Raw genomic sequence first — 57,671 nt, 5'->3', positions numbered from 1 at the left:
GGACGCCCTCGGTCGCACTTGGCAGATGTCGACGATCCAGCTCGACTTCAACATGCCCGAGCGCTTCAGCCTGGAGTACACCGGCCCCGATGGGAGCCGCCAGCGCCCAGTGATGATTCACCGCGCTCTGTTCGGTTCGATTGAGCGGTTTTTCGGCGTCCTGACGGAGCACTACGCGGGCATGTTCCCCGCATGGCTTGCGCCAGTGCAAGTAGTGGGCATCCCCGTTGCGGAGAAGCATGAAGAGCACCTATTTTCGGTGATCTCGCAGCTCAAGTCGGCCGGGATCCGTGCCGAAGTAGACGTCAGCGATGAGCGGATGCAGAAAAAGATCCGCAACCACACGACCGGCAAGGTTCCATTCATGCTTCTCGCGGGCGACCGTGACGTAGAAGCTGGAGCAGTGAGCTTCCGGTTCCATGACGGCTCGCAGCTGAATGGGGTGCCCGCAGACCAGGCGATAGAGACCATTACGGGCTGGGTGTCGGGCCGGATTAACGCAGCCCCCGCCGCGGAGACACTGCGCGTAAACGGGGCCCCTTGATCGTGGACCACGACCAGCTCGTCGACTCTGGGGTAGGTGTGCCCGACCGGCTGCAGCGTATCTGGACACCGCACCGCATGTCCTACATCGCAGACTCATCTGTCCCGGAAAAAGACGAGGGATGCCCGCTGTGCCGGATCCCGCAGATGAGCGACGAGGAAGGGCTGGTTATTGCGCGGGGCAGCACGGTTTACGCAGTACTGAACCTCTACCCGTACAACCCGGGGCACCTGATGATCGTGCCTTACCGTCATGTTGCCGACCTCACCGAACTCAATGAAGCGGAAAGCAGTGAACTCACCGCGTTCACGCAGGTGGCGCTGCGAGTAATCCGTGGCGTGTCGCAGCCCCACGGATTCAACGTCGGCCTGAACCTCGGTGGCGCCGCAGGGGGCTCATTGTCTGCGCACCTCCATCAGCATTTGGTCCCGCGCTGGGTAGGAGACGCGAACTTCATCACCGTGACCGGTGAAACGAAAGTTCTGCCACAGCTTTTGCGGGAAACGCGATCGCTTCTCTCCCTGGCTTGGGAGACGCCGCAAACTGAGACGTAACTCGCGTGCGAGGCGAACGTCGGCGGGCCCGGCGCGCTTTCGCGCCTGTCCGGTTATAGGCTCTCGGTAACGTTCATCCATTCATCACGGAAAAGGGCTGTCATGCTTAGCGTTTTCGGGCGACCGTCGGTGTCGAAAGTCACCGCGCCACTCGGAAGGGCGCTGGTTCGTGCGGGTATTAGCCCGGATGCCGTGACTATCGCCGGCACAACCGCTACGGTTGCGGCTGCTCTCACGCTGTTCCCGACCGGCCACCTCTTCTGGGGTGCCGTAGTCATCGCCTTATTCGTTCTGTTCGATCTCGTTGATGGAGCAATGGCCCGGGCCCGGGGCGGTGGCACGCCGTATGGGGCTGTGCTTGATGCGACGTGCGACCGTATCGCGGATGGTGCGATCTTTGCGGCACTAGCGTGGTGGGCGGTCTACCACGAAGAGTCCAGGCCCCTCGTAGCTGCAACACTGATCTGTCTGGTGACCTCCCAGGTGGTCTCCTACGCGAAGGCGCGTGCGGAGGCGAGTGGCCTCACGGCTGACGGCGGACTGATTGAGCGGTCAGATCGTTTGGTCATCGTGCTTCTCGGTGCGGGCTTCACCGGGATCGGCGTGTTCTGGGCGATCCACGTCGCAATGTGGCTGCTCGCCGTCGGCAGTGTCCTCACTGTCATCCAGCGCGTGGCGGCCGTTCGGCGTGCACCCGGCGCGCTCACCGTGATGGCCGAAACTCAGCCTGAAACCCCTCAGGAGCCTCAATGAACGACTCACCTGCGATGGTGGACAGTTTGTCGGACTACGCATTTGCGACGGGGTGGCGGCTCGTTCGTTCGCTGCCGGAGCCAGTTGCCGCCGGAGTGTTCAATTTTGGCGCCGACTATGCGGCGCGCGGGGGCGGCCCAAACCAGTTGCGGCAAAACCTCGCCCGGGTACTCGGTACCCACCCAGTCGCGGTCCCAGATGTGTTGATGCGTGCTGCGATGCGCTCGTATGCGCGTTACTGGCGCGAAGCCTTCAGACTGCCCTCCATGGACCTCGTTGAGGTAGCCCGGTCAATCGACGAGAGTGTGCACGGCCGCGAGAATTTACTTGACCCCCACGCGAGCGGACGGGGTGTCGTGCTCGCGCTGCCTCATAGCGGCAACTGGGATCTCGCCGGGGTGTGGCTTGTTCACACCCTTGGCAGGTTCTCGACTGTGGCGGAGCGGCTCAAGCCGGAGTCGCTGTATCAGCGCTTCGTGGACTACCGCGAGTCGTTGGGGTTTGAGATCTTCCCCACGAGCGGTGGCGAGCGACCACCTTCGCTGGTGCTCAAGGAACGGTTGAGCGAAGGTAAGGTCGTGTGCCTCCTAGCGGATCGCGACTTGACTGCGGCGGGAATCCCGGTGGACTTTTTCGGTCAGCGGACCAGTTTTCCCGCTGGCCCAGCCAAGCTCGCGCAGGAAACGGGCGCAGCATTGGTACCGGTGCACTGCTGGTTCACACACAACGGCTGGGGCTTCAAAGTGGAGCCAGAGATCGACTTGGCTCAGGGAGTTGCCTCGGCAACGCAGGAACTGGCAGATGTCTTTTCCCTGAACATTGTGCGGTATCCGGCAGACTGGCACATGCTGCAGCCGCTCTGGTGGGAAGACCTGTCGCCGGAACGACTCGTCCGGATGGGAGTGCCGACCGGAGCGACTTAGTGCACGGCGCACAAGAGTGGAGAGACAATCGAGTAGGGGAGCCCGGGCAGCTGGGGATCCGGGATCCGTAGCGGATGGGGAGATATGCCGGCGAAAGAGCATGCGTTGTGAAGATCGGGATGGTCTGTCCTTACTCGTTTGATGTGCACGGCGGTGTTCAGGCGCACGTGGCTGAACTCGCTGGAGTCCTCATCGAGATGGGACACACCGTGAGCGTGCTGGCGCCCGCTTCCGATGATGTTGAACTTCCGTCGTATGTCGTCTCAGCTGGACGGGCACTGCCGATCCCATACAACGGTTCGGTGGCACGGCTGAGTTTTGGTCCCGTCGCCTACGCTCGAGTGCGCCGCTGGCTCACTGAGAATCAGTTTGACGTGGTGCACCTGCACGAGCCGAACGCGCCAAGCCTGTCGATGCTCGCATTGAGCCTCGCCGATATCCCTGTTGTGGCGACCTTCCACACGTCGACAACCAAATCGCTCGTGCTCAGCACTTTTCAGCCCGTCCTACAGCCTTTGCTCGAGAAGATCAACGGCAAAATCGCGGTCTCTGAGTTGGCCCGGCGCTGGCAGATCGAGTCTCTGGGATCAGACGCTGTCGAGATCCCCAACGGGGTCCATGTCGGGTTTTTCGCCACCGCACGGCCGCTTCCGGGATATCCCCGGCCTGGGAAGACCATTCTTTTCCTCGGTCGCTACGACGAGCCCCGTAAGGGCATGGCGGTGTTGGTGAAGGCATTGCCTGAGTTGGTGGAGCGGCACCCTGATCTCGAGGTCCTCGTCGTGGGCCGCGGCGACGAAGCGGAGCTGCGCGAGGAGCTCGGTCCGCTTGAGCGTCATTTTCGCTTTCTTGGGCAAGTTACAGACGCGGAAAAGGCAGCGGCATTGCGCAGCGCCGACGTCTATTGCGCACCCAATCTCGGCGGTGAGAGTTTCGGCATCGTTCTCGTCGAAGCCATGGCCGCGGGCACACCGGTGGTGGCGAGTGAACTCGATGCGTTCCGCAGGGTTCTCCGTGATGGGCGGGCGGGGTGTCTGACACGAACCGGCAGCGCCAGCGATCTTGCCCGCGGAATCGACCGCGTCCTCGCCGACGACGAATATCGTGAGGAGATCATTTCAGGCGCTAGCGTTGCTGTCCTCCATTACGACTGGAGCGTAGTTTCACGGCAGGTCCTGCGCGTCTACGAAACGGTTGTCATGACAGCGCCGGCGCCACCGAAGCCGCTGCGTCGGGCATGAGAAGGGGGGATGGTCGATGACCTCGTGGTGGTTTCTCCTCCTCACTGCGGCCGTTGTCGCGATTGTCGTCATCACGGTTGCCTGGATCATGACGACGGCGAGTCGGCTGGACCGGCTCCATATCCGGTACGACAAGGCATGGCAGGCGCTCGATGCCGCACTGGGCCGCCGCGCTGTCGTTGCACGCTCGATCGCCGACGCGCTTACCCGCGCTCCCACGGATACTGACACCTCAGTCCGGCATGCCGACAAATTGAAGCGTCTGTCCCTGCGCGCGGAGCGCGCTGACCGCGATGACCGGGAGGACGCCGAGAACGCGCTCTCCGCCGCGCTCGCGCAGATTCGGCCTGCATCGCTAAGTCCGCAACTCGCTGCGGAACTCGCTGATGCCGAGGCGCGAGTCCTCATAGCACGGCGCTTCCACAATGATGCTGTTCGAGACATCGCGACGCTGCGCCGACGCCGTCCGGTGCGCTGGCTTCGTCTCGCTGGTACCGCGTCTGAACCACTGCATTTCGAGATCGCCGAGCGGGAACTTTCCCCGCAGTTCGAGGCTGCAGCGCCGCGCAGCTCCGCTCGAATCGTGGTGCTTGACCAGCACGATCGAGTTTTGCTGTTACGCGGACGGGATCCCGAGGGGTCTGGGGAGTTCTTCTGGTTCACTGTTGGCGGAGGAGTGGAGCCAGGGGAGTCGCTCCGCGAAACCGCCGTACGTGAGTTACGTGAGGAAACCGGGTATGAAGTCCCGGCGAGCGCCCTCCGAGGCCCGGTGTGGAAGCGCTCAGACGTATTTTCGTTTAATGGAACAGTGATGCGAAGCGAGGAAGAGTTCTTCGTCGCGCGGACTGGGGAGTTCGTCCCGTCGATGACTGGTTTGACGGACTTGGAGAATCGTGTGGTCAGCGACTACAAATGGTGCACGCCTTCCGAAATGGAAACGCTCGCTTTGGCTGGTGAGAAGGTATACCCCGAGGAACTCCCCAATCTCGTCAGCGAAGCGGTAGCTGTTCTCGACGGTGAGCGGCAAGACCTGGCACCCCGCCGAATCCACTAACTTGGGGTGTGGAATGGGCCGGGCTTCGCACTTGCGGAGTCGACCTCATAGGATGAAACCCCGAGTACTTTAGACCCCCAACAGACCCCCAACCTTGACGCCATATGCAGGAGAGACTTTCGTGAGCGCAACCCCGACCAATTCAATTGACGCCGGTCTGCCTGTCACCGGCACGGCCAGCGTAAAGCGCGGTATGGCTGAAATGCTCAAGGGGGGCGTGATCATGGACGTCGTCACGCCCGAGCAGGCCAAGATCGCGGAGGATGCCGGCGCGGTTGCCGTAATGGCGCTTGAACGGGTGCCTGCTGACATCCGGGCCCAGGGTGGCGTCGTCCGGATGAGCGACCCCGACATGATCCAGGGGATCATTGATGCGGTATCCATCCCAGTGATGGCGAAAGCTCGCATTGGGCATTTCGTTGAGGCGCAGATCCTGCAGAGTCTGGGCGTTGATTACATTGACGAGTCGGAGGTGCTGACGCCCGCCGATTACGCCAACCACATCGACAAGTGGCAGTTCACGGTGCCGTTCGTTTGCGGTGCGACCAATCTTGGCGAGGCGCTGCGCCGGATCACCGAGGGCGCGGCGATGATCCGGTCGAAGGGCGAGGCTGGTACCGGTGATGTGTCGAACGCGACCACTCATATGCGTGAGATCGGCGGAGCCATCCGTCGGCTGACGTCGTTGAGCAAGGATGAGCTTTTCGTTGCGGCGAAGGAGTTGCAGGCACCTTACGAACTCGTCGCCGAGGTTGCTGCGGCGGGCAAACTTCCCGTAGTGATGTTCACCGCGGGCGGTATTGCTACGCCCGCTGACGCGGCGATGATGATGCAGCTAGGCGCGGAGGGCGTCTTTGTCGGCTCCGGAATCTTCAAGTCCGGCGATCCCGTCAAACGTGCCGCCGCGATCGTCAAAGCAACCACATACTTTGACGATCCAGATGCGCTGGCGAGTGTTTCACGAGGGCTCGGCGAAGCGATGGTGGGTATCAACGTCGACGACCTCCCACAGTCGCACCGGCTCGCGGAGCGTGGCTGGTAGCGCACTCAGGGAGATCTCTGAGAAGTGCCCAGGAAAACTTCACTGACGGGAGCGCGAGTACATGGCGAGGATTGAAGAAGTCCTAGAGCTCGAGCAGATCGACCGCGACATCTACCGTGGCGCGCCGATCGAAACGATACTCCAGCGGACGTTCGGTGGGCAGGTGGCTGGGCAGTCGCTGATCTCAGCTGTGCGCACTGTCGATCCTGAGTACACCGTGCATTCACTTCACGCATACTTTTTGCGGCCGGGAAAGCCGAAGATCCCGACCGTGTACCGGGTGGAGCGAATCAGGGAAGGTCGCTCGTTCTGCACTCGCAGAGTTAATGCGCTTCAGGACGGCGAGATCATCTTCGTGATGTCAGCCTCGTTTCATCGCGGTGACAAGGGCCCCGAGCATATGGATGAGATGCCTCCGGTGCCCAAAGCGGATGATCTGCCCGACTCAGCTGACGCGGCAGAGTTCCGTGATCGCTGGGAGCTGAAGGAGTGGTCGAATTGGGACTTGCGCATTATCCCGGTTGACCAGACCGAAATGCATCCGCGCCTGGCTGCTCAACAGCGAGTGTGGATGCGGTATCGGGCACCGTTGCCCGACGACCAAACCACCCACGTCTGCACGCTCGCCTACATGAGCGACATGATGCTTCTTGGTTCAGCGCTGGTTCCTCACCGTGGTGTAAAGGTCCAGATGGCGTCCCTCGACCACGCGATGTGGTTCTTCCAGCCATTCCGGGCGGACGAGTGGCTTCTCTATGACCAGACGTCGCCGTTTTCGGGGTCTGGCCGGTCGCTGACGCAAGGCCGGATATTCGACGCGCGGGGCAATATGGTCGCCGCGGTGGTCCAGGAGGGCCTCACGCGCTGGCTCCAAGAGCAGGGATGACCGTCGGCAGATTCCAGCGCTTATAACCGTTTGCCCACCTTCGAGCGACAATTTCGACCGCCTGAGGCGATGTCGCTCGGAGGTGGGCAAACGGTTTCGCGGTAGGCATTGGTTCTGGCCGTCACATGTGAGGCAGGCCACTCTCTATGGACGACTATCCTGGCTCGGTGATGTCCACACCGTTGATAGGCGTACTTGCGCTGCAAGGCGATTTCCGCGAGCACATAGCCGCCGTTGAGGCGTGCGGTGCCCGTGCGATTGGTCTGCGCCGCCGAGAAGAAATCGATGCCATCGACGGCCTGGTGATTCCGGGTGGTGAATCCACCACGATGAGTCGGCTGCTCACTGCTTTCGAACTCCTCGACCCGCTGCGCTCACGGCTGAAGGAAGGGCTCCCCGCTTTCGGCTCGTGCGCCGGAATGATCATGCTGGCGAGTGAAATCCTCGACACGCGACCGGATGCGCAGCACCTGGATGCCCTTGATATCACGGTGCGGCGCAATGCCTTCGGCCGTCAGGTCGATTCATTCGAAGAGGACCTGCACATCGACGGAATCGAGGGCGGACCTGTTCGGGCTGTGTTCATTCGCGCGCCGTGGGTTGAGCGTGTCGGCCCCGATGTCGAGGTGCTTGCCAGAGTTGAGGCGGGCCCCGCGCAAGGGCGCATCGTGGCGGTGCGCGAAAACGCGGTAATCGCTACGTCATTCCATCCGGAGGTGACCGGGGATCTGCGAATACATGACTTGTTCGTACAGACGGTCCGTGGCTCTACCCTTAACAGCGGGTAACATCGGCTGACTGAAGAACTCCGCTTACTCTCTGGTGCCACAGGAACTCGGGGAGAAGCACGAACGCCGGAAGGGATGCGCCAGGATGAGCGGCCACTCCAAATGGGCCACCACGAAGCACAAAAAGGCCGCGATCGACGCGAAGCGTGGCAAGCTGTTTGCCAAGCTGGTCAAGAACGTCGAGGTAGCCGCACGTACGGGCGGCGGTGATCCAGCTGGCAACCCTACGCTCTTCGACGCGATACAGAAGGCGAAGAAGGCGTCAGTGCCCAATGACAACATTGAGCGGGCGCGTAAACGCGGTTCCGGCGAGGAAGCCGGCGGTGCAGACTGGCAAACCATCATGTACGAAGGCTATGGTCCGAACGGCGTAGCAGTGCTGATCGAATGTCTCACAGACAACCGCAATCGCGCTGCCGGTGAAGTGCGTACCGCCATGAGCCGCAACGGTGGCAACATGGCTGACCCTGGATCTGTGGCCTACCTTTTCTCACGCAAAGGTGTTGTCGTCCTCGAGAAAGGGGACCGCACCGAAGACGATGTTCTCATGGCGGTGCTCGAGGCGGGTGCAGAGGAAGTCAACGACCTCGGTGACAGCTTCGAGGTCGTTTCAGAACCAGGGGATCTGGTTGCGGTGCGCTCCGCGCTTCAGCAAGACGCAATTGAATACGATTCGGCAGAGCTCAGTTTCCAGCCCTCCGTGAGCGTGGCCGTCGACGTCGACGGCGCCAGGAAGGTCTTCAAGCTGATCGACGCTCTTGAAGACTGCGACGACGTGCAGAACGTGTACTCGAACGTGGATGTATCAGACGAGGTGCTTGAGCAACTCGAAGAGTAACGACCCGATGTCACCCTAGGCGTTGCGTCGCGTTTTCAAGGCTGGTCTCCGATACGCTATCGAACGAATGTTCGCTAGTGGCTGGGGAAGTCGTGGAGGTGGGATGCGCGTCATGGGGGTTGACCCGGGCCTGACCCGGTGCGGCCTAGGCATCGTTGACTCCGGCAGTGGCCGGCAGGTTACGCCGATCGCAGTTGATGTCGTGCGAACCCCGCCTGACCTTGAACTGTCCGCGCGCCTGTTGCGGATTGCCACCGCGGCAGAGGAATGGATGGATCTGTACCGGCCCGCTGTTGTGGCGATCGAGCGTGTCTTTTCCCAGCACAACGTCAGTTCTGTCATGGGGACAGCGCAGGCCGGGGGAGTTGTCGCCCTGGCGGCAGCGCGACGCGGCATCCCGGTTGCGTTTCACACACCGAGTCAGGTGAAGTCGGCAGTAACCGGAAACGGGTCCGCCGGGAAGGAACAGGTCATCGCGATGGTGACCAGGATCCTCGAATTGCCCACACCGCCACGGCCCGCCGATGCGGCTGATGCACTTGCGCTGGCAATCTGTCACTGCTGGCGCGCGCCTATGCTCGACCGAATGGCACAAGCTGAGGCACTGGCGGCTGCCGCACGCAAGAAATACCAGGCCCGCCTGGCTGCAGAGCGGCGCGCCCAGAAGAAAGTCAGCCAGAAGAAAGTCAGCCATAGCAAAGCCAGGGGAACGAAATGATTGCCTCGATCCGGGGACCGGTGCTTTCTATCGGTCTCGATCACGCTGTCCTCGAAGCTGCTGGCGTGGGGTACCGCATCAACGCGACTCCGGGGACGCTGTCAACGCTGTCAAGAGGTTCGGAAGCCCGCCTGCTAACCACGATGGTGGTTCGCGAAGACTCGATGACGCTTTACGGGTTTCCTGACGAAGAATCCCGTGAGTTGTTCACTTTGCTGCAGACAGTAACCGGGGTGGGACCGCGGCTGGCCATGGCTGTGCTTGCGGTGCTCGAACCACAGTCACTGCGCGCAGCTCTGGCGGAGGGCGATGTCCGGGCACTGACCCGGGTCCCTGGGGTTGGCAAGCGGGTGGCTGAGCGGCTAGTCGTCGATCTCCGCGATAAAGTTGGGCCCATGCACACGGGTGCTTCGGATACGCCGGTCGTGGGCCCGCGAGACAGTAGCGTTGTGCGAGACCAGGTGGCTGAAGCGCTTGTCGGGCTGGGATTCAGCGCAGCGCAGGCCGAAGAGGCGACGGCAGAGGCGGCGCAGTTGCAGCCCGATGCGTCTAACTCAGCCCTGCTGCGGACCGCTCTCGCTTCCCTGGGGAAGAAGAAATGACCGCGGCAGCAGATGACCCAGATATCCCGATGTCGTCGAGTCTCGTCGAGGGCGACAATGATGTTGAAGGCAGTCTGCGCCCTAAGAGTCTCCGCGACTTTACCGGCCAGCCAAAGGTTCGGGAACAGCTAGATCTTGTCCTGTCGGGCGCGAAGCAGCGCGGGTCCGCCCCCGACCATATCTTGCTGTCTGGCCCGCCGGGCTTGGGAAAAACCAGCCTCGCGATGATCATCGCCGCTGAACTCGGGACCTCGCTGCGGCTGACCTCAGGACCGGCGCTCGAGCGCCCCGGCGATCTCGCTGCGATGCTCAGCAACCTCGTCGAAGGCGATGTTCTGTTCATTGACGAAATTCACCGAATCTCCAGGCCGGCCGAAGAAATGCTCTACCTGGCGATGGAAGACTTCAGAGTCGATGTTGTTGTCGGGAAGGGGCCAGGCGCTACGTCGATCCCGCTGGAAATCGCACCGTTCACGCTTGTCGGCGCGACAACGAGGTCCGGCGCACTGACGGGGCCGCTGCGCGATCGCTTCGGATTCACCGGGCACATGGATTTCTACGAACCGTGGGAGTTGCAGAGCATCCTCATGCGCTCGGCACGAATTCTGGGCGTCAGCCTCCAAGACGATGCGGGCGCAGAGATCGCCCGCAGGTCACGTGGCACACCACGAATCGCTAACCGGCTCCTGCGGCGGGTCCGCGATTATGCAGAGGTGCGCGCTGACGGCATTGTTTCGCTTGATGTAGCGCGTGCCGCGCTCGCGGTGTACGACGTCGATGACCTTGGCCTTGACCGACTCGACAGAGCGGTACTGCAGGCGCTGGTGCGAAGCTTCAACGGCGGACCGGTTGGTGCAGCCACCCTTGCCGTAGCGGTTGGTGAAGAGCCAGCGACGGTCGAAGAGGTGTGTGAACCATACCTAGTGCGAGCGGGTATGCTCGCGCGCACACCCCGTGGCCGTGTCGCGACGGTGACGGCGTGGGAGCATCTGGGACTTGTGCCTCCTGCCGACACCGCGATCGCGGGGATCGCGGTGCGTCAGAAGGAAGAGACAATTTCGCTTTTCGACTCTGATGACCTGTGAGCCGTGATAACTCGGCATCGGCCACTGTTGATGGCACACTGGTGTACTGGTCGGGCGAGCAGCGCCTGATCACGCATACCTCGACTCAAGGATTGACACACTGATGGAACTGCTCCTGCCGCTTCTCGTGCTCCTGCTACTCGTTCCACTGTTTCTCTCGGTGCGGCGGCAGAAGAAGGAAGTCGACCGCCAGAGGTCCCTGCAGGACGCGCTCACGATCGGTGACCGTGTCATGACCACGTCCGGCATGTACGGCGATGTCGTGGCAATAGCGGACACCACAGTCGACCTAGAAATCGCTCCAGGCGTAGTGACGACTTGGCTGCGGGTGGTGGTACGCGACATCGTGTCGGAGGACACGGACGAACTGGGTGACACCTCCGAGCAGACCGGAACTGATGATTCCTCCGCCGGCCCTGACACGGGTCTGGGTTCACCCGAGGGTAATGCGCCCGAGGGTTTCAATCAGCGAGGACCCGAACCCGGCAGGCAGTAACCCGGCACCCGTGACCGGCATGAGCCGGTCACTTTCAAGGAGAATCGTTCGTGGCATCGTCGAGTAGACGGAAATACCCTCTCCGGGTGCTGAGCGCCTTCGGAGTTCTTTTTGTACTGTGTTACACCCTGATCCTCTTCACCGGTGACCGTGGAGCGACCCCGCGCCTAGGCGTTGATCTCCAGGGCGGTACGCGTGTCGTGCTCACTGCGATCACCCCGGACGGGTCGAGGCCAAGCGAGGACGCGCTCCGACAGGCCCAGCAGATCATTTCGACCCGAATCGATGGGCTCGGTGTCGCGGGCTCCGAGGTAATTGTCGATGGCGACAACCTCGTTATCACCGTTCCCGGGCAGGACGGCGCTCAGGCGCGAACTCTCGGTGAGACCGCGCGAATGTTCGTGCGCCCGGTCATTGGATCGCAGCCTGCCCCAGATGCGCCAGGTGAAGGCGACGAGGAAGAAGGCGCTGCGGACGACGATAGTGAGCCTGTTTCGGAGGTTCTCGATCCGGACGAACTCGCCGCGCAGATAAGCGAAGCTCGTGATCTGAGGCAGAGCGACGATCCCGAGGTGCAGCAGGAGGCTCTCACCACGCACGAGTGCGCCCCGACGGACATTCTGGCCGGCAACGATCTTCCGGACCGTCCGCTCGTGACGTGCAGCAACGACGGGACGATGGTTTACCTGCTCGGTCCGGTCCTCATCGAGGGTGAAGACATCGACAGCGGCAGCGTGACTGATGGTTACAACCAGCAGCAGGCGCGCTGGGAGGTCTCGTTCCGGTTCGGCGGCGATGCTGGCCGCGACTGGGCGACATTCACGCGAGAAAACGTTGGGCAGCAGGCTGCATTTGTGCTTGACACTGCGGTGGTGAGCGCGCCCGTCATTCGGGAACCAACCCCCGCAGGCAGTGCAACCTCGATTTCCGGGAACTTCACGCAGCAGGAAGTTCGCGACCTCGCGAACCAGCTTCGCTACGGTGCGCTCCCGCTGTCGTTCGACTCATCACAGGCGGTGACGGTCTCGGCAACTCTCGGCCTTGCCTCCCTGGAGGCAGGGCTTATCGCGGGGGCAATCGCGATGGTCGCTGTGCTGCTGTACTCGCTCCTCTACTATCGCCTGCTCGGCGTCGTCGCAGCGCTTTCACTGGCGCTTGCCGGCATGATTGTCTACGGCGTTCTGGTGCTGCTAGGCAGATACGTGAACTTCACGCTGGATCTCGCTGCGATCGCTGGCTTCATCATCGGTATCGGTATGACGGCCGACTCGTTCATCGTCTTTTTCGAACGGATAAAGGACGAGATGCGGGAGGGCCGAAGTTTCCGTTCCGCGGTGGAGCGGGGCTGGCAGCGGGCCCGCCGCACAATTCTGACCGGTAATGCTGTGTCTTTCATCGCTGCGGCGATTCTGTACGCCCTCGCTGTGGGACAGGTGAAGGGTTTCGCGTTCGCGCTAGGCCTTGTCACCATTCTTGACCTGGTAGTGGTGTTCATGGTCACGTATCCGATTCTGGCCCTGGCGACCAAGTCGAAGCTCCTTTCCAACCCCCGTTTCAATGGGCTTGGTGCAATCACTCAAGTCGCACGTGAGCGTGCGGCGCTTGCGGAGGCACCGAGTGCGTCGAAGGAGGCGCAGCAATGACCAGTCCCGATGCGGCCACGTCATCGGCCCCGGTACCGCCCGGGGCGCCCCGGCCCGATGAGCTTCCACGCCACGGCTTCTTCTACGGCCTCTACACCGGTACAGGTGCGTTCAACATTGTCGGGCGCAAGAACCTTTTTTTCCTGATTGCTGGCGCAATCGTGGCCATATCGATCGCGGGGATCCTCATCCGTGGCTTCACCTTCGGCATTGATTTCGCCGGTGGAACGCGGGTTGACTTCCCTGCTGGTCAGGTAAGTGTGCAAGAAGCGGAAGAGGTCTTCACTGACACGCTGGGAATTTCTCCTACGACCTCTCAGGTCGTAGGAACAGGTGCCACCGCGTCGATCCAGATCCGGTCCGAAGCTCTTGAGGAGCCGCAGATCCAGGCCGTACAGCGGGCGTTGTTTGAGGCGTTCCAGCCGTTAGACGAAACTGGAACACCGAACATCAACGCGATCAGCGTCGCGGGAGTCAGCGAAACATGGGGCGACCAGGTCACTGAGCAGGCGATCATTGCGCTAATCGTCTTCTTCGTGATCGTATGTGGGTATATCGCGCTGCGATTCGAGTGGTACATGTCGCTTGCGGCGATGGCCGCCGTGACCTTTGACCTGACTGTAACGGCCGGGGTTTACGCGATTGTCGGTTTCGAGGTCAGCCCGGCAACCATCATCGGTTTGCTGACAATCTTGGGTTATTCGCTGTACGACACGGTCGTTGTGTTCGACAAGGTTCAGGAAAACACGCGCGGCGTTACCCAGACAACGCGGCGAACCTACGCTGAGCAGGCCAATCTCGGCGTGAACCAGACCCTGATGCGTTCCTTCAACACATCTCTTGTCAGCGTCTTGCCCATCGCATCGTTGATGATCGTGGCGGTCTGGATGCTCGGTGTGGGCACACTGAAGGATCTGGCGCTCGTGCAGCTCGTCGGTGTCCTCGTCGGAACCTACTCCTCGATCTTCTTCGCAACTCCGCTACTGGTTTGGATGAAACAGCGAACGGAAGAAATCAAAGAGCACACCAGCCGGGTGATGGAGAAGCGTGCTGAACGTACTGGTGCTCTCGCTGCAGCGACTGTGGGCACTGGCCCTGCGGTCACCGGAAATCCGGTTCCGTCCGGGGCTTCGGAAAGCGCGAGCGGAACTGTCAGTGGTGAAGAAGCGTCACCACCGGCAGAGGGCATCACTCCAGGTGGGCGCCGCGGCCGTGCCCCCAGCCCAGGAGCCCGGCCCACAGGCAAGCGGAAGCGGTGACAGATCTGTCCTGGAAGGATGGCCGGGAATGAGCGGACGGTCCAGAATGCGGTGGACGAAAGTGGGGATCGCTAGCCTTGCTGTGGCGGCGACCACGGGCAGCCTGGCGAGTTGTGCAACCTCGGATCCGCTGCGTGAAGTCACGCTCGGCTACGCCGTTGACGCGCCCATCACGACATACAACGCGAATACGGTCACTGGCGCTCTGTCTGCGGGCCCAGCCATATTTGGTCGTGTTCTCACTGGATTGAGTTATCCCGGTCCGGACGGTGCGCCGCTCGAAGACCGCGACTTCGGGACTATCGAGCAGATACCGGGCGAAGCATTCACATTCCAGGTGACGATTCGCGACGAAGCGGTCTTCTCTGACGGCGAGCCCATCACGTGTGACGACCTCGTGCTGGCATGGGCTGCGGGAAGTGGCCGTTTCACCGTGGACGATCCTGAATCAGAAGAGACGCGTCCCCTTTTTGACGCAGCCAGCGACTGGGGCTTCGCCGACATCGAGAACGTCGGGTGCGAGCCGGGGACGAAACAGGCACGCGTGGAACTGCGTGAGGGGCGCCCCTTCACAGATTGGCGGGAGCTGTTTTCCGCGACCACCGTGATGCCTGCCCATGTGGCAGGCCGTGCGGCCGACGTACCGGACATTGTTGGGGCAGTGGCCTCTGAAGATCTTGACGCACTCGGGCGGCTCGCGGAGTTCTGGAACAACGGGTGGACACTCGAGCCCGGGGAGCTGGATCTCTCCCTGTATCCCTCGTCAGGGCCGTACATGATCGAGTCGTTCTCCGAAGAGAATGGTCTGATTCTGGAGCGCAATCCGCAGTGGTGGGGCGACCCGCCAAGGACACCGAGAATTGCGGTGTGGACCGGCAGGGAGATTCGTGACGCGGTCGCTCGGGATGATGCTCATGTGGTTGATGTCGGAGCGGGATCCGTCGCGGGGCTAGACCTCGGCGGTTTCACCGAACAATTGGTGCCATCGCTGAATAACGAGCAGTTGATCTTCAACACCAGGGGCATCTTCGGCAATGTCGATGCGCGACGCGCGTTCACGGCGTGTATCCCGCGTCAGCGCATCGCTGACGACATCGTGGCGCCGCTGTATGAGGATCACGCTGATCTCAGCGAGCGGTACGGACCAGTCGCGAGTTCGCGTGTAGTTCCGGTTGGCGCGGCAGGGTACGACTTCATCGCGGGCCCCGCCCAGCAGGCCTATCTGCAGCCCGATATCGAGGCGGCGCGCGCGTTCCCGGAACTTGACGGGGCGCGTATCCGGGTCGGGTATACGGGGCCTGACCGGCGCCGCGAGGAGATCGTTTCGTTTCTCGCACGCACGTGCAGCGAAGCGGGCATCATCGTGCAAAACGTGAGTTCTCCTGCGTTCAATCCCAGCGAGGCAATACGGGCAGGCGAGGTCGACATTGTGGTTGGCGGCAGCGGTGGAATTCAGGGTCCCGGTGGACTGCGGTCTGCAGGCGCCCAGCTGGTTACCCTGCATTCGCGAAGCCCGCTCAATATCGGTGCGTTCAGCTTCGAGGCGCTGGACGGGGTTATCGCCGAACTCGCAGTTACAGGGCAGCAGGATGCCCGCTACGAGAGGCTTGCAGAGGCCGAACGAATCATGTGGGGCGAACTTCCCTCCGTACCGCTGGCCGTGCAGCCGCGCGTGACCGCCCACGACGATGCAGTTGTCGGTGTTGTTCCGAACGGGTCCAAGGCAGGTGCGGGATGGAACATGGACAAGTGGGTGCGGGAGTGAACCCATGAAGCCACGGTGCGACCGATGATTGCTGATGAGTCGGCGGCGGACTACGTCGCCCATCTCACACGCACAGTGCCGGACTTTCCTCAGCCGGGCGTGACATTCGCCGACCTCACCCCGGTTTTTGCGGATCCAGCGGGTTTGCGTGCCATCGTGAAGGGACTGGCGGAGGCGGTGGGCGCTCCAGCGACCGGCGAGGTCGATCTCGTCGCCGGTATCGACTCCCGCGGCTTCCTGCTCGGCTCCGGTGTTGCCCTGATGCTCGGCACTGGTGTGCTGGCGGTCCGCAAGGCAGGGAAGTTACCGCCTCCCGTGCACAGTCGTGAGTACACCCTCGAATACGGCAACGCTGCTCTCGAGATCCCCGCCACCGGCATAGCGTTCGAGGGGCGCCGCGTGCTCGTGATCGACGACGTTCTCGCGACGGGTGGGACGCTGTGCGCTGCCGTGGATCTACTGAGAAGCGCCGGTGCCGAGGTCGTTGCAGCTGCGGTGGTGGTCGAAATTGCGCAGCTCCGGGGCCGCGATCTTCTCGGAGGGGTACCACTGACAGCACTGTCGCTCCAGTGAGGTTTAGAGTTGCATGAGAGTGATAAGACATCGATGCGTAAGCCAGGCGCCTACGAGTGACGGCTGACGAACGCGCGGGAGGTGATCGTGTGGGTCAGGATTCCGGATCGACGCGAGCCGACATTAGCTCGGGCTCCAGCGCATCTGTGAGCGAATCACGACCGGAGCGGGACGCCAGCGTAAGCGGAGGGAGCGGTCCGTCTCCGGTTCCGCCCCCCAGCCCGGCACCACCTGTAGTAAGTGCCCCTACGTCGGCGTCACGACGCGTCCGGGCACGCCTAGCGCGGCGCATGACCGCAGGCCGAAGCGTGGGAGTGAAGCCAGTACTCGAGCCGCTGGTCGCGATTCACCGTGAGTTTTACCCGAAAGCCCCGCTGGCCACATTGCAGCGCGCCTACGACGTCGCTGAGTCGAAACATTCCGAGCAGGTCCGTAAGTCTGGCGATCCGTACATCACGCATCCGCTCGCCGTGGCGTCCATTCTTGCCGAACTCGGCATGGACACCACGACTCTCATAGCGGCGCTCCTGCACGACACCGTCGAAGATACGGGTTACAGCCTCGAACAATTGCGTGAGGACTTCGGTGAGGAAGTCGCGCACCTCGTTGACGGCGTCACCAAGCTTGACAAAGTCGTGCTCGGTTCTGCGGCAGAGGCAGAAACGATTCGGAAAATGATCATCGCGATGGCGCGTGATCCTCGTGTGCTCGTCATCAAGGTCGCTGACCGGTTGCACAACATGCGAACAATGCGATTCCTGCCGCCGGAGAAGCAGGCGCGAAAGGCTCGGGAGACCCTCGAAGTGATCGCTCCGCTGGCACACCGGCTTGGTATGGCCACCGTGAAGTGGGAACTCGAGGACCTCGCGTTCGCGATCTTGCATCCGAAGCGTTATGAGGAGATCGTCCGGCTGGTTGCTGATCGCGCACCGTCCCGCGATATTTACCTGGAGAAGGTACGCAAGCAGATCGACGACGCATTATCTGCGGCCAAACTCAACGCGGTTGTCGAAGGCCGTCCCAAGCACTACTGGTCGATCTATCAGAAAATGATCGTCAAAGGTAAGGACTTCGACGAGATTCACGATCTCGTCGGAATTCGGGTGCTCTGCGATGAGGTACGCGGATGCTATGCGGCCGTCGGCGTTGTCCATTCGCTCTGGCAGCCGATGGCTCAGCGATTCAAGGATTACATCGCCCAGCCGAGATATGGGGTGTATCAGTCGCTGCACACCACGGTCGTCGGCCCCGAGGGTAAGCCGCTCGAGGTGCAGATCCGGACGCACGAGATGCACCGCACGGCGGAGTACGGAATCGCTGCGCACTGGCGGTATAAGGAGACTAAAGGGAAGCATTCGAACGATGCCACCGAGGTAGACGACATCGCCTGGATGCGGCAGCTCCTCGACTGGCAGCGGGAAGCAGCGGACCCGGGGGAGTTCCTGGAATCGCTGCGCTACGATCTCGCGCTCAAGGAGATCTTCGTGTTCACCCCGAAGGGCGATGTCGTCACCTTGCCTGTCGGGTCTACGCCTGTGGATTTCGCGTACGCGGTGCATACGGAGGTCGGGCATCGGTGTATCGGTGCGCGTGTGAACGGACGGCTTGTGCCGCTCGAGCGCAATCTCGACAACGGCGAGGTAGTCGAGATCTTCACCTCGAAAGCTGAGAATGCCGGTCCGAGTCGCGACTGGCAGACGTTCGTCGTCTCACCACGCGCGAAGACGAAAATTCGGCAGTGGTTCGCGAAGGAACGTCGCGAAGAGGCACTCGAAGCGGGCAAAGATGCCATCGCGAAAGAAGTGCGTCGCAGCGGCCTTCCGTTGCAGCGGATTCTGAGCGGCGATCTGATGGCCGCGACGGCGCGGGAGCTGCGGTATCAGGATGTCGACGCGCTGTATGCGGCGGTCGGCGAACATCATGTTTCCGCGCAGCACGTCGTGCAGCGTCTGGTCGCGCAATTCGGTGGCGTCGACGACGCGGAGGAGGAACTTGCTGAGCGAGCAACTCCGTCGTCAACGCCGAAGCGGCATCGGAGGACAGCCGGCGATGTTGGCGTTGAGGTGCCTGGAGCGACGGGCATCCTTGTCAAGCTGGCGAAGTGCTGCACTCCTGTTCCCGGCGACGACATCATGGGGTTTGTTACCCGCGGCGGCGGTGTCAGTGTGCATCGGACCGACTGCACGAACGCGTCGTCATTGCGCACTGAGTCCGAGCGGCTGATCGACGTCCGCTGGGCGCCTTCACCACATTCGATGTTCCTGGTGGCAATCCAGATTGAAGCGCTCGACCGTCACCGCCTGCTTTCTGATGTCACCAAAGCTCTCGCTGACGAGAAGGTGAACATCTTGTCGGCGTCGGTGACAACGTCTGGCGACCGCGTCGCGATCAGCCGGTTTACGTTCGAAATGGGTGACCCGAAGCACCTGGGCCATGTTTTGAACGTGGTCCGGAATGTCGAGGGCGTATACGACGTCTACCGCGTCACGTCAGCAACCTAAGCACCGGTGGCACCGGTGGCACCGGTGGCACCGGTGGCGAGAAGAAGGAGTTGTTGTTCGCGACCGATGCCGCTACCAACTACATTTCTATCGCTGGGAGCCAGGCTCACGAGCCGATCTGGATGCTCATAATCTGCACGGTCTGCCGCGGCGCCCCCTGATGCTCAGGAGTTGTTCCCTCGGCAGCGATGTCTTCGATGAGTGAGAGACCGTCATCAACTGTGCCGAAGACGGTGTAAACAGGCGGGAGCGGTGAGTCGTCGTAGACGATGAAGAACTGGCTGCCGTTGTTGCCTGTGCCCTGATCTCGCATCGCCACCGTGCCGCGTGGATAGACAGTGGTGACCTCCGCTTCGCCGCTGTCTGCGGCGAGCTGGTCGGTGGGGAACTCGTTGGCGAACGCATACCCCGGCCCACCGGTGCCAGTTCCGGTCGGGTCCCCGCACTGCAGCGTGAAGATTCCGCGTGTGGTCAGCCGATGGCAGATAGTGCTCGTGAAATAGTCCTGCTCGGCCAGGCTGACAAAGCTATTGACTGCGCACGGGGACTTGGCGCGGTCGAGCGACAGTTCGACCACGCCCTCGCGAAGCTCGATCCTTGCGCTGATAACTCCGGTAGCGGGAATCGCAGAATCGGGCGGAAGCGAGACCGGCCGCGCTGAGTTCCCGGCGCGATCGTAGGTGCAGTCCACTCGCTCAGGAAGTTGATCTGTGCGAGGGCCGCTGACATCGAACGGTTCAGCATCGAGATTGGCAGTCTCGTTGGCAGGCGCCTCTCCCGCGAAGGGGCTAGCGGGCACGCCGGTGGCATCAGCATTGTCGCTGTCGTCGCCTGAGCACGCGGTCAGCAGCAACGCTGGAGCCACGATGGCGGCGGCCACTCGACGTGCTCGCTTCATGGTGTGCTCATCCTCTTACGGTCACTGTTGCGATGTCGGCGGGGTTGTTGGGCGGACCATCGTTGCCTGGCGCACCACCCTCCGCGACTTCGTCGATAACGCGCAAGCCTTCGTCGTCGATCGTGCCGAAAACGTTGTAGGCAGGAGGCAGCGGTGACTCGTCGTAGACGAGGAAGAACTGGCTGCCGTTCGTGCCGGGTCCCGCGTTGGCCATCGCCACGGTACCCCGGGCGTAAACCGTCTGCGCGTACATGATCTCTTCTGGGGACTCGTACTGGTCGGCGGGGAACTCGTCGGCGAAGCTGTATCCGGGCCCTCCAGCGCCGGATGCGGATGGGTCCCCGCACTGCAGTACGAAGATCCCGCCCGTGGTCAGGCGATGGCACTCGGTGTCGTTGTAGTACCCCTGTTCGGCGAGGCTCACGAAGCTGTTGACGGTGCACGGCGACTTCGCACGGTCAAGTGTGAGCGTGACTGGGCCACCACTCATCTCCAGGGTGACATCAACAGTGCCCTCGGTGGGAACGTCGCTCGCGGGTGGCAGCTCGGCCTCCCGCGCCGCCTCCATGGGGGATTCAGCGTAATCGCAGTCAACGGTAGGAGGTAGCGCCTCAGACCGCGCTTCGGGCAGCGGCTCGGGTTCGGGTGCTTCGAACGGGTCCTGTTCGTCGGTGAGATTGGTGATCTCATCCTCTGCCGCAACGTCGGCGTCATCGCCGCGTGTAACAGCGAAGACCGCGACTGCAGCGCCCGCAACGAGTACGACACCTCCAACTGCCGCGGCGATGGTGAGTTGTTTTCTTCGCCGATCGTGCTCAGCGCGTTCCTTCAGCTGGCGCTCGAGCTTCTGCTTGGCGGCCTCTCTGCGCTCCTGGTTCGACGACACCGACGCATAACCTCCCTCATAGGCGGAATTACCGCTTGACAGGCTAGCCGCCTACCCTGAGAAGTCAGACCAACCGGGCCCAAAAGGTCTATGGATGCAGCAAAAGCTAGGAGTGGCGTGTGCGTGTGATGGGTTTCCCCGCCGGGATGTTCCAGACGAACTGTTATGTGGTCGCGCTCGACGACAAAGCCGAGTGCGTCGTCATCGATCCTGGCCAAGAGGCTTTGGAGCCACTGAAGCAGGTTTTTTCGCAACACTCGTGCGAACCTGTGGCTGTCTTGCTCACGCATGGACATCTTGATCACACATGGACCGCTCAGCCTCTGTGCGACGAGTATGGCATTCCGGCGTTCATTCATCCCGACGACCGTGAAATGCTGGCCACGCCGTCGGTTGGTCTCGGGCCGCAGCTCAGTGGATTCGTGCAAGATTCGGATTTCACAGAGCCGGGCACGGTGAAGGATCTCACTGACGGTGAGAAGATCGAGCTTGCCGGCATTGAGTTCGCGATTGACCACACGCCGGGGCATACTCGCGGTTCGGTAGTGGCGCGCGTGCAGGTGGAGACTGGGGAGGGTTCGCGACAGATCGCGTTCACGGGTGACACCCTTTTTGCCGGCTCGGTTGGCAGGTCCGACTTGCCCGGCGGCAGCCATGAGCAGCTTCTGGCGTCGATCGCGGATAAACTTCTGCCGCTAGGTGACGACACTATGATCCTGCCTGGGCACGGCGACACCTCGACCATTGGCCGTGAACGGGCTGCCAACCCGTTCTTACAGGACATCCGGTAGCAGCAGAAAGTCGAACGAGCGAACGTGACAACAAGATTCTCCGCCCCTAAAGGGGTGCCTGACTACGTGCCGCCCGCATCAGCGGAATTCCTTGCGGTACGCGACGGGTTGCTCCGCACTGCGAGACTTGCCGGGTACGGGCATATAGAACTCCCGATTTTCGAAGATACCGCGCTGTTTGCGCGCGGTGTGGGGGAGTCCACGGATGTGGTGTCGAAGGAGATGTACACCTTTGCTGACCGTGGCGACAGATCCGTGACGCTGCGGCCGGAGGGCACCGCCGGAGTGATGCGCGCGGTAATCGAACATGGACTCGACCGCGGTCAGCTTCCCGTGAAGCTGAGCTACGCGGGTCCGTTCTTCCGGTATGAGCGTCCTCAGGCAGGGCGATACCGCCAGCTTCAGCAGGTCGGCATCGAGGCGATAGGCGTGGATGACCCTGCACTTGACGCTGAGGTGATTGCAATCGCCGACCAGGGTTTCCGCAGTCTGGGACTGACGGGGTTCCGGCTCGAACTGACCTCTCTTGGAGATGACACGTGCCGCCCTCAGTACCGTGAACGCCTCCAGGAGTTCCTTTTCGGGCTTGATCTCGACGAGGAGACTCGTGAACGAGCCCGCCTGAATCCGTTGCGTGTCCTTGATGACAAGCGGCCGCACGTCAAAGAAATGACGGCTGGGGCCCCGCTCATGCTGGATTACCTCTCGGATAGCGCCAAGGCTCATTTCGATGAGGTTCTCGGCCATCTTGACCGGCTGGGTGTGGAGTACGTAATCAACCCGAGGATGGTCCGCGGCCTCGACTACTACACGAAGACGACGTTCGAATTCGTTCACGATGGGCTGGGATCGCAGTCCGGAATCGGCGGCGGCGGGCGCTACGACGGGTTGATGGCGGAACTCGGCGGACAAGCACTCTCCGGCATCGGGTTCGGTATTGGTGTCGACCGGACGGTCCTCGCGCTGGGGGCAGAGAACGTTACGGCGGCCACCCTTTCGCGGTGTGAGGTGTACGGCGTGCCTCTCGGGCAGGCGGCCCGCGAACGCATGGTCGTCCTCGCCCATGAACTGCGTGCCGCCGGTATCGCGGTCGACATCGCGTACGGCGGGCGAGGGCTCAAGGGCTCGATGAAAGCCGCAGACAAATCCGGCGCACGCGTCGCGCTTGTTCTGGGTGATCGTGACCTCGCTGAGGGTGTGGTCGGGCTCAAAGATCTCCGCACGGGTGAACAGCGGCCGATCCCGCTCACCGCGGTGGGCGACGAGGTGGTGGCGACCCGTGAGTGACCGGCCAGAACAAACTCAGCCACCCATTGCGCTGGATCTAGTACGTCGCGATGTTGTTGTGCCGAAACTGCGGCGCGTCGCGATGGTCTGTTTCAGCGTCGGCATCGTGGTGGCGCTGCTCGTCTCACTCATGACTGAAACATGGATTGCTGTCCTTGTAGGCGTGGGAATCGGCGGACCGCCAGGCTTGGGTGCGCTGCTCGCGGCCCGCCGGGCTTGCTGGCTGGATGGCCGCACCGTCTATTCTCGCAGCGTCACGACAAAGGGAGTGGAGACTGGGGGGCTTCAGCGCGCGGAGCTGACAGTGCAGCCGGGGCGCTTTCGGCAGGTCCACTTGGCTTTGCAGGATCGTCAGACCACTGTCACGGTGCTGCTCGCGCTTTACGGATCCGACCGGGGAGCTGAACTCGATGTGATGGCGATGCGCCGTCTCGCTGACGTCCTTGCGATGAGTGAATCGATCAACGCTGCCACCGTATCGCGGGTACTTGTCGAACACCTCCGAGCAGAAGCACGCGGTGCGGGACTTACCGAGCGCCCTTTGTATCGTGCGGTTAACCGCGCTGAGCAGCATGCGAAGAGCGGCAGAGTTGCGCTCACAGAGGACGATCTGGTCAGCCTTCTTGACACCGAGTAGAACGCATGTTCGAATCGGCGGATGAGGTGGGATGCTCAGTCGGTGGCAGTTGACGACGGTGCGCTGCCTGGGCTGACACGGGCTGGTTTGGTGCGCAGTATCCGGTCACCAGAGTTCGACGGTGTGACGTTCCATGAGGTCTTGTGTAAGTCCGCGCTCAACCGGGTCCCAGCGGAATCGGCAATGCCATTTCGCTGGACGGTTAACCCCACACGTGGCTGCACACATCAGTGCAAGTACTGCTTCGCGCGGCCGACGCACGAGTATCTCGATCTCAGTGCAGGCAGCGATTTCGATAGTGAGATCGTCGTCAAGACGAACATCGTGCCAGTTTTGCGGCGAGAACTCCGGCGAGCGTCGTGGCGGCGTGAAAACGTAGCACTCGGGACGAACACCGACCCCTATCAGCGAGCCGAAGGCCGGTACAAGCTGATGCCGGGGATTATCTCTGCCCTGGCCGAGTCCGGGACTCCGTTCTCTGTGCTGACGAAGGGCACGCTACTGCGCCGTGACCTGCCGCTACTGACCGCCGTTTCGCGGCATGTTGATGTCAGCCTCGGGGTGTCATTGGCAATGATGGACGAGGACCTGCAGCAATCAGTGGAGCCGGGCACCCCCACACCACGTGCGCGACTCTCCCTGATCCGGGCGATTCGTGAGGCAGGTATGCCGTGTGGCGTGATGATCGCTCCCGTGATTCCGTATCTGACTGATTCGGCGCAGCAACTCGATGACCTGCTCGGCGCCTTGTCTGAAGCGGGAGCGACGAAAGTCACCGTTCTTCCCATGCACCTGCGGGGGAGTACGCGGGATGTGTTCATGAATTGGCTCGGCGAACATCACCCAGCGCTGATCCGAAGGTATCGCGCGGTATACGGGCGTGGCGCCTACGCCAGTACCGCCTACCAGGAGTGGCTGCGTGCGCGCGTCGCACCCCTCGTACGGAAGCATCGCCTCGGGGCGAAGAGATCATCCGCCGATGACGGGCCGCGCGCCGGCGATAATCAGCGATTGGCGGCTCCCTTACCGGCTTTGACCTTGTTTTGACGTCACCTCAGGGAAGTCCGATTCTTACCCGAACGTCGACCCGGCATACGTGAGTGGGGCATGATCGACTTATGGGGCGCGCGGACGCGCTCAAGCACGTTGTCGCTGAGCGCAAGGATGCGGTACTCCGGCGGTCACTCGAGGTAGTGTCCGGCCCGGAAGGCTATCTCGTGTCCGGCCGGGAATCCGAAGTTGAGGGCTTCACTAGCAGGGTAATTGGTGAATCGCTGGGCGCTGCCTCCGCTGTCGCAGTCCCAGCCCGTCTGCTGCCTGCCGTCACAGGCTCAAGGCCCCTGGCCAGGCGGACAGCTGTGTTCGTCAAAGTTGCTCCGGATGCGCGCGAGGTACTGGCTGCGCGTGGAGTGCTTCCCTCAGGCAGCGGAATCTTCCGGACAGCGATTAAAGGTGCCAATGCGATCCGGTCCGCGCATCTGCACTGGGTGGCGTCGATGCTGAGCCCTAAAAGCGTCCTCAGTGCGCAGCTGATCTATTCGCTGATGTCGCTGCGGACGGCCGTGCGGGACACCGAAAGCGCGGTGGAGCGGGTGGGGAGCGCAGCGGACAGTGTCCTCGCGCTCGCGCAGGCCTCACGCGCCGGTGACGTCATTGGTCACCATCGCAGTTTGTGTCGCCTCCTGGATACGGTGGACGAGTCAGGAGTGCTCGCATCGGCTGACTGGGAGGCTATGGCCCCGCTGGGGCCGATGCTGGAAGTCACGGTGGAACGACTCCGTGCTCATGCGAGCCGAACTCTGGATTCGGTTCCCGGTGATGCGCCGGTTTCGACTCGCGCCCGGCACCTCGGCGCCGCGGCCGTCGAGAATCGGCTGGGCGAAACACTCCAGCTTCTCGCTGTGGCTGAAGAATCTGTGTATGTGTGGCAGCAGTTGCGCACGGAACGAGTGCGGGCGGACGAACCTCAGCACCTGGAACCGATCCTGAAGTCGGTGCAGCAACAGTTGCAAGAGCACAGAGATCGGGACAGCGATGTCGTGCGAGCGATCAGGGAGCAGCTCGCGGGTGCCGGTGCAATCAGGATGCGCGATGTGCCGAGGTGGGGAGCGGCCGCCAAACTCCGGAAAGCCGTATCAGGATTGCGTGATGATCTTGACCATTTCGCGCAGGCGCGTGAAGGGCAGCTCGCTGGCTGGCTCGAAGATGACGCCCCCGACCGTCCCGCCGCGCTCGGGGAAGTGCGTCGGCGTGCCGCTGGTGCGGGCCGCGTCGCGCGCTCGACGCTCGGCAGCGTAGGCAGCCAGGTGTCTGCCATCTCACACATACGGGGCCGGTCCGCGCGTCCCACTACGTGACGCGCGTTGTGCGGAATCGTTCGACAACCACCATGATTATCTGTGTGGTCAACGATTCTCTAGCCCTCCGGGAAGTCTGGTGAGCCCCGCCTTTCTTCGCTCACCTTTGGTCGTTTGGGGCGCTGGCCTGATCGCGTACGTCGTGGCCGTGCTGAACCGCACGTCATTGGGAGTCGCTGGACTCGAAGCGACGCAGCGCTACGAAATCACCGCAGGGATTCTCTCGTCGTTTGTTGTCCTGCAGGTCGTCGTTTACGCGGCGATGCAAATACCCTCTGGGGTCCTGCTCGACCGGTACGGCTCACGGATCATGATCACGACGGGGGCCGTGATCATGGGAGCCGGTCAAGTCCTGCTCGCGCTCAGCACCGATCTCGAATGGGCCATCTTTGCTCGCGTACTCGTGGGGCTTGGCGATGCGCTCATTTTCATCGCCGTCATCAGGCTCATTCCGCAATGGTTTCCAAGTCGCCAGGTTCCAGTAGTAACTCAGCTCACGGGCATTCTCGGCCAAAGTGGCCAGGTGCTCTCCGCGGTACCGCTGCTCCTGTTGTTGCGCGGACCGGGCTGGCTCGCCGCGTACCTGTCGGTTGCCGCGTTGTCCGTGCTGGTGGCGATTCTCGCTTTGCTGATCGTGCGCAACGATCCGCTTGGCCGGGAAGTGACGAGCAGGGCGTCCTCACTCCGGGAGACCGGCCAGACGATTCTGTCGGTATGGCGCCAGCCGGGCACGCGCCTCGGGTTTTATGCGCACATGGGAACGTCGTTCTCCGGCAACGTTTTCGTGCTGCTGTGGGGGTTCCCATTTCTCGTCACCGCCCAGGAACTCAGCGAACCTGCGGCAAGCGTGCTGCTCACGGTCTTCGTGGTCGCGACGATCGCCATCGGTCCAGTGGTCGGTGCACTTACGGCGCGGCATCCGCTGCGCCGATCGTGGCTGGTGATCGCGATAATCGGTGTCAACGTCGTCATGTGGACTCTCGTGCTGCTCGTCCCGTGGCCGGCGCCGTACTGGCTGATCCTGTTGCTGGTGATCGCGATGGCCGCGGGCGGTCCCGGCTCGATCATCGGTTTCGACTATGCGCGCACGTTCAACGATCCGCGCAAGCTCGGTGTCGCTCAGGGCATGGTCAATCAGGGCGGATTCGCTGGCACCCTCATTACAGTGGGTGCGGTCGGTCTCGTGCTCACGCTGTTCGGTGAATTCTCCGCTGATGCCTTCCGTGCCGCCTGGCTAGTCCAGTACCCGATCTGGATGGTCGCGATAATAGGCGTGCTGGCAACTCGACGAAAAGCGCGCCGGGATCTCGCTGCGCAGGGGGTCGTGCCCAGGCGTATCCGGGACGTTTTGCGCCGGAGATCGAGGTCGTGAGCGGCGGCTATGCGGCCGCACCGCGGTGTGCCTCGGATGTGTTGCGGCGCAGGCTGCTGAGCATCTGCCTGCTCTGGGTTGCCCACTGCTGGGTAGTTTCCGCCGCCCGGGTTATAAGTGGGACAGCTATCCAGTCGAGGTCACCCGAGAAGACGTACTGGGTGGCTAGATCGTCGCTGAAGTAGTACTTGAGTCCGGACGGATAGACGCGCTGCGGGCCGTGGACCACGATGATCCGCGAGCCGTACTTGCCCCAGTAGGTGGCGAAAGGCGCATCGAGTGGATCGAGACGCTGCCCAAGCCACTGTGTGGCGAAGGTCTCCGCGTGGAGTGGCGCGCTGCTTAGCGCCCGCCGCACAAAGTCATGCGGCATCCGAAGTGCGCTACATAGCGTATTGAACCTCACCGTCGCCATAGTTCCCCCTTTGCCCGAGGCCTGACGGTGGCTTATGGCTGCCGCCGGGCCCGTGCTGCTGGACCATAAATTCCAGCTTCCCCTATTCGGATCTATTGATCAATTATATTCCAGATGAAAGGACCCGCGCCGTGGCCGCCACCGGATCTCAGCCACGTATTGAGTGAATGTAAGTCAAAGGGCTAGGAAGGGGTTGTCACGCGAGGGCAGCGAAAGCGCTTTTCGGGACGGCGCTGGCCAGGCAGACTGAAGGGGTGCCTGAACTTCCTGAAGTAGAAGCAATCGCGCACTTTTTGCGCGAGCACGCCGTGGGTTTGGGGATCGCGCGTATTGATGTCTCGCAGATTAGCGTGCTGAAAACTTTCGACCCGCCCATTGATGCGCTCCGCGAACGTGCGGTGTCGGACGTGAAGCGTCGCGGAAAATATCTGGCGCTCGTGTGCTCCCGCCCTGGAGACACTGAGATCTTCCTTGTCTTCCACCTCGCGCGCGCTGGGTGGTTGCGATGGTCCGATGCGCTGTCAGCGGCAGCGCCGAAGCCCGGCCGCGGACCGATTGCCTTGCGAATTCACCTGAGCGGCGGAAGTGGGCTTGACCTTACCGAGGCCGGTACCAAGAAGAATCTGGCAGTCTGGGTGACTCGAGATCTCGCTGCACTTCATCAAATTGAAAGACTGGGACCTGACGCGCTCGAGGTCACGGAATCGGAACTCGGCGGACTGCTCAAGGGTTCGTCAGCACGGCTGAAGACGTTTCTCACAGATCAGACCGTTCTCGCAGGTATCGGAAACGCCTACTCCGATGAAATTTTGCACGTCGCCAAGTTATCGCCATTCGCCCAGGCGAACACGCTGTCAGACGAGGCCGCACAGAATCTGCACGCCTCGATCTACGCGGTGCTCTCAGATGCGGTGACAAGGTGTGTGGGCGAGAGTGTTGCCCGGCTGAAAGGGGAGAAGCGGTCAGGGTTGCGGGTGCATGCCCGGACAGGATTGCCGTGCCCGGAATGTGGCGCTCCCGTTAGGGAGGTCGCCTATGCAGACCGTTCATTTCAGTATTGTGCGCAGTGTCAGACCGGCGGGAAGGTTCTCGCTGACCGCAGGATGTCTCGACTACTGAAATAGACACTAATACCAGCGCGCCAAGGACCTATAGCTCCGCAGCGGTGAACGTGTCGCACGCCCCGATGTCGCCTGTCTGGTAGCCGCGACTGAACCAGCGCTGCCGCTGTTCGGATGAGCCGTGCGTCCACGACTCTGGAGTCACCCTTCCGGCCGCTGCCTCCTGGATGCGATCGTCACCCACAGCCGATGCGGCGGACAGCGCGTCAGCGATGTCCTGCTCGGTGAGCGGTAGCAGGAATGGCTCCATCTCGCCGGGCATCGGAGTTTTGTCGGCGTGATGCGCCCAAATTCCCGCGTAGCAGTCGGCCTGAAGTTCAACGCGGACCGCACCAGATTCTGGCCCGCGTGGGTCCGTTCTGGAACGTTCGAGGTTGCCGAGCATGTTCTGGATGTGATGCCCGAACTCGTGCGCGACAACATACTGCTGGGCGAGTGGGCCGGTTGAAGCCCCGAACCGGCTGCTCAGCACGTCGAAGAACGAGGTGTCAAAGTAGGTGGTTTGGTCAGCTGGGCAGTAGAACGGGCCAACTGCACTCGTTGCGTTCCCGCATGCTGTCGTGACGGCGCTGGTGAAGAGGGTGACACCGGGCGGCTGGTATTGCAGCCCGGCAGCGGGGAGCTGGTCAGCCCAGATCTGGTCGAGGCTTTGCGCAGTCAACACGATCCGGCAGTTGATATCGCGGTTCGCGTCCTGCCCCGAAACGCAGTGGGAGATGTCGGGTCCACTGCCGCTTCCCGCCGGAACTCCGCCTGGGTCGGTGAGCCCGGGCACCTGACTGGGGTCACCGCCGGTCAGCAAGATAATGGCGAGCACGATGAGGGCGCCGATACCGCCACCGCCGACTGCCATCTTCTTTCCTGCGCCGCCACTGGTGCGCACTCGGTTCTGATCGATGCGCGCGTTCGGGTTGAACGTCATGACGATGAGTTTTCCACGAAGATCCTCGCCCCTCGGCCAGATCGGCTTTCTCCCGCGCCGCCTCGACCGAGGCTAGCTGTCGGGCACCCTTTAGGATCATATGGGGGCTCATGCTCCCGCTTGTGCAGATTAGGAAGGATCCCTGTGCTTCGCACTCATCTGGCCGGTTCACTTCGCGCCGAACATGCCTCGCATACCGTCACCCTCGCTGGCTGGGTGGCACGTCGGCGTGACCACGGCGGTGTGATCTTCATCGACTTCAGGGATGCCTCCGGGGTGTGCCAGGTGGTGTTCCGCGATGAGGCGATCCTGGAGCGCGCTCATAAGCTGCGTTCCGAGTTCTGCATCAGCGTGACCGGGACAGTGGAGTTGCGTCCAGAGGGCAATGCGAACTACGAGATTCCGACGGGTGAGATCGAGGTCAACGTCAGCGAACTGGATGTGCTGAACGAAAGCGCGGCACTCCCGTTCCAGCTCGACGAGGATCACGTCGGTGAGGAGGCGCGTCTGCGCTACCGCTACCTCGATTTGCGCCGCGAAGGGCCGGGCGAGGCGATCCGGTTGCGGTCCCGCGTCAACGCTGCTGCCCGGGGCGTGCTCGCGCGGCACGAATTCGTGGAGGTCGAAACCCCGACGCTTACTCGCTCCACACCTGAGGGCGCGCGTGACTTCCTGGTCCCGGCGCGGTTGCAGCCGGGCAGTTTTTATGCGCTGCCCCAGAGTCCGCAGCTGTTCAAGCAGTTGCTGATGGTGGCGGGCGTCGAGCGGTATTACCAGATTGCCCGCTGCTACCGGGACGAGGATTTTCGGGCGGACCGCCAGCCGGAATTCACCCAGCTGGACCTCGAGATGAGTTTCGTCCGTCAAGAGGACGTCATTCTGCTCGCCGAGGAAATTCTCTTCGCTCTATGGAAACTCATCGGGTACGAGATCGACACTCCGGTTCCGCAGATCACGTACGCGGATGCGATGCGCCGCTTCGGCACTGACAAACCGGACATGCGTTTCGAACTCGAACTCGTAGAATGCACCGAGTTCTTTCAGGACACCCCATTCCGTGTATTCCAGGCGCCCTATGTCGGCGCAGTGGTCATGCCGGGCGGTGCCAGCCAGCCGCGACGTCAGCTCGATGCCTGGCAGGAGTGGGCGAAGCAACGCGGCGCCAAGGGGCTCGCGTACGTGCTGGTGACCGAAGACGGTTCGCTCGGTGGGCCCGTTGCGAAGAACCTGTCCGAGGCGGAACGTGAGAAGCTGGCGGAACATGTTGGCGCGAAGCCCGGCGACTGTGTCTTCTTCGCTGCCGGCGCCCCGAAAGCACAGCGCGCACTCCTCGGTGCAGCTCGCGTGGAGATCGCTAAGCGCACGGGCCAGCTCGATGAGAACGCGTGGTCATTCGTATGGGTGGTGGACGCGCCGCTATTCGAGCCAGTGGAAGAAGCGACAGCCAGTGGCGACGTGGCACTCGGGTACAGCGCCTGGACAGCTGTCCACCATGCGTTCACTTCGCCAAAGCCCGAAAGTGTCGACACGTTTGACACCGATCCAGGCTCGGCGCTGGCCTACGCCTACGACATTGTCTGCAATGGGCACGAGATCGGCGGCGGAAGCATCCGTATTCATCGCCGTGACGTCCAAGAGCGTGTCTTCAAGGTAATGGGCATTTCGCACGAGGAGGCGCAGGAGAAGTTCGGCTTCCTCCTGAACGCATTCGCTTTCGGTGCCCCGCCGCACGGCGGTATCGCATTCGGATGGGACCGCATCGTCGCACTGCTGTCGAAGTCTGATTCAATTCGGGACGTGATCGCGTTCCCGAAGACCGGTGGCGGGGTCGATCCACTCACTGACGCGCCTGCCCCAATCACCGACCAGCAGCGCAAGGAGTCGGGAATTGATGCGCGGCCAGCCCGCAAATGATGTCAGCGCGCTACTGACCTAAGTGCCCGGCACCATTTCAAGGGCGGTGACAATGGCCGGCGAAAGACTCGCACCCACTGACGGGCAGAGCGAGGATCGGCGTGAGCTGAACGAGGCTGACTCGATTCTCGCGCTCGGCGGTGACGGGCTTCGGCGCTTGCGCGGACGCGTACGGCGGCTCGTCGCCAACGACGGCATCACGTTCGAGGCTGAGAGTTCAGCGTGGAATCTCGATCCGATACCGCTGGTCGTGTCCGCCGCTGAGTGGAACCGGCTCGAGGCCGCAATGGCGCAGCGTGCGCGCCTCCTCGACGCCCTCCTTGCCGACCTTTACGGAGAGCAGTCAGTTATCAGCCGCGGACTGCTCCCTCCGGAGATGGTCTACGGTCATCGCGGTTACCTGCGCGGGGCACATGCCGCGTTCACGGCGAATACCCGGGCTTTGTTTCTCCATTCCGCGGACCTGGCGAGGCTGCCGGGTGGCGAGTTCGCCATCATTTCCGATCATGCGCAGGCGCCCCTTGGGGTGGGATATGCACTCGCCGACCGAAAAGTGCTGTCGCGGGCGATGCCACAGCTCTATCAGAAGGCGATGCCACGGCCGCTTTCAGCCTTCGTTCAGGTGATGCGTGTTGCGTTGGCTTCTGTTGCGCCAGGACATATTTCAGATCCACTCGTGGCAATTCTGAGTCCAGGCCCCGAAAGTACGGCTTCGTTCGATCATGCGTTCCTCGCCTCCGTGCTCGGGTACCCGCTCGTGGAGAGCACGGACCTCACGGTGCGCGATGGCAGGCTCTGGATGCGTGCCCTCGGCAAACGTCTCCCGATCGATGTTGTCGTTCGTTTTGTTGAGTCCGCCGCTACGGATCCGCTGGACCAGCGTTCAGCATCACGAACCGGGGTTGCGGGGCTCACGGAGATGGCGCGGCGCGGCGTTGTGAGCATCGTCAACCCAGTGGGCTGCGGAGTGGTGGAAAACGTTGCCCTGGGTTCCTACCTGCCGCAGATTTCCAGGGCCCTCATCGACGAGGACCTTCTTCTTGACTCGGTGCCAGGCTGGTGGGCGGGCACCAGCGACGGGTTGTCGTACATTTGTGACCACCTGCCGGACCTGCTACTCGAGAACATTCGCAGTGGCGAGTCCTATGTGGGCAGCGATCTCAGTCGCGCGCAGCGCGAAGAGTTGAAACAGCGCATCGAAGCCGATGACTGGCAGTGGTGCGCGCAGGAGCGCCCCGAGTACGGCCGCGAACCCATCGTCACTGCGGCCGGGGGCGTGTCCTCCGCGCCTGTGACGCTCCGGTTGTTCTCGGTGGCGCAGCGCGCTGGCTACACGACCATGGCTGGCGGGTTCGCGTATGTCCCGATCGAACAATCAGCTGGCGTGACGGTACCGGGGATCGGCGCCGCTAAGGATATCTGGGTGCAGGCGGACAAACGTGTCGAAGGGACACACCCCGGCGGCGTGGAACTCGCGGATTCGTTCCCGGACTTGACCGCTGCTCAGCACGGATTGCCGTGGGAGGGAGTCAGTTCGCCCCGGGTCCTTAGCGATCTGTTCTGGCTCGGCAGGTATGCGGAGCATGCTGAGGACACCGCGCGGCTGCTGAACGCGGTGCGAGAACGCTACCAGGACTATCGTTTTCGCCCCTGGCTCCCAGGAAGCGGCTCGCTGGGAGTGCTCGTGTCCGCGCTCGCGACGGTTGCCGGCTCCCAATCCGGCACCTCGCTCGCGCCGGCAGATCCGGTGACAGGCGCGACGACTGATGCGTCCGTCGCGCTCGCTGAGATGCGTTCCCTGACGGGTGACGGCGAGCGTGCTGGATCACTCGCGTACTCGGTGCGTCACCTGGAGTCGGCAGCCCGAGGGGTTCGCGTTCAACTTTCCGTTGACACGTGGATGGTGCTGACGGGAGTCCGTGAGGCGCTCAGCGAGTTCTGCGAGGATGAATCAAAGGACCCAGTCGTCATGGCGGCCGCGCACACCGCGGTGCTGCATGGAATGCTGGCCCTCGCGGGCCTCGGTGCGGAGTCGCTGGTACGTGACCCAGGCTGGTATCTCCTGGATATCGGCAGGCGCGTCGAGCGCGGCCTTCAGCTCACGCGTCTCATCGGAGCGTCGCTGGCGAAGAAGCTGCCTGCGGCTGAGGAGCGGGCGGTGATCGAGTCCATACTGCTCGCCTGCGAATCGTCGGTGATGTACCGGCGCCGACAGCACGGTGTCGTGCGGGTAGCGCCAATGGCCGAACTGCTGGTATTCGACGGTTCGAATCCACGGTCCCTGATCTACCAGCTCGAGCGGCTGCAGGCAGATTTCGCGGGCCTCCCGGAGGAGACTGTCCCTGTCCGGGTAACGCGGCTGATCACTGACCTGATCACACACATTCGCCGCGCCGACCCCGCCGGCCTAGGAGCGACGGACGAAGAAGGGCACCGAACCGCGTTGCGTTCCTTGATGCAGGCGATCGCTTCCGGGCTGGGCGAGTTGTCAGAGATCGTGGAGGCAAGTCTGCTCGCGCCGCCCGTCGATATGCAGCCACTGTGGGGGTCAGCGGAGAGTGCTGAATTCCCGGGCGGTGTGACGGCGTGAACGACCGCTTGTACGACGTCACCCACATAACGACCTACACCTATCCGGAGCCGGTGACGTCTTCTTACGGACGCGGTTACCTGACTCCGCTAGAACTCCCGGAACAGCGACGGCGTGAACACACCCTCAGTGTCTCTCCGGAGCCCTCGGATCAATCGTTCATGACCGACTTTTATGGGAACACCGCCTTCTACTTCCACGTCACATCGGACCATGAGGAGCTCGTCGTGACTGGCCGGTCTCTAGTTGAGGTCGATGCGCCGCAGGAGGGTTATTTGACGACTGGCCCAGCGGGCGCGCCTTGGGAGCTTTCACGGCCAGTCGGGAGGGATGCGGCGCGGGCAGTCGACTTCCGGCTCGACAACGACCCGCCAGAGGTGACCGATGTTGTGCGCGAGTACGCGGCGCCGTCATTCGTTCCCGGCAGGTCCCTGGCCGAGGCAGTGTGGGACCTCACACACCGGATCTACTCTGATTTCACGTATCACTCCGGATCAACGACCGTGTCGACGCGGGTGGCAGAGGTAATGCACCGCCGGTCGGGGGTATGTCAAGACTTCGCCCGTGTCGCGATCGCGTGCTTGCGTGCCCAGGGTCTGGCCGCGAGTTACGTATCGGGGTATCTCGCCACAACACCACCTCCTGGCAAAGAGCGCATGGTCGGCGCCGATGCGACGCACGCGTGGGCGGCGGTGTGGCTGCCGGGAGGCGGTTGGCTGGCATTTGACCCCACAAATGACCAGTTCGTGGACGAACGGTATGTCACGGTCGCGCGGGGGCGTGACTTCGTTGACGTTTCCCCGCTGCGCGGCATCATCTACACCCGGGCGAAGACGAGTTCGATGTCGGTGTCCGTCGATGTGGCTCCGGTCGCTGCGGACGGGAACTTCCTGAGAGCCCGCTGAGCAAGCAAAAACCTGTGCCCAAAGCAGGTAGCCTGGTATGCGATGACCGCACTTTTCACCAATTCAACTACGGCTGTGGTGGCTGCCGCAGAGCGTGTGCTGACGAAGCGCTACGGCGTGAACGTCCATCTGGCCGATCCAGAGGATCTGGGGGGAAGCGGTCAAGCAGCTGTACTTCGCGTTCGCGTTGCTGAATCTCCGATCCGACTTCCCCGGACTCTCATCATCAAGCAGATGTGGGACTCCCGTGCGAGCGGTGTGGAAGGTTTTATCAGGGAGGCCGCGTCCTACCAGTTCGCCAACTCGCTCGCACGCGATCAGCGTCCAGGGCCGGAACTTCTCGGACACGACCTGGACCAGCGTTTGCTCATTCTGTCGGACCTTGGAGATGCCCGAACGCTCGGTGTCCTGCTGACGGGTGAGAATCCCGCCTCGGCCACCCACCTGCTCATGGCCCTCGCGCAAGCACTCGGCCGGATGCATGCCGCGACAGCTGGCCGCGCCGATGATTTTGCCGCGCTACTGCGGCGGGCACGCGGCACACTGTCGCCGCAGGCAACTGCCGATGATGTTGAAGCGGTGCTGCCCTCAGTCCCGACGCTGCTTTCCGACGTCCTTGGAGTGAGCACGCCCGCGGAGGTGGTCAGCGCTGTGGAGTCCGCGTCGCAGCTCCTCTCAAATGGGTCGTTCCGCGCGTTCACTCCCGCAGATCTGTGCCCGGACAACATTGTCGTGAGCACCGATGGAGTGAAGTTCCTCGATTACGAGTGGGGCGGTTTCCGGGACGCCACACTTGACCTCGGTTGCATGCTCGTCTCATTCCCGCAGTGCCTGTGCGACCTCGGTCTTACCGTTGAGCAGTCCGATGCGATGGTCGAAGCGTGGCGAGCGGAGATCGCAGGGCCGCGGCCGCAACTGCTCGACGACGATGTCCTTTACCCACGGTTGCTTGACGCGCGAATGTTATGGGTGTGGCTGTCGACCGCATGGCACCTTCCTGAGGACTATGCGCGCCGCGCCATGGAGCGCGATCATGTCCTTGCGGTTCCGCCCGCGCAGGCGCTGGCGAGCCGCTGGGCCGGTTTGGCGCTGGCTGCGGACCAGATTGGCGCTGATGCGATCGCTGATCACGCAGATCAGGTGATGGACGCACTCAATCGCCGGACCGGTTTCACGGGCTAACCTCAGCCGGAGAAGCCGGGAAGCACGGTTCCGTCGAAGCCGCCCGGTGGCGCGCTGATACTCAAGAGGGCCGCAATCGTTGGCGCCACATCCATCGTGGTGACCGCCGGTGTGAACGTTTGTCCGCGCGGGACTGACGGATGACCGCCGCTCACAATGAGTGGAATCGGCAGGGTCACGTCGTGGCCGTGGTTCCCAGGGATCGGGTTCGACAGCACGGTGGGATCAGTGAAGCGCCACCCTGGATGACAGAACGCGACGACGTCACCTGCCCGCTCGCCGAGCCCGAACTGCGAGGTTTCGTGAGTTGAGGCCACCCCGGCATGTCCCTCCGCGATGCGGCGCATACGCCGCACCGCTTCCTCGCGCTGCTCGGCCGCACCGGTCCAGTACCAGAGCGATGCGCCGCCGTTGTCGGCGATCATGACGTTGTCCCGGAGGAGCGGGTCAAGCGCGAACGGGACTTGCAAGCTGATCAGCGATAGTGGAGCTGACCAGTCCATCGAATGGTCTGCCGCGACGATGATGACGCTTCGGTCCCAGCGCCCAGAGTCACGCAGGTACGAAACAAAGCGATCGAGCTGCGAGTCTGTGTTTCTTACAGCGGCCGTGCGCGCATACCGGAAGCCCGTGCCAGTGACATCGATATGGCCGACGCGGTCGACGTCACCGAGGTTCGAGAACGTCAGGCGGGGGTGGTGCTCGGCGAGAGTCCGCAGGAGCGCGTCCATCGTCGACTGGTCGGGCGCGTGATCTGTGAGCGGAATCAGCGGGGACGGGTTCCAGTGCACCGATGCGCGGCCCTGGAAGAGCCCGTGCAGGTACTCCTTGGAGAGGACGCTCGCTGTCGTGAGGCCTCGCTGTGTCTGGGCAAGATCCAGCATCGTAGGCGTGGTGAGGTCCTCTGGCCGCTCGAGATAGCGGAACCGCCCCTCATCTCGGTCGAAGATCTTGTTCGCTGGCACGCCGTTGCGATGTGGGAGGACCCCGGTCATCATCGCCGCGTGGTTTGGCAGCGTTTCCGCGACCTGGATTGCGTTCGCGGTAACGTATCGGCTGCCTTCCCGGGCGAGCGTCGAGAGCACCGGCATGAGCGCGCCATTGACCTCGTCGACGCGGAGTCCGTCGACAACGACCACGTGGACGTCAATTTCGCCGTTAGGTTCTGAGGGTGGGGCTGCATTCGCTCGTGTCGCGACAAGGCCCGCGGCAGCGGCGCCGGTTCCCGCGAGGAGGGTGCGACGCGTTATTCGTGCGTTATGTGATGTCATCGGGGTTATCAGGACCTTCCTGGGCGGTGCGCGGCGGGATCGAGAACAGCGGCCGGCTCGATCGTCGGACTGCCGTCACGTGTTCGGTACGACAGGGCGTGCCGGGCACCGGTCGCCGGGTCGGCAAGGTTCCCCACAAAGAACCAGTCCATCTGCACGTGGCCGGGAGTTACCTCACAAACGCCGTAGCCGTGAGAATCCAGTTCGACGTAGCGGACGTGACGGTTCACCTGACGGATTGCTTCTTCAGCCGCGGGACTGACAGAACGTTCGGGCACGCCGAGGATGTCGTCGATATTCTTCGATGTCACCGAGGGCACGACGAATTCGACGGCTGCCGTTCCTGCGGCTGGGTAGTTCGCCGGGTTCATCGGCAGTTCACTGGCCCAGGTTGAGTGAATGTCTCCCGTCAGGAACACGACGTTGGCTGTCCCGGTCGTTGCGATGGCGTCGATGATCCGTCGCCGGTCCGCCGTATAGCCGTCCCACTGGTCGGTGTTGATCGGGATGCCGCCGCGCGGCAGGCCGAGCATCTGGGTGAGGGCCTCCGTTGTTGCCGGTTCGAGGGGCGGGACCACCAGCGGAGCGATCATCACCGGATTGCCGATCAGACGCCACCGTGCCGCGGCAGTAGTCATTCCTGTGACCAGCCACGACATCTGATCGGCGCCGGTGATCGTCCGTTCGGTCGCGTCAACCGCAGGCCATCCTGTACCGGCGGCGGCCGGCTCATCGCGATAACTTCGCAGGTCGATCATCGATAGTTCGCACAGGTCACCAAACTGAAGACGGCGATACAGGCGGTCTCCGGTTCCACCGGGCCGCACCGGCATCCATTCCAGATAGGCCTGCAGTGCGCTGCGGTATCGCATTCCCCACGGCCCCTGCGAAGCGGGGTCATGGTTCTCGGCACCGTTGCGCCACGCGTCGTTCGCCGATTCGTGGTCGTCCCAGATAGGAATCCACGGCACTGACGCGTGGAGCCGCTGCAGGTCGGGGTCGGTCTTATACTGCCCGTGACGGATCCGGTAGTCGGCAAGCGAGACGATGTCATGGGCAGGCTCATGGAACCGGAGTGAACCCTCCTTGCCGCCGTATTCGCCCGCGCCATACTCGTACAGATAGTCCCCAAGGTGGATGATCGCATCGATGTCGCCGCGGTCCGCGAGATGCCGGTACGCAGCGAAATACCCGGCCTCCCAGTTCGAGCACGAGACGACACCAAATCTCAGTCGTGAAACGTCGGCCGAAAATGCAGGCGCGGTACGGGTAGCGCCCACAGGCGAGGTCGCCTGAGCAGCGTCACCAAGCCCTGCGAAACGGTAGAAGTACGTGGTGTCGGGCTCGAGTCCGCCTGCATCGATCTTGACGGTATGGTCTCGCTCCGGGCCCGTCGTCACTGTGCCCCGCGCAGCTAGTGAGGTGAAAGCGGCATCCCGCGATACCTCCCAGCGAACGCTGACCGCACCTCCTATTCCGGAACCGGGCAGCGCATCGGAGGAAGGGGTTATGCGGGTCCAGAGCACGACACGATCGGGGAGTGGGTCCCCGGACGCGACGCCATGGTGGAACGCGGGGCCCGCCTGGGCGAACGCTACTGAATGTGATGCTGCGGCGACCGCTCCCGCACCCGAAAACGCTGCAGCTGAGCGCAGCAACGCTCGCCGTGAGATCACCATTGGCTAATCACACACTATGTGAGCATTTCGTGCGCGTGGAAGCGGGCGAATTCACGGAGAGTTCGGCATGAGCGCGGGCAGAGGGCGTCAACTCGGAGAAAACAGAATTTCGGGTAACCTCGCACACGTGAGCGAAGAGCTTGACGACGGCCTGTTCAGTACCTCCCCCGCGCAGGGACGAACCGAGCAGAGCAAGCCGGCCGGAACGTCGCGCGGTGCGATGCGGCCGCTGGCGGTTCGCATGCGGCCGGAATCGCTGGACGAGGTGGTAGGGCAGGAACATCTGCTCGCTCCTGCCTCGCCCTTGCGCCGCCTCATCGAAGGTTCTGGCGCTGCATCGGTGATCCTCTACGGGCCGCCGGGCACCGGAAAGACAACGATGGCATCGCTGATCTCGCAGGCCACGGGCCGCCGATTTGAGGCGCTCTCCGCATTGTCCGCCGGTGTCAAGGACGTCCGCGCGGTAATTGATCTCGCACGGCGCCGCTTGGTCAACGGTGAGCAGACGGTGCTATTCATCGATGAGGTCCACCGTTTTTCCCGTACTCAACAGGATGCCCTTCTCTCTGCCGTGGAAGACAGAACGGTGTTGCTCGTTGCGGCCACCACCGAGAATCCTTCCTTCTCTGTGGTGTCACCGCTGCTGTCGCGGTCGCTGATCTTGCAGTTGAAGCCGCTTGACGCTGCGGCCATTGGGACATTGATCGACCGGGCGGTTTCGGACCCGCGCGGGCTCGCTGGGCGAGTGCGGCTTGCTGCCGGAGCCCGGGACCATCTGATCGCGCTGTCCGCAGGTGACGCTCGCCGTGCCCTGACCGCGCTGGAGGCGGCCGCAGAATCGGCGCTCGCGCGAAACTCTGATACGGAGTCCGCGCCGGTGGATGTCGGACTGGAGACGGTCGAAGCCTCCGTAGACAAGGCTGCTGTGCGATATGACCGCGATGGAGACCAGCATTACGACGTCATCAGCGCCTTCATCAAGTCGATTCGCGGCTCTGACGTCGATGCTGCGCTGCATTATCTCGCGAGGATGATAACGGCGGGGGAGGATCCACGGTTCATTGCCCGCCGGCTCGTAGTGCATGCGAGTGAAGACATCGGTATGGCTGATCCGACAGCGCTGCACACGGCGGCCGCTGCCGCGCAAGCGGTGCAACTGATCGGAATGCCGGAGGCCGGACTGACGCTCGCGCACGCGACGATCCATCTGGCGACGGCCCCGAAGTCCAACGGCGTGGTGGCGGCGCTGAACGCGGCAATGAAGGACGTCGCCAAGGGCAAAGCGGGGCCAGTGCCTGCCCACCTCCGTGACGGTCACTATTCAGGAGCGTCTTCGCTGGGCAGCGCCGTCGGGTACCGCTATCCGCACGACGTGGCCGAAGGGGTGCTGTCACAGCAGTATCCGCCAGATGAACTAGTTGGGGTGGACTACTATCGGCCGGCTGGCCGCGGCACCGAGCGAGACTTGGTCGTGCGGGTTTCGAAGCTCCGGAAGATCATCCGGAGGAAGTAGGCGGCCTGTGCATCGCGATGCGGCTGAATGTCCGGCTCGCGGTACCCTGAACGGTGCGATTTGAACCGCACACCCACTAGTACATCGGTCACATATCCAAGTGAGGACGAGCAGTGCAGACCCACGAGATCCGCAGACGCTTTCTTGACCACTTCGTCAAGGCTGGCCACGTTGAGGTTCCCAGCGCGTCCCTGCTTCTCGACGACCCGAACTTGCTGTTCGTCAACGCCGGCATGGTTCAGTTCAAGCCCTACTTCCTGGGCCAGCAGACACCCCCGTACCCGACTGCGACCAGCGTGCAGAAATGCGTCCGGACGGGAGACATCGAAGAAGTCGGCAAAACCACCCGCCACAACACGTTCTTCCAGATGGCCGGCAACTTCTCGTTCGGTGATTACTTCAAAGAAGGCGCCATCACCCACGCCTGGACGCTGATCACCGCGTCGCAGGACGAGGGCGGCTATGGTTTCGATCCCGCGCGTATCTGGGTCACGGTCTATCAGGACGATCCTGAGGCCGCTGAAATCTGGCAGCGAGTCGCGGGCATCCCGGCTGAGCGGATCCAGTACCGCGACGGTAAGGACAACTACTGGGACATGGGGGTTCCTGGTCCAGGTGGTCCGTGTTCGGAAATCTACTTCGATCGTGGCCCCGAATACGGCAAAGAGGGTGGTCCGGTTGTCGACGAAGATCGCTACCTCGAAATCTGGAATCTGGTGTTCATGCAGGATGAGCGTGGGGAGCTGAGCCCGAAAGCTGGCCACCCACCGGTTGGTGAACTGCCCAAGAAGAACATCGATACCGGCATGGGGGTCGAGCGTGTCGCGCTGTTGCTCCAGGGCGTTGACAACGTTTATGAAACTGACCTCGTTCGTCCCGTCATCACAAAGGCCGAAGAACTCACGGGACGCCGCTACCATGCGAGTGACGACAACCACGAAGATGATGTCCGTTTTCGCGTGATCGCCGACCATGCCCGGACGTCCGCGATGCTAATCGCCGACGGTGTCAATCCCGGCAATGACGGGCGTGGCTACGTCCTGCGGCGCCTTTTGCGGCGGATCGTGCGGGCAGCCCGCCTCCTCGGCGCATCGAAGCCGGTAATGCCGGAGTTCATGAAGGTCGTCAGCGAGACGATGGCTGAGTCTTACCCTGAGCTTTCCACAGACTTCAGCCGAATTGAGCGGGTTGCTTCGGGGGAGGAGGCAGCGTTCCTGCGCACGCTGGACACGGGGTCCCGGCTTTTCGAGTCGGCAGTCGCAGATGTGAAATCACACGGCCAAACCGTTCTCGGCGGGACCGAAGCGTTCACTCTGCATGACACCTACGGCTTCCCGATTGACCTGACCCTGGAGATGGCGAGCGAAGCCGGCCTCAGCGTCGACGAAGCGGGTTTCCGGACTTTGATGGCCGAGCAGCGTGACCGGGCCAAGGCGGACGCTGCCTCGCGTAAGCAGGCACACGCGGACGAGGCTGTTTATCGTGAACTGCTCGACCGCGGGCCTACGGAATTCACGGGGTACACCGAACTCAACTCAGAAGCGAAAGTCATCGGACTCATCGCCGGTGGGGCTCGCGTTCCGAGTGCGAGTGCCGGTGAGGACATCGAGGTCATCCTCGACCGGAGTCCGCTCTACGCCGAGTCCGGAGGGCAGCTCGCTGACATCGGAAGGATCACCGCCTCCGGTGTCCGGCTGAAGGTGAATGATGTCCAGAAGATCGGCAAGAAGCTCTGGATCCACAAGGTCACAGTCGAGGAAGGCGAGATCACCGAGGGGTCAGACGTTCTCGCCCAGGTGGATCCCGAATGGCGCAAGGGGGCAACCCAGGGGCACTCCGGCACACACTTGGTGCACGCCGCGCTCCGCCAGATTCTAGGGCCCAACGCAGTTCAAGCGGGATCACTGAACAAGCCGGGCTACCTCCGCTTCGACTTTTCCTGGCAGGGCGGGCTATCGGAGGCAGCGAGACACGAGATCGAAGAAGTCACCAACGAGGCCGTGCTCGCTGACTATCCGGTCAATACCTTCGTGACCGACCTCGCGAAGGCCCGGGCTATGGGAGCGCTCGCACTGTTTGGTGAGAACTACGGTGACCGTGTACGCGTCGTCGAAATGGGTGGACCGTTCTCGATGGAGTTGTGCGCCGGGACTCACGTCGCGAGCTCCTCCCACGTGGGTCCTGTGACACTTCTCGGCGAATCCTCGGTAGGTTCTGGTGTGCGCCGCGTCGAAGCGTATGTGGGGCTCGATTCCTATAAACATCTTGCGCGTGAGCGGGCGCTGCTTGCCGGAGTCGCGACGGCGCTGCGGGTCACGCCGGAGGACGTTCCCGCCCGGGTGGAAGCGCTAGTGGAACGCCTCAAGGCAGCTGAAAAAGAGCTCGAGAAACACCGAGCGGCAGCGATTCTCGCGTCTGCGGGTTCTCTCACGTCCGCAGCCGAACGCGTCGGGAGTATTCTTCTCGTCGCGCAGGCCGCCCCCGACGGGGTGGGTGCGGGTGACCTGCGGACGCTGGCCGCCGATGTGCGCGGACGGTTCGGCAGCGAACCTGCGGTGGTCGCGCTCTTCAGCACTACTGGTGAGAAGGTCCCGTTTGTGGTGGCGACCACGCAAGGGGCGCGCGATTTCGGCATCAAAGCGGGAGATCTCGTTCGTGAGTTCTCTCCGCACATCAACGGGCGCGGTGGTGGCAAACCCGACATGGCGCAGGGATCGGGATCACGGCCAGGCGGTGTCACCCAAGCCATCGATGCTATTCGGGCCGCGCTCGCGACCCGGGCAAGCTAGTGGCAGGCCCGCAAGGTGTGGCCCCGGATCGGCCGGGGCCCGATGATCCAGGGCGTGGACGGCGAATCGGTATCGATGTGGGTTCGGTGCGGATCGGTGTCGCCGTCAGCGACCCTGACGGGATCCTGGCGTCTCCGGTCGAGACAGTGACTCGCAACACACGGGAGGTGTCCGATTCCCGGGAACTCGACCACATAGCTGCCATTATCGAGGAGTACAGCGCCGTAGAAGTTGTCGTGGGACTGCCGCGCACGTTACGTGGTGAACAGGGCCACGCAGCCGATGCGGCGCTGACGTTTGCGGAGCAGCTAAGGGGCCGGATCCAGCCGATCCCCATCCGGCTCTCCGACGAGCGTATGACCACTGTGACTGCCCAGCGAGACTTGCGAGCTGCCGGAAGGAAAGCGAAACAGCAGCGCGCAATTATCGACCAGGCTGCAGCGGTCGCAATATTGCAGGGATGGCTCGACGAACGCGCGCGCTATCGACCCACAATGGAGGATCGTGAGTGAACGAATATCGAGAGCATGATCCGGTGGGATCGCACCCAGGTCCTGCCGGGCATGAGCCCGAGGATTGGGACACGAGTTACGATTCTGAGTTCTATGACACGAGTCGGGCCGAGCCGGCCTGGGTGGGCGCTGGGGAAGGCGGAACACCCCTGCAGGTTCGCCGACAGCGCGAAGCAGCGAGGAAACGGAGAAGGCGTCGCAGCATCGCCGTTTTCCTCCTCATCGCAGTGCTGGTCCTCGGGGGAGCCGTATACCTGGTGCAGTCCTTCCTTGACGGCCGCCGGCCCGCACCGATACCCGACTACACGGGGACTGGCGAGAGCGACATCGTAGTTCGCGTCCAGCAAGGCGACGCCGGATCCGACATCGCAGCGTCCCTGGTCGAGAGTGATGTGATCAAAAGCACCGCTGCTTTCATGACCGCAGCCCATGGCCGTGACGATCTCGGCGCGATTCAGCCCGGTTACTACAAGGTCCGGACTCAGATTCCGGCTGCGATGGCCGTTGACATGCTGACGAGTCCTGAGACCCGTGTCGGATCCTTTATCATTCCGGAGGGCCGCAAACTGCACACGTCCGTTTCGGTGGGCGGTGACCATACGACTGATGGAATTTATGCACTGGTAGCCCGGGCGAGCTGTGTGGAGCTCAACGGTGAGGAGACGTGCCTCACGGAAGACGCACTGCGGGATGCAGCCGCGACCGCAGACCTCGCGCAGCTGGGCGTGCCTGAGTGGGCACGTGCGGAGGTCAGCCAGGCTGAGGACCCCGAACGCCGGATCGAGGGACTGATTCGTGCCGGTCGATGGGACGTCGATCCAGATGCAACACCAGTGGAGATACTCTCGGAGCTCATCTCTCGGAGCGCGCAGGCTTACGAGCGGACCGGCATTATCGAAGCGAGCGAGGCCGTGGGCGTCACTCCCTACGAAATGCTCACCATTGCTTCCTTGCTTGAGCACGAAGCGCTGCCTGACGACTTCAGTAAGGTTGCACGAGTCATCCTGAACCGGATCGATGCTGGAATGCAGCTCGAATTCGACTCGACCGTCAACTACGCACTCGATTCGATCGAGATTGCGACCACTGATGACGCGCGCGCTGCGCGCACCCCATGGAACACCTATGCAATGACGGGACTGCCGCAAACACCGATCTCTTCACCGAGCATCGAGGCGCTCCAAGCGGTCGAAAGCCCGGAAGATGGGGATTGGCGGTTCTTCGTGACGATCGATTTCGAAGGAACGACTGTCTTCGCGGAGACCTTCGACGAACACCTGGAGAACGTGCAAGTTGCGATCCGGAACGGGGTCCTCGCCAGTGGCCGATGAGCCGACGCGCCGGAGGGCTGGAGTGCTCGGCAGCCCGATAGCGCACTCGCGGTCCCCACAGCTGCACTTGGCGGCGTATCGCGCGCTTGGGCTGACCGACTGGACCTACGAGCGCATCGAATGCCGCGCGGGTGAACTATCCAGCATCGTGTCTGGCCTGGGACCTGAATGGGTGGGTGTCTCAGTCACCATGCCTGGAAAGCTTGAAGCGCTGGAGTTCGCTACCGAGCGCACCGAGCGGGCGGTAGTGGTGGGGTCAGCGAACACGCTCGTTCGCACCAATTCCGGGTGGCGGGCGGACTGTACTGACGTCGACGGTGTCACAGGCGCGCTGGCCGAACTAGGAGTGACCGATGTCTCGTCCAAGCCAGCGATTGTTATCGGCGCAGGCGGGACTGCGCGACCGGCACTAGTCGCGCTCGCGGAACTCGGCGCCAGCGAAGCTGTAGTGGTAGCTCGTGACGAACAGCGCGCGCAGGGCGCAGTCGAGTGCGGTAACCGCGCGGGACTCACTGTGAGTTACGCGCCGTTCTCGGACTTGGCGCGCCTCTGCCCCGACGCCTCCGCTGTGATTAGCACAATTCCAGCGGACGCAATGTCCGGGCACCTAGAGGCGGCAGCGACCGCCCCGCACGTGCTCGATGTGATTTACCACCCCTGGCCAACCCCCTTGGCGTCAGCTGTGCGGGAACGGGGCGGCCGCGTCACCGGTGGTTTGTCGATGCTGCTGAACCAGGCATTTGGCCAGGTCGAGCAGTTCACGGGCAGGCCTGCGCCGCGTGCCGAGATGGCACAGGCGCTGGGTCTCTCTGCGCTCTGAAGGCGCGATGTTATGGCTAGCGGTCGCCGCGGTGCCGTGGATGGCCGTTCTTTGTGTCATCGATATCAGAGTGCGGAGGCTGCCGAACTGGCTCACGCTTCCCGGTGCGGCTCTCATCGTGACGGTGGCAAGCTTGGCGGGATATGGGGCCGAAGCGGTGACCGGCGGCCTTGGCCTGGCTGGCGTGTATCTCGTCACTCACGTCATTTCTCCGCGCGGAATGGGCGCTGGCGATGTGAAGCTCGCACTCGGGATCGGCGCACTGACCGGGACATTTGGGCTCGGCGCGTGGTTCCTTTGTGCGATTGGTGCGCCACTACTGACCGTCGGCGCTGGCGCTGTCGCCGCCGCGCTTGTGCACAGGGCGTCTGCGCTATCGGCAGCGCGCCGTATACGCTTGCCTCACGGCCCCTCAATGTGTGCAGCTGCTGTCGTGGCGATCGGATTCGCTGTGGTGGCAGGTGAGTAGCGAGCGGGTGGCATCGCCGCCGCGACCGGGACGATGCTGGAATGGTCCTCAACTCGTGGGAAGATGAGACACGTGCTGCGCTGGATAACTGCCGGAGAATCACACGGTCCTGCCCTTGTTGCTGTGCTGGAAGGCATGGTCGCGGGCGTTGACGTCACGTCAGCTGACATTGCTGAACACCTTGCTCGCCGCCGTCTAGGCTACGGGCGCGGTGCACGCATGAAGTTCGAAGCTGATCAAGTGACGATCCTCGGCGGAGTCCGGCACGGAAAAACGCTGGGCGGCCCGATCGCCATCCAGGTGGGCAACACGGAGTGGCCCAAGTGGGAACAGGTTATGTCCGCAGACCCGGTGGACCCGGATGTTCTCAACGACCTTGCGCGGAATGAGCCGCTGACGCGACCTCGTCCAGGACACGCCGACTTTGCGGGCATGCTGAAGTATGGCTTCGATGATGCGCGCCCAGTTCTAGAGCGTGCGAGCGCGCGGGAAACCGCGGCCCGGGTCGCATTAGGCACCGTCGCCCGGTTGTTCCTCAAGCAGGCGCTCGGTGTTGATGTGGTCTCGCATGTGGTGTCGATCGGAGCCGCGGCGACCGAGTCCGATGCGCTGCCCACCTCGGCAGATCTGGCTGCGGTTGATGCAAGCCCTGTCCGCGCGTTTGATGCGGCCGCGGCTGACGCGATGATCAAGGAGATCGAGGCCGCAAAGCGGGCGGGTGACACGCTCGGCGGTGTCGTTGAGGTTGTCGTTCATAGTCTGCCCATTGGGCTCGGCTCGTTCATCAGTGGTGAGGACCGTCTCGACTCACGCCTTGCAGGAGCCCTGATGGGAATCCAGGCGATCAAGGGCGTGGAGGTGGGGGATGGTTTTGAAACTGCCCGCCGCCGTGGCTCCGCTGCGCACGACGAAATGGTCCCCGGTCCTGATGGCGTTCTCCGGCTCTCCAACCGCGCTGGTGGTCTCGAGGGCGGTATGACGAATGGTCAGCCATTGCGTGTCCGTGCGGCGATGAAGCCGATTTCTACCGTGCCGCGGGCACTGAAGACAATCGATATGAGTTCAGGCTCGGAAGCTGTCGCTATTCACCAGCGCTCGGACGTGTGCGCGGTGCCCGCAGCCGGTGTGGTGGCGGAAGCCATGGTCGCACTAGTTGTCGCTCAAGCCGTCCGGGAGAAGTTCGGTGGTGACTCGCTCGGCGAGACGCGGCGTAACTTTGAGTCGTACCAGCAGGAAGTAGAAACCCGGATGCGCTGGGAGGAATCCCGAAGCGGTTCGACCGCAGGAGAAGCGATCTGAGTGCCGCCCAGAGCGATTTTGGTGGGCCCGCCGGGCGCAGGTAAGTCGACAATCGGCCGACGGCTAGCGTCTGCTTTAGGCGTGCCGTTTTATGACACGGATGCGGCGATTGAACGCGAAACTGGACGGACCATCCGCGAGATTTTCGCCACAGACGGGGAAGCGGGTTTCCGGAAGATCGAAGAGGATGTGGTCGGGCGGGCCATCGCCGAACAGACTGGAATTGTTTCGCTTGGCGGTGGTGCAGTTCTTTCGCCCGTCACGCAGCAGGCACTGCGCGGGCATACGGTCATCTATTTGGAGATAACGGTCGCGGAGGGCCTCCGCCGCACAGGGGCCAACAAGTCGCGACCGTTGCTCGACGGTGACGACCCGGGCGCGAAATACCGCGCGTTGATGCGACGGCGGCGTCCGATATATAAGAAAGTCTCCACACTGCGTGTGCGCACAAATGGCCGCAGTCCGGGGCGGTCTGTGCAGTACATCCTGCGCAGGATCGGTGGCGAACAACAACAACCGCGGACTCGGTGGCCGGTCCCTATGCGGCCGGGGCGGCCCATACGGTCGTCGCAACCCCCGCGAGACGAGCAAAAACGGAGGACAACCGGTGACTGAACCTGTGCAGGTGGATGTGCGCACAGAAAACCCCTATCCCGTCGTCATTGGCCGGGGTCTGCTCGGGGATATCGTGGAACGCCTTCAGGGTAACTCCACGATCGCGATCTTCTACCAGCCGTCCTTGGCGCAGACTGCAGAAGCGTTGCGGGAGGCGCTCGAGAAGTCGGGCACCGACGCGCACCGGATCGAAATCCCAGACGCAGAGGCGGGCAAGGAACTCGCAGTCGCCGGGTTCTGCTGGGAGGTGCTCGGACGCATTGGCCTGTCACGGACGGATACGATCGTCAGCCTCGGGGGCGGCGCCGCAACCGATCTCGCTGGGTTCATTGCCGGTACGTGGATGCGCGGCGTGAAGATCGTGCACATTCCGACCACGCTGCTCGCCATGGTCGACGCCGCCGTTGGCGGGAAGACGGGAATCAACACCGAGGCGGGCAAGAACCTCGTCGGCGTCTTTCACGAGCCCGCTGCGGTGTACGTGGACCTCGCGACGCTCGAATCTTTGCCGCGCAACGAGATCGTCGCGGGCATGGCCGAGGTCATCAAAACAGGGTTTATCGCTGACCCGGTGATTCTGGATCTGATCGAGCAAGATCCAGATGCGGCACTCGACCCCAAGGGGGCTGTGCTCCCGGAGTTGATCCGCCGCTCAATCCAGGTGAAGGCCGACGTTGTATCGGCCGACCTCCGCGAGTCGAATCTGCGCGAGATCCTCAATTACGGACACACCCTCGGACATGCCATTGAGCGCCGTGAGCGGTACCGCTGGCGGCATGGGGCCGCAGTGGCGGTCGGCATGGTGTTCGCGGCAGAACTTGGTCGTCTGGCGGGCCGTCTTGATGATGAGACTGCGGATCGGCATGCCCGTGTGCTCACAAGCATCGGCCTGCCCACGACGTACGAGGACGGCGTTCTCGACCAGTTGATGGAGGGCATGCGGTCCGATAAAAAGAACCGCTCGGGAATGCTGCGGTTCGTGGTGCTCGACGGACTAGCGAAGCCGGGTCGGCTCGAAGGCCCAGACCCGGCTCTGCTCGCAGCGGCTTATTCAGAAGTGGCACGGACAGGGGAGACCCCGCAGAGCGGGGCCGTCCTGCTGTAAGACGCTATCTGCCGGTACGGCGCTCGTCATCGTCGATGCGCGCCTGCTCGGCAGCGAAGTCCTGATCGCTGTACTCGTCGTCCTCAATCGTGGATGACCGAGATTGGGATTCGGCGCGGGAACTGTATGCGCCTTCTATCCCGGATGAGTGATGAACGGCGACAGGCTCTTTCTGGTGGTGTGCCTGAATATGATGGCGTCCGAACTCGTCTTCTTCTTCGGCTGGCGCCGATCGCTTGCGCGAATATTCGCCGTACGCTCGGCCGGAGAGAATGCCGATCTGTGCTGGAATCGACAGAAGTAGCGTCACGAAGCCGGTACCGATCGTGAGCTCGAAGATCAGCGACTGAACGCTGGCGCCTGGAATCACAAAGCTCAGGAGCCACGAGGCGGCGCCGGAAACCAGAGCTGCCACCAGTGCGGCCTTCAGCCAGAACAGCGTGAGGTCCGCGCGGTCCTCGGGGTCCTCGTTTTCCTGGGCGTCCCGCCGGCCATCGAGGAACGGCCAGGCGAGCGCAGCGAGAAGGACCACGATGAGCGCGATGGTCCGCTGGGCACCGCCACTCTCAGGCCAGGTATAGATCCCGATCCCCAGAACAGCGCGCACGAATGTAATCACGGCAGCCAGCAACAGGCCACGAAGAAGCCACAAATCCATGCATGCAGAGTAACGACCCGCTCCGCGCGATGTGCGACAACCCACACGTTTTGGACACGGAAGACCGATTCCCACCCGAAAAATGCTGAGTTTCCACGATCGAACAACCTTTCAGCCTTGTCGTACGTTCCGCCTGAGTGGAGATGCGCGAACCGATCCGCTCGACACGGCCGACTCCGTGGAAGGATTGGCCGGGAGTGCGTCTTCTGAAAGCGAGTGTGATTGTGGAGTTCGCCCCGGTTCCAGGTCTGCCCGAAGTTACGCGCGCGCATTTCGTCAATCGGCGCGAGCGGTTGCGCGAGGCACTCGCACAACGGGGAGTAGCGGCGATGCTCGTGACAGGACTTGTCAACATCCGGTACCTATCGGGCTTTAGCGGTTCGAACGGTGCGCTGCTCGTTGTCACCGAGCAGCATGGAGGCGACGGTGCGACGACTCTGTGCACTGACGGGCGCTACACCACGCAAGCTGCCGAGCAGGCACCTGACATCGATGTTGAGATCGCGCGGGCGAGCGCGGTAGCGCTAGCGAAACGTGCGGCGGACCGGTTAAGCGGAGTCACGCTCGGGTTCGAAAGTCATCTCGTCACCGTCGATCAACATACGAAGCTGATCGCGGAGGCCCCCACGCTCACCTGGACTTCTGTGCCGGGAATAGTCGAAACGCTCAGGATGGTGAAGGACGACGCGGAGGCTGCATTGTTACGCCGGGCATGTGCGATCGGCGACTCTGCGCTGGCGGAACTCATTGCCAGCGGGTCCTTGCGACCGGGCCGTACAGAACTCGATGTTGCTAGGGAACTGGAATCCCTGATGTTTGATGCAGGTGCAGATGCGGTCGCGTTCGAGACGATCGTGGCAGCGGGAGCACATTCCGCCATCCCGCATCATCGGCCCGTGCGTTCAGAGCTGCAGGCAGGCGACTTCGTCAAAATCGATTTTGGTGCGGTAGCGGGCGGCTACCACTCCGACATGACACGCACGTTCGTGCTGGGGGCAGAGCCGCAGCAGTGGCAGCGCGATGTGTACGAACTCGTACGCGCCGCGCAGGCGGCTGGCCGCGGAGCCCTCGCCCCCGGGGCGGCGGGCGCTGATGTGGACGGCGCGGCACGCGCGGTGATCACGGATGCCGGTTACGGGGAGCGCTTCATTCACAGCCTGGGGCATGGAGTGGGGCTCGAAATCCATGAAGCACCGGCATTGGCGCAGACAGCGACCGGTAGACTACTGTCCAGCACTGCCGTCACGGTCGAGCCCGGTGTGTACCTGCCGGGACGCGGTGGCGTCAGAATCGAGGACACGCTGATTGTCCGCGAGGGTGAGCCTGAGCTGCTCACTCACACCAGCAAAGACCTCACCGTGGTCTAGCTGGACATGCTCGAGCGATGCCAATAGCAGTAGTGCACTTTTTCGGAAGAAACTGAGGAGAGAATCGTCGTGGCCACGACCGCTGACTTCAAGAATGGGCTTGTACTGAAGATGGACAGCCAGTTGTGGCAGATCATCGAGTTCCAGCACGTCAAGCCGGGCAAGGGTCCAGCGTTCGTGCGCACCAAGCTCAAGAACGTCCTTTCCGGAAAAACTGTGGACAAGACGTTCAACGCAGGCGTCAAGGTCGAAACCGCCACGGTCGACCGTCGCGACATGACCTACCTGTATCGCGACGGTGCTGACTATGTGTTCATGGATGGCGAGACATACGACCAGATCCACATCAGCGATGCGACCGTGGGTACTGGCGCGCGCTTCCTTCTGGAGAACACTGAGGTGCAGGTCGCGATGCACGAAGGTGAGCCGTTGTATGTGGAACTTCCGGTAACAGTGGAGCTTGTTGTGCAGCACACCGACCCCGGTCTCCAGGGCGATCGGTCAACGGGCGGCACCAAGCCAGCGGTGCTCGAAACGGGCGCGGAAGTGCAAGTTCCGTTGTTCATCAACACGGGCGAGAAGCTGAAGATCGATTCTCGTGACGGCAACTACCTCGGCCGCGCGTGAGCAACAACCGTTTCAAGAAGTTCGGCGCGCGGCACAAGGCGCGCCGTCGCTCCGTTGACTTCCTGTTCGAAGCGGAGGCCCGGTCGTGCAAGCCCACCGCAGTGGCGTCCGAACGGGTCGCGCTGGCCGCGGAAAACGATCAGATGCCGCCCGTCGCGGAGTACACGCACACTGTTGTCCATGGTGTCGAACAGAATCAGCAACGTCTCGACGACGTGATTTCCACTCACCTGCATGACTGGACTCTCGAGCGTCTGCCGGCGGTCGATCGGGCGATATTGCGGGTGGCCACCTGGGAGCTCCTCTACGCGACGGACGTGCCATCCGTCGTTGCTGTGGATGAAGCTGTCGAGCTGGCAAAGGAACTCTCGACCGACGATTCGCCCGGATTCATCAATGGCGTCCTTGGGCAGCTGGTTCTCGTCGCGCCTCAGCTCCGGGCTGCTGAAGAACAGGCCGCTGCCGCAGTCGCTGCGCTCGAATCCGAGCAGGGTTCCGACAGCGACGACCGCGCCGCCGCTCGCGATGCTGAGGGCGGCCAAGGTGAGAGTGGTCACGATGGTGGCCAGCCGGGTGAGAGCGGTCCTTACGCCTCGCGAACCGACTGGTAATGTCGGTCGCGGCATAACGGCATCCTTTAACGATCCGTCCCGTGAGGCGGAGAAGGAGGTCTGGGGATGCCCCCAGAAGAAAATCCGGCGGACGGCTCTGCGACGCGCGCTTCAAGCGATGGTCGTGGCACAGGGCAGCCCGGCCGAAGCGGTGGCCGCGAGTTGCTGAGTGCAGCGGACGTCAGCCGGACGATCGCGCGTATCGCGCACCAGATCATTGAGAAGACGGCTCTTGACCAGTCCGACAGTCGGCGCCAGGTCGTTCTCGTAGGAATTCCCACCCGCGGCTCCACACTTGCACAGCGGCTCGCAGCCAAGATCGAAGAGTTCACCGGCATTGCGCCACCCGTCGGGTCACTCGACACGACGCTGTACCGCGATGATCTGCGATCGAAACCGCACCGCCCACTCGAGCGGACGTCGATGCCTGTAGGCGGTGTCGACAACTGCCTCGTCATCTTGGTCGATGATGTCTTGTTCTCGGGCCGCACAGTGCGATCCGCACTCGACGCATTGCGCGACGTGGGCCGGCCCCAGATCGTTCAGCTCGCGGTGCTCGTTGACCGGGGTCACCGCGAGCTTCCGATTCGCGCTGACTACGTCGGGAAGAACATACCCACGGCACGTTCCGAAGATGTGCTGGTGCTGCTGAGCGAGCACGACGGACGAGACGCCGTTGAACTCCGCACAGGAGGCGAGGACTAGTGAAGCATCTCCTGTCGGTTTCCGATCTCACCCCTGAAACGGCGCTTGAACTCCTTGACGAGGCAAACCGCTTCGAGCAAGCACTGGTCGGCCGCGAAGTACGTAAACTCCCCACCCTGCGCGGGCGCACGATCATGACGGTCTTCTATGAAAATTCGACCCGCACCCGCGTGTCGTTCGAAGTCGCGGGGAAGTGGATGAGCGCCGACGTCATCAACGTCGGTATCAGCGCATCCTCCGTCAGCAAGGGTGAGTCTCTTCGCGACACTGCGATGACGCTGCACGCTGCGGGAGCGGACGCGCTGGTAGTGAGGCACCCCGCGTCGGGCGCACCAGCGCAGATCGCGAATTGGACACGCGGCCCCGACGGGACTGGCCCCGCCGTTATCAACGCCGGTGATGGCACCCATGAGCACCCGACGCAGGCATTGCTCGATGCCTACACGCTTCGGCAGCGCCTCGGGGAGATTGCGGGCCGTCGGGTCGTGATCGTAGGCGACGTATTGCACAGCAGGGTCGCTCGCTCGAACGCGCAGTTGCTCGCGATGCTCGGCGCTGAGGTTGTGCTCGTCGCACCGCCGACGCTGCTGCCGGTCGGGATTGACTCGTGGCCAGTGACTGTCGGACACAGTCTTGAGGCAGAACTCCCCGCGGCCGATGCGGTCATGATGCTGCGGGTGCAGGCCGAGCGAATGAACGGCTCCTTCTTCCCTTCAGCGCGGGAGTATGCAATTAGTTACGGCCTCAACGAGAAGCGAATGCGGATGCTCCCAGACCATGCGGTCGTGCTCCACCCCGGACCGATGGTGCGGGGGATGGAGATCGGCTTCTCAGTTGCTGACTCACCCCGTTCGACGGTGCTGCAGCAGGTCACGAACGGAGTACACATCCGGATGGCGGTGCTATTCCGCCTGCTGATAGGCGTAGATGACTCAGGGGAGGCAGCGTGAGCGACAGTCCCACACCATCCGCAGCGGTGTTGATCAAGCAAGCCCGTCTTTACGGCGAAGGTGATCTAGTCGACGTGTTAGTCGATGATGGGCAGGTCGCCGAGATCGGCACAGGGCTCAGCGCGGAGGACGCGTCGGTGATTGATGGCCGCGGTGGAGTTCTGCTCCCGGGCTTCGTGGATTTGCACACTCACCTGCGCGAGCCTGGCCGTGAGGACACGGAAACGATCGCGACGGGATCCGCTGCTGCAGCGCTAGGTGGTTACACAGCCGTCTTCGCGATGGCCAACACGGACCCCGTCGCGGACTCAGCGCTCATTACTGATCACGTGTGGCGGCGTGGCCAGGAGATCGGTTTGGTCGACGTACATCCCGTCGGGGCTGTCACAGTCGGACTGAAGGGCAAGCAGCTCGCTGAGCTCGGGGCGATGGCGAGCGGCGAGGCACGTGTGCGGATGTTTTCCGACGATGGCCTTTGCGTCGAAGACCCCCTCATCATGCGGCGCGCGCTGGAATACGCGCGCGGGCTGGGGGTGCTGATTGCACAGCATGCGGAGGAGCCGCGGCTCACTGTGGGCGCTGTAGCGCACGAGGGTCCGGCAGCAGCGAAACTTGGCCTGACCGGCTGGCCACGTGCAGCGGAGGAATCGATCGTGGCCCGGGACGCGCTGCTGGCCCGGGACGCGGGCTACCGCGTACACATTTGTCACGCGTCGACCGCAGGCACCGCTGAACTTGTCAAATGGGCGAAGTCCCAAGGCATCAAGATCACTGCGGAGGTGACTCCGCACCACTTGATGCTGGATGACTCGCGCCTGGAAACGTACGACGCGGTGAACAAGGTGAACCCGCCGCTGCGCGAGAACTCCGATGTTGCCGCCCTTCGGCAGGCACTCGCGGAGGGCGTCATTGATTGTGTGGCTACGGATCACGCGCCGCATGCAGCGCAAGACAAATGCTGTGAATTCGCAGCCGCGCGGCCTGGAATGCTCGGCCTGCAGACGGCTTTGTCGATCATTATCGACGTGATGGTCAAGCCCGGTTTGCTGAATTGGCGCGACGTTGCCCGGGTGATGAGCGAGCGGCCCGCACAAATCGTGGGCCTGCCGGACCAGGGCCGCCCAATCGCGGTCGGTGAGCCGGCCAACCTCGTGCTTGTCGATCCGGATGTCGAGTGGATTGTCCGTGGCGACGATTTCGTGAGCATCTCCGACAACACGCCGTTTGAAGGACTGACGCTGCCAGGGCAGGTGCGAATGACGATGCTGCGTGGCCGGGTCACCGCGCAGGAAGGGAAGGTGAACCCCCTGTGACGAGGACTTTGCTCACTGTCGTGCTGTTCGCTATCTGGGTGCTGCTCGTGTGGCTGATGATTCGGTCGTGGCGGCGGCGAGGGGAGCGGCAGAGCGCGCTCGTTGGCCCTCTCCCGGAAGTGCCCGATGCGCTCGGCGCACCGTTGCTTGGCCCAAGCTATGGGCTTTATGTGGGGTCAACACTGGCGCCGTCCTGGATCAATCGTGTCGCTGTCGGTGACTTCGGGAACCGTGCAGATGGCGAACTCAGCGCCTTCGACGAGGGCTTGCTCCTGACCAGGGAGGGCGCGAGCACCATCTGGATTCCGCGCGATCTGGTGCTGCACATCAGGACAGACCGAGGCCTTGCGGGGAAAGTCATCACCCGTGACGGCCTGCTCGTGATTCGATGGCGAACGAGCACTGGCGCCGAAATTGACACCGGTTTCCGCGCGGTCGACAAATACGAGTACGACGAGTGGCTGACCGTTTGGGATGCGGACAACAGTCACGACGACAACAGAAGCAGCAACTCAAGTGACAACAACGTACAAGACGGAAAGAACGGTGTGAACGGGTGAGCGAAGCAGCACTGGTTCTCGAGGACGGCAAGGTCTATCGCGGCCGAAGCTTCGGGGCAGTAGGTGAGACCTTCGGCGAGGCAGTGTTCAGCACCGGTATGACTGGATACCAGGAGACGCTGACAGACCCGAGCTATCACCGGCAGATCGTTGTGGCGACAGCGCCCCAGATCGGCAACACCGGGTGGAACCTCGATGACAGCGAATCGTTTGGGTCCCGCGGTTTCGAGACTGCAGGACCAGCCGGCAAAATCTGGGTCGCTGGTTATGCGATTCGCGAGGCGACGAATCGGACTTCGAACTGGCGGGCAACGGGGACGCTCGAAGACGAACTTGTTCGACAGGGCATCGTGGGACTTCAGGGCATAGATACCCGTGCGGTCGTGCGTCATCTTCGGTCACTGGGTTCGATGCGTGCGGGCATCTTCTCCGGCGACGCGCTTGCCCCGCCCGCTGAACTGGTCGACCGTGTCCGCAATCAGCCGGAGATGCTCGGTGCAAGTCTCGCTGGCGAGGTGTCCACAGCTAACGGCTACACCATCGAGCCGGAGGGGGAAGCGAGGTTCACGGTTGCCGCTGTGGACCTGGGCATCAAGACGAACACACCCCGCATGTTCGCCCGCAGGGGAGTGCGCGTGCACGTAGTGTCGAGCAACTCCACCATCGAGGACCTCCTCGAACTCGACGCGGACGGAGTGTTTCTGTCCAACGGGCCAGGCGATCCTGCCACCGCAGACACCGCTGTTCAGCTGACCAAGGCCATTCTCGGCCAGCAGCTTCCGCTCTTTGGGATCTGTTTCGGTAATCAGATCCTGGGACGCGCGCTGGGGCTTTCGACGTACAAGATGAAATTCGGCCACCGGGGGATCAACATCCCGGTCATCGATCATGCCACCGGGCAAATATCGATCACGGCACAGAACCATGGTTTCGCC

Annotated in this window: 54 protein-coding genes (2 of these 54 cut by a window edge); 47 read left to right on the top strand and 7 right to left on the bottom strand. The window is 62.7% G+C overall.

Annotation, left to right across the window (positions count from 1 at the left end; genetic code table 11):
* The 19 genes from thrS to FHU29_RS21745 form a co-directional block, all read left to right on the top strand.
* Nucleotides 1-544, top strand: the 3' portion of a protein-coding gene (gene thrS, locus FHU29_RS21835) for a threonine--tRNA ligase (RefSeq protein ID WP_064439077.1). It extends 1,514 nt beyond the left edge of the window; only the last 544 of its 2,058 coding nucleotides appear in the window; its start codon lies beyond the left edge, outside the window; its stop codon occupies nucleotides 542-544.
* A 2-nt stretch (nucleotides 545-546) separates the two neighbouring features.
* Complete coding sequence (locus FHU29_RS21830) at nucleotides 547-1,098, top strand: ATP adenylyltransferase (protein ID WP_157094890.1); 552 nt, start codon at nucleotides 547-549, stop codon at nucleotides 1,096-1,098.
* A 102-nt stretch (nucleotides 1,099-1,200) separates the two neighbouring features.
* Entirely contained in the window at nucleotides 1,201-1,851 is a 651-nt protein-coding gene (gene pgsA / locus FHU29_RS21825) for a phosphatidylinositol phosphate synthase (protein WP_064438727.1), read from the top strand.
* Nucleotides 1,848-2,774 carry a phosphatidylinositol mannoside acyltransferase gene (locus FHU29_RS21820; protein ID WP_064438728.1) on the top strand — a complete coding sequence of 309 codons (927 nt, stop codon included), beginning with the start codon at nucleotides 1,848-1,850 and terminating at the stop codon, nucleotides 2,772-2,774. Before pgsA ends, FHU29_RS21820 begins: the two co-directional genes overlap by 4 nt.
* A gap of 107 nt (nucleotides 2,775-2,881) precedes the next feature.
* A complete protein-coding gene (locus FHU29_RS21815; RefSeq protein ID WP_064438729.1) occupies nucleotides 2,882-4,015 on the top strand; it encodes a glycosyltransferase family 4 protein in 1,134 nt (377 codons plus the stop codon).
* 16 nt (nucleotides 4,016-4,031) lie between these two features.
* Complete coding sequence (locus tag FHU29_RS21810; protein ID WP_064438730.1) at nucleotides 4,032-5,069, top strand: NUDIX hydrolase; 1,038 nt, start codon at nucleotides 4,032-4,034, stop codon at nucleotides 5,067-5,069.
* Between the two features lie 121 nt (nucleotides 5,070-5,190).
* Nucleotides 5,191-6,111, top strand: a complete 921-nt coding sequence (gene pdxS / locus FHU29_RS21805; RefSeq protein WP_013806608.1) for a pyridoxal 5'-phosphate synthase lyase subunit PdxS — start codon at nucleotides 5,191-5,193, stop codon at nucleotides 6,109-6,111.
* 61 nt (nucleotides 6,112-6,172) lie between these two features.
* Entirely contained in the window at nucleotides 6,173-6,997 is an 825-nt protein-coding gene (locus tag FHU29_RS21800) for an acyl-CoA thioesterase (RefSeq protein ID WP_064438731.1), read from the top strand.
* A gap of 170 nt (nucleotides 6,998-7,167) precedes the next feature.
* Nucleotides 7,168-7,785 carry a pyridoxal 5'-phosphate synthase glutaminase subunit PdxT gene (gene pdxT / locus FHU29_RS21795; RefSeq protein ID WP_064439079.1) on the top strand — a complete coding sequence of 206 codons (618 nt, stop codon included), beginning with the start codon at nucleotides 7,168-7,170 and terminating at the stop codon, nucleotides 7,783-7,785.
* A gap of 85 nt (nucleotides 7,786-7,870) precedes the next feature.
* A complete protein-coding gene (locus FHU29_RS21790; RefSeq protein ID WP_064438732.1) occupies nucleotides 7,871-8,623 on the top strand; it encodes a YebC/PmpR family DNA-binding transcriptional regulator in 753 nt (250 codons plus the stop codon).
* Between the two features lie 103 nt (nucleotides 8,624-8,726).
* Nucleotides 8,727-9,341 carry a crossover junction endodeoxyribonuclease RuvC gene (gene ruvC, locus FHU29_RS21785; RefSeq protein ID WP_064438733.1) on the top strand — a complete coding sequence of 205 codons (615 nt, stop codon included), beginning with the start codon at nucleotides 8,727-8,729 and terminating at the stop codon, nucleotides 9,339-9,341.
* On the top strand, nucleotides 9,338-9,943 hold the full coding sequence (ruvA, locus tag FHU29_RS21780; protein ID WP_064438734.1) for a Holliday junction branch migration protein RuvA: 606 nt from the start codon (nucleotides 9,338-9,340) through the stop codon (nucleotides 9,941-9,943). Before ruvC ends, ruvA begins: the two co-directional genes overlap by 4 nt.
* On the top strand, nucleotides 9,940-11,028 hold the full coding sequence (gene ruvB, locus FHU29_RS21775) for a Holliday junction branch migration DNA helicase RuvB (RefSeq protein WP_064438735.1): 1,089 nt from the start codon (nucleotides 9,940-9,942) through the stop codon (nucleotides 11,026-11,028). Before ruvA ends, ruvB begins: the two co-directional genes overlap by 4 nt.
* 103 nt (nucleotides 11,029-11,131) lie before the next feature.
* Nucleotides 11,132-11,524 carry a preprotein translocase subunit YajC gene (yajC, locus tag FHU29_RS21770; protein WP_064438736.1) on the top strand — a complete coding sequence of 131 codons (393 nt, stop codon included), beginning with the start codon at nucleotides 11,132-11,134 and terminating at the stop codon, nucleotides 11,522-11,524.
* 50 nt (nucleotides 11,525-11,574) lie between these two features.
* Complete coding sequence (gene secD, locus FHU29_RS21765) at nucleotides 11,575-13,167, top strand: protein translocase subunit SecD (protein ID WP_064438737.1); 1,593 nt, start codon at nucleotides 11,575-11,577, stop codon at nucleotides 13,165-13,167.
* Nucleotides 13,164-14,426: a protein translocase subunit SecF gene (gene secF, locus FHU29_RS21760; RefSeq protein WP_064438738.1), complete on the top strand. Its 1,263-nt coding sequence runs from the start codon at nucleotides 13,164-13,166 to the stop codon at nucleotides 14,424-14,426. Before secD ends, secF begins: the two co-directional genes overlap by 4 nt.
* 28 nt (nucleotides 14,427-14,454) lie before the next feature.
* The gene (locus tag FHU29_RS21755) at nucleotides 14,455-16,191 is read left to right on the top strand and encodes an ABC transporter substrate-binding protein (protein ID WP_064438739.1); all 1,737 of its coding nucleotides are present in this window, start codon (nucleotides 14,455-14,457) and stop codon (nucleotides 16,189-16,191) included.
* Nucleotides 16,192-16,215: 24 nt separating this feature from the next.
* On the top strand, nucleotides 16,216-16,764 hold the full coding sequence (locus FHU29_RS21750) for an adenine phosphoribosyltransferase (protein ID WP_064438740.1): 549 nt from the start codon (nucleotides 16,216-16,218) through the stop codon (nucleotides 16,762-16,764).
* Between the two features lie 146 nt (nucleotides 16,765-16,910).
* The gene (locus FHU29_RS21745) at nucleotides 16,911-19,265 is read left to right on the top strand and encodes a RelA/SpoT family protein (RefSeq protein WP_074390733.1); all 2,355 of its coding nucleotides are present in this window, start codon (nucleotides 16,911-16,913) and stop codon (nucleotides 19,263-19,265) included.
* Nucleotides 19,266-19,371: 106 nt separating this feature from the next.
* Here FHU29_RS21745 and FHU29_RS21740 read toward each other — a convergent pair whose 3' ends face one another.
* A complete protein-coding gene (locus tag FHU29_RS21740; RefSeq protein WP_083962097.1) occupies nucleotides 19,372-20,163 on the bottom strand; it encodes a peptidylprolyl isomerase in 792 nt (263 codons plus the stop codon).
* A 7-nt stretch (nucleotides 20,164-20,170) separates the two neighbouring features.
* Entirely contained in the window at nucleotides 20,171-21,049 is an 879-nt protein-coding gene (locus tag FHU29_RS21735; protein ID WP_064438742.1) for a peptidylprolyl isomerase, read from the bottom strand.
* A gap of 119 nt (nucleotides 21,050-21,168) precedes the next feature.
* On the opposite strand from FHU29_RS21735, the gene FHU29_RS21730 reads away from it, so the two are divergent.
* The 6 genes from FHU29_RS21730 to FHU29_RS21705 all read left to right on the top strand — a co-directional run bounded on the left by FHU29_RS21730 (nucleotide 21,169) and on the right by FHU29_RS21705 (nucleotide 27,493).
* Nucleotides 21,169-21,840, top strand: a complete 672-nt coding sequence (locus FHU29_RS21730) for an MBL fold metallo-hydrolase (protein ID WP_064438743.1) — start codon at nucleotides 21,169-21,171, stop codon at nucleotides 21,838-21,840.
* A 24-nt stretch (nucleotides 21,841-21,864) separates the two neighbouring features.
* On the top strand, nucleotides 21,865-23,127 hold the full coding sequence (gene hisS, locus FHU29_RS21725; RefSeq protein ID WP_064438744.1) for a histidine--tRNA ligase: 1,263 nt from the start codon (nucleotides 21,865-21,867) through the stop codon (nucleotides 23,125-23,127).
* On the top strand, nucleotides 23,120-23,764 hold the full coding sequence (locus tag FHU29_RS21720; RefSeq protein WP_064438745.1) for a hypothetical protein: 645 nt from the start codon (nucleotides 23,120-23,122) through the stop codon (nucleotides 23,762-23,764). The genes hisS and FHU29_RS21720 overlap by 8 nt, the downstream gene beginning before the upstream one ends.
* A 21-nt stretch (nucleotides 23,765-23,785) precedes the next feature.
* On the top strand, nucleotides 23,786-24,811 hold the full coding sequence (locus FHU29_RS21715) for an Rv2578c family radical SAM protein (protein ID WP_064438746.1): 1,026 nt from the start codon (nucleotides 23,786-23,788) through the stop codon (nucleotides 24,809-24,811).
* A gap of 71 nt (nucleotides 24,812-24,882) precedes the next feature.
* Nucleotides 24,883-26,121 carry a hypothetical protein gene (locus FHU29_RS21710; protein ID WP_064438747.1) on the top strand — a complete coding sequence of 413 codons (1,239 nt, stop codon included), beginning with the start codon at nucleotides 24,883-24,885 and terminating at the stop codon, nucleotides 26,119-26,121.
* Nucleotides 26,122-26,200: 79 nt separating this feature from the next.
* Entirely contained in the window at nucleotides 26,201-27,493 is a 1,293-nt protein-coding gene (locus tag FHU29_RS21705; protein ID WP_064438748.1) for an MFS transporter, read from the top strand.
* A gap of 7 nt (nucleotides 27,494-27,500) precedes the next feature.
* Here the strand turns inward: FHU29_RS21705 and FHU29_RS21700 are convergent, their stop codons facing one another.
* Nucleotides 27,501-27,866, bottom strand: a complete 366-nt coding sequence (locus FHU29_RS21700) for a hypothetical protein (protein WP_064438749.1) — start codon at nucleotides 27,864-27,866, stop codon at nucleotides 27,501-27,503.
* Between the two features lie 296 nt (nucleotides 27,867-28,162).
* Between FHU29_RS21700 and FHU29_RS21695 the strand changes: the two genes are divergently transcribed.
* Entirely contained in the window at nucleotides 28,163-29,032 is an 870-nt protein-coding gene (locus tag FHU29_RS21695; protein ID WP_064438750.1) for an Fpg/Nei family DNA glycosylase, read from the top strand.
* 25 nt (nucleotides 29,033-29,057) lie between these two features.
* On the opposite strand, the gene ypfJ is transcribed toward FHU29_RS21695, so the two are convergent.
* Nucleotides 29,058-29,951 (bottom strand): KPN_02809 family neutral zinc metallopeptidase, encoded by an 894-nt coding sequence (gene ypfJ, locus FHU29_RS21690; protein WP_064438751.1) that lies wholly within the window; start codon nucleotides 29,949-29,951, stop codon nucleotides 29,058-29,060.
* A 144-nt stretch (nucleotides 29,952-30,095) separates the two neighbouring features.
* Between ypfJ and aspS the strand changes: the two genes are divergently transcribed.
* Genes aspS through FHU29_RS21670 form a run of 4 tightly spaced genes read left to right on the top strand, consistent with a single transcriptional unit; the run spans nucleotide 30,096 to nucleotide 36,542 of the window.
* Entirely contained in the window at nucleotides 30,096-31,865 is a 1,770-nt protein-coding gene (gene aspS / locus FHU29_RS21685; RefSeq protein WP_064438752.1) for an aspartate--tRNA ligase, read from the top strand.
* 52 nt (nucleotides 31,866-31,917) lie between these two features.
* Nucleotides 31,918-34,455, top strand: coding sequence for a circularly permuted type 2 ATP-grasp protein (locus FHU29_RS21680; RefSeq protein ID WP_064438753.1), 2,538 nt, complete (start codon nucleotides 31,918-31,920; stop codon nucleotides 34,453-34,455).
* Nucleotides 34,452-35,360 carry a transglutaminase family protein gene (locus tag FHU29_RS21675; protein WP_083962098.1) on the top strand — a complete coding sequence of 303 codons (909 nt, stop codon included), beginning with the start codon at nucleotides 34,452-34,454 and terminating at the stop codon, nucleotides 35,358-35,360. Before FHU29_RS21680 ends, FHU29_RS21675 begins: the two co-directional genes overlap by 4 nt.
* A gap of 42 nt (nucleotides 35,361-35,402) precedes the next feature.
* Nucleotides 35,403-36,542, top strand: coding sequence for a phosphotransferase family protein (locus FHU29_RS21670; protein WP_064438755.1), 1,140 nt, complete (start codon nucleotides 35,403-35,405; stop codon nucleotides 36,540-36,542).
* A 2-nt stretch (nucleotides 36,543-36,544) separates the two neighbouring features.
* Here the strand turns inward: FHU29_RS21670 and FHU29_RS21665 are convergent, their stop codons facing one another.
* A complete protein-coding gene (locus FHU29_RS21665) occupies nucleotides 36,545-37,813 on the bottom strand; it encodes an alkaline phosphatase family protein (RefSeq protein ID WP_064438756.1) in 1,269 nt (422 codons plus the stop codon).
* 8 nt (nucleotides 37,814-37,821) lie between these two features.
* Nucleotides 37,822-39,492: an alkaline phosphatase D family protein gene (locus tag FHU29_RS21660; RefSeq protein ID WP_064438757.1), complete on the bottom strand. Its 1,671-nt coding sequence runs from the start codon at nucleotides 39,490-39,492 to the stop codon at nucleotides 37,822-37,824.
* Between the two features lie 67 nt (nucleotides 39,493-39,559).
* On the opposite strand from FHU29_RS21660, the gene FHU29_RS21655 reads away from it, so the two are divergent.
* From FHU29_RS21655 to aroB, 9 genes are all read left to right on the top strand, one after another.
* On the top strand, nucleotides 39,560-41,005 hold the full coding sequence (locus FHU29_RS21655; protein ID WP_221195285.1) for a replication-associated recombination protein A: 1,446 nt from the start codon (nucleotides 39,560-39,562) through the stop codon (nucleotides 41,003-41,005).
* Between the two features lie 113 nt (nucleotides 41,006-41,118).
* Nucleotides 41,119-43,794 carry an alanine--tRNA ligase gene (alaS, locus tag FHU29_RS21650; protein WP_064438758.1) on the top strand — a complete coding sequence of 892 codons (2,676 nt, stop codon included), beginning with the start codon at nucleotides 41,119-41,121 and terminating at the stop codon, nucleotides 43,792-43,794.
* On the top strand, nucleotides 43,794-44,306 hold the full coding sequence (ruvX, locus tag FHU29_RS21645) for a Holliday junction resolvase RuvX (RefSeq protein ID WP_064438759.1): 513 nt from the start codon (nucleotides 43,794-43,796) through the stop codon (nucleotides 44,304-44,306). The genes alaS and ruvX overlap by 1 nt, the downstream gene beginning before the upstream one ends.
* Nucleotides 44,303-45,637, top strand: coding sequence for an endolytic transglycosylase MltG (gene mltG, locus FHU29_RS21640; protein WP_157094893.1), 1,335 nt, complete (start codon nucleotides 44,303-44,305; stop codon nucleotides 45,635-45,637). Before ruvX ends, mltG begins: the two co-directional genes overlap by 4 nt.
* Nucleotides 45,627-46,457 carry a shikimate dehydrogenase gene (locus FHU29_RS21635; RefSeq protein WP_064438760.1) on the top strand — a complete coding sequence of 277 codons (831 nt, stop codon included), beginning with the start codon at nucleotides 45,627-45,629 and terminating at the stop codon, nucleotides 46,455-46,457. The genes mltG and FHU29_RS21635 overlap by 11 nt, the downstream gene beginning before the upstream one ends.
* A gap of 7 nt (nucleotides 46,458-46,464) precedes the next feature.
* On the top strand, nucleotides 46,465-46,926 hold the full coding sequence (locus FHU29_RS21630) for a prepilin peptidase (RefSeq protein WP_064438761.1): 462 nt from the start codon (nucleotides 46,465-46,467) through the stop codon (nucleotides 46,924-46,926).
* Between the two features lie 72 nt (nucleotides 46,927-46,998).
* Complete coding sequence (gene aroC, locus FHU29_RS21625) at nucleotides 46,999-48,225, top strand: chorismate synthase (protein ID WP_064438762.1); 1,227 nt, start codon at nucleotides 46,999-47,001, stop codon at nucleotides 48,223-48,225.
* Complete coding sequence (locus FHU29_RS21620) at nucleotides 48,226-48,840, top strand: shikimate kinase (protein WP_083962099.1); 615 nt, start codon at nucleotides 48,226-48,228, stop codon at nucleotides 48,838-48,840.
* Complete coding sequence (gene aroB, locus FHU29_RS21615; RefSeq protein WP_064438763.1) at nucleotides 48,833-49,945, top strand: 3-dehydroquinate synthase; 1,113 nt, start codon at nucleotides 48,833-48,835, stop codon at nucleotides 49,943-49,945. Before FHU29_RS21620 ends, aroB begins: the two co-directional genes overlap by 8 nt.
* A 4-nt stretch (nucleotides 49,946-49,949) precedes the next feature.
* Here the strand turns inward: aroB and FHU29_RS21610 are convergent, their stop codons facing one another.
* Nucleotides 49,950-50,603 (bottom strand): B-4DMT family transporter, encoded by a 654-nt coding sequence (locus FHU29_RS21610; RefSeq protein WP_064438764.1) that lies wholly within the window; start codon nucleotides 50,601-50,603, stop codon nucleotides 49,950-49,952.
* A 221-nt stretch (nucleotides 50,604-50,824) separates the two neighbouring features.
* Between FHU29_RS21610 and FHU29_RS21605 the strand changes: the two genes are divergently transcribed.
* The 8 genes from FHU29_RS21605 to carA all read left to right on the top strand — a co-directional run.
* On the top strand, nucleotides 50,825-51,970 hold the full coding sequence (locus tag FHU29_RS21605; protein ID WP_083962140.1) for a M24 family metallopeptidase: 1,146 nt from the start codon (nucleotides 50,825-50,827) through the stop codon (nucleotides 51,968-51,970).
* A gap of 69 nt (nucleotides 51,971-52,039) precedes the next feature.
* Nucleotides 52,040-52,597 carry an elongation factor P gene (efp, locus tag FHU29_RS21600; RefSeq protein ID WP_064438765.1) on the top strand — a complete coding sequence of 186 codons (558 nt, stop codon included), beginning with the start codon at nucleotides 52,040-52,042 and terminating at the stop codon, nucleotides 52,595-52,597.
* Nucleotides 52,594-53,208 carry a transcription antitermination factor NusB gene (gene nusB, locus FHU29_RS21595; RefSeq protein WP_064438766.1) on the top strand — a complete coding sequence of 205 codons (615 nt, stop codon included), beginning with the start codon at nucleotides 52,594-52,596 and terminating at the stop codon, nucleotides 53,206-53,208. Before efp ends, nusB begins: the two co-directional genes overlap by 4 nt.
* Before the next feature lie 66 nt (nucleotides 53,209-53,274).
* Nucleotides 53,275-53,913, top strand: coding sequence for a bifunctional pyr operon transcriptional regulator/uracil phosphoribosyltransferase PyrR (pyrR, locus tag FHU29_RS21590; protein WP_232322857.1), 639 nt, complete (start codon nucleotides 53,275-53,277; stop codon nucleotides 53,911-53,913).
* A complete protein-coding gene (locus FHU29_RS21585) occupies nucleotides 53,913-54,863 on the top strand; it encodes an aspartate carbamoyltransferase catalytic subunit (RefSeq protein WP_064438767.1) in 951 nt (316 codons plus the stop codon). The genes pyrR and FHU29_RS21585 overlap by 1 nt, the downstream gene beginning before the upstream one ends.
* Nucleotides 54,860-56,176, top strand: coding sequence for a dihydroorotase (locus FHU29_RS21580; RefSeq protein WP_064438768.1), 1,317 nt, complete (start codon nucleotides 54,860-54,862; stop codon nucleotides 56,174-56,176). Before FHU29_RS21585 ends, FHU29_RS21580 begins: the two co-directional genes overlap by 4 nt.
* Nucleotides 56,173-56,736: a PH-like domain-containing protein gene (locus FHU29_RS21575; protein WP_064438769.1), complete on the top strand. Its 564-nt coding sequence runs from the start codon at nucleotides 56,173-56,175 to the stop codon at nucleotides 56,734-56,736. Before FHU29_RS21580 ends, FHU29_RS21575 begins: the two co-directional genes overlap by 4 nt.
* Nucleotides 56,733-57,671: the 5' portion of a glutamine-hydrolyzing carbamoyl-phosphate synthase small subunit gene (carA, locus tag FHU29_RS21570; protein WP_064438770.1), read on the top strand. The gene runs 228 nt beyond the window's last position; 939 of the gene's 1,167 nt are visible here — the first part of the coding sequence; it begins with the start codon at nucleotides 56,733-56,735; its stop codon lies beyond the right edge, outside the window. Before FHU29_RS21575 ends, carA begins: the two co-directional genes overlap by 4 nt.

It is taken from the genome of Hoyosella altamirensis (assembly GCF_014191505.1).
In the GTDB taxonomy this organism is placed as follows: Bacteria; Actinomycetota; Actinomycetes; order Mycobacteriales; family Mycobacteriaceae; genus Hoyosella; species Hoyosella altamirensis.
Note: the sequence above shows the minus strand (reverse complement) of the source record. Positions and strands in the feature narration are given on the sequence as shown.

Coding starts and splice junctions, on each gene's coding strand:
- pgsA (WP_064438727.1), top strand. CDS start 1,201: ATGCTTAGCGTTTTCGGGCGACCGTCGGTGTCGAAAGTCACCGCGCCA.
- FHU29_RS21820 (WP_064438728.1), top strand. CDS start 1,848: ATGAACGACTCACCTGCGATGGTGGACAGTTTGTCGGACTACGCATTT.
- FHU29_RS21810 (WP_064438730.1), top strand. CDS start 4,032: ATGACCTCGTGGTGGTTTCTCCTCCTCACTGCGGCCGTTGTCGCGATT.
- FHU29_RS21800 (WP_064438731.1), top strand. CDS start 6,173: ATGGCGAGGATTGAAGAAGTCCTAGAGCTCGAGCAGATCGACCGCGAC.
- pdxT (WP_064439079.1), top strand. CDS start 7,168: ATGTCCACACCGTTGATAGGCGTACTTGCGCTGCAAGGCGATTTCCGC.
- FHU29_RS21790 (WP_064438732.1), top strand. CDS start 7,871: ATGAGCGGCCACTCCAAATGGGCCACCACGAAGCACAAAAAGGCCGCG.
- ruvC (WP_064438733.1), top strand. CDS start 8,727: ATGCGCGTCATGGGGGTTGACCCGGGCCTGACCCGGTGCGGCCTAGGC.
- ruvA (WP_064438734.1), top strand. CDS start 9,338: ATGATTGCCTCGATCCGGGGACCGGTGCTTTCTATCGGTCTCGATCAC.
- ruvB (WP_064438735.1), top strand. CDS start 9,940: ATGACCGCGGCAGCAGATGACCCAGATATCCCGATGTCGTCGAGTCTC.
- yajC (WP_064438736.1), top strand. CDS start 11,132: ATGGAACTGCTCCTGCCGCTTCTCGTGCTCCTGCTACTCGTTCCACTG.
- secF (WP_064438738.1), top strand. CDS start 13,164: ATGACCAGTCCCGATGCGGCCACGTCATCGGCCCCGGTACCGCCCGGG.
- FHU29_RS21755 (WP_064438739.1), top strand. CDS start 14,455: ATGAGCGGACGGTCCAGAATGCGGTGGACGAAAGTGGGGATCGCTAGC.
- FHU29_RS21750 (WP_064438740.1), top strand. CDS start 16,216: ATGATTGCTGATGAGTCGGCGGCGGACTACGTCGCCCATCTCACACGC.
- FHU29_RS21740 (WP_083962097.1), bottom strand. CDS start 20,163: ATGAAGCGAGCACGTCGAGTGGCCGCCGCCATCGTGGCTCCAGCGTTG.
- FHU29_RS21715 (WP_064438746.1), top strand. CDS start 23,786: ATGAGGTGGGATGCTCAGTCGGTGGCAGTTGACGACGGTGCGCTGCCT.
- FHU29_RS21710 (WP_064438747.1), top strand. CDS start 24,883: ATGGGGCGCGCGGACGCGCTCAAGCACGTTGTCGCTGAGCGCAAGGAT.
- FHU29_RS21700 (WP_064438749.1), bottom strand. CDS start 27,866: ATGCCGCATGACTTTGTGCGGCGGGCGCTAAGCAGCGCGCCACTCCAC.
- ypfJ (WP_064438751.1), bottom strand. CDS start 29,951: ATGACGTTCAACCCGAACGCGCGCATCGATCAGAACCGAGTGCGCACC.
- FHU29_RS21680 (WP_064438753.1), top strand. CDS start 31,918: ATGGCCGGCGAAAGACTCGCACCCACTGACGGGCAGAGCGAGGATCGG.
- FHU29_RS21670 (WP_064438755.1), top strand. CDS start 35,403: ATGACCGCACTTTTCACCAATTCAACTACGGCTGTGGTGGCTGCCGCA.
- FHU29_RS21665 (WP_064438756.1), bottom strand. CDS start 37,813: ATGACATCACATAACGCACGAATAACGCGTCGCACCCTCCTCGCGGGA.
- FHU29_RS21660 (WP_064438757.1), bottom strand. CDS start 39,492: ATGGTGATCTCACGGCGAGCGTTGCTGCGCTCAGCTGCAGCGTTTTCG.
- FHU29_RS21655 (WP_221195285.1), top strand. CDS start 39,560: ATGAGCGCGGGCAGAGGGCGTCAACTCGGAGAAAACAGAATTTCGGGT.
- FHU29_RS21630 (WP_064438761.1), top strand. CDS start 46,465: ATGTTATGGCTAGCGGTCGCCGCGGTGCCGTGGATGGCCGTTCTTTGT.
- FHU29_RS21610 (WP_064438764.1), bottom strand. CDS start 50,603: ATGGATTTGTGGCTTCTTCGTGGCCTGTTGCTGGCTGCCGTGATTACA.
- pyrR (WP_232322857.1), top strand. CDS start 53,275: ATGCCCCCAGAAGAAAATCCGGCGGACGGCTCTGCGACGCGCGCTTCA.